The 54,356-nt window shown below is 70.1% G+C and carries 61 protein-coding genes and 1 pseudogene (2 of these 62 cut by a window edge); 25 read left to right on the top strand and 37 right to left on the bottom strand.

The window, feature by feature from the left end; all coding sequences use genetic code 11:
- On the bottom strand, window positions 1-990 hold the 5' portion of the coding sequence (locus ACIBJB_RS19285) for an AAA family ATPase (protein WP_398931971.1). 1,722 nt of this gene lie to the left of the window's left edge; the window shows 990 of its 2,712 coding nt (coding positions 1-990); its start codon is at window positions 988-990; its stop codon lies beyond the left edge, outside the window.
- On the bottom strand, window positions 987-1,556 hold the full coding sequence (locus ACIBJB_RS19280) for a hypothetical protein (RefSeq protein WP_398931969.1): 570 nt from the start codon (window positions 1,554-1,556) through the stop codon (window positions 987-989). Before ACIBJB_RS19280 ends, ACIBJB_RS19285 begins: the two co-directional genes overlap by 4 nt.
- A 146-nt stretch (window positions 1,557-1,702) precedes the next feature.
- Between ACIBJB_RS19280 and ACIBJB_RS19275 the strand changes: the two genes are divergently transcribed.
- Together ACIBJB_RS19275 and ACIBJB_RS19270 are read left to right on the top strand one after the other, a co-directional pair.
- Window positions 1,703-2,167 carry a hypothetical protein gene (locus ACIBJB_RS19275; RefSeq protein WP_398931967.1) on the top strand — a complete coding sequence of 155 codons (465 nt, stop codon included), beginning with the start codon at window positions 1,703-1,705 and terminating at the stop codon, window positions 2,165-2,167.
- A 3-nt stretch (window positions 2,168-2,170) separates the two neighbouring features.
- Entirely contained in the window at window positions 2,171-2,470 is a 300-nt protein-coding gene (locus tag ACIBJB_RS19270; RefSeq protein ID WP_398931965.1) for a transcriptional regulator, read from the top strand.
- Between the two features lie 187 nt (window positions 2,471-2,657).
- Here ACIBJB_RS19270 and ACIBJB_RS19265 read toward each other — a convergent pair whose 3' ends face one another.
- On the bottom strand, window positions 2,658-3,056 hold the full coding sequence (locus ACIBJB_RS19265) for a hypothetical protein (protein WP_398931963.1): 399 nt from the start codon (window positions 3,054-3,056) through the stop codon (window positions 2,658-2,660).
- 323 nt (window positions 3,057-3,379) lie between these two features.
- On the opposite strand from ACIBJB_RS19265, the gene ACIBJB_RS19260 reads away from it, so the two are divergent.
- The 5 genes from ACIBJB_RS19260 (at window position 3,380) to ACIBJB_RS19240 (ending at window position 7,158) form a co-directional block, all read left to right on the top strand.
- A complete protein-coding gene (locus ACIBJB_RS19260; protein ID WP_398931960.1) occupies window positions 3,380-4,141 on the top strand; it encodes a hypothetical protein in 762 nt (253 codons plus the stop codon).
- A gap of 592 nt (window positions 4,142-4,733) precedes the next feature.
- Window positions 4,734-5,630 carry a phosphorothioated DNA-binding restriction endonuclease gene (locus ACIBJB_RS19255; protein WP_398931958.1) on the top strand — a complete coding sequence of 299 codons (897 nt, stop codon included), beginning with the start codon at window positions 4,734-4,736 and terminating at the stop codon, window positions 5,628-5,630.
- 63 nt (window positions 5,631-5,693) lie between these two features.
- Entirely contained in the window at window positions 5,694-5,972 is a 279-nt protein-coding gene (locus ACIBJB_RS19250) for a CopG family transcriptional regulator (protein ID WP_398931956.1), read from the top strand.
- Window positions 5,969-6,394 carry a PIN domain-containing protein gene (locus tag ACIBJB_RS19245; RefSeq protein ID WP_398931954.1) on the top strand — a complete coding sequence of 142 codons (426 nt, stop codon included), beginning with the start codon at window positions 5,969-5,971 and terminating at the stop codon, window positions 6,392-6,394. Before ACIBJB_RS19250 ends, ACIBJB_RS19245 begins: the two co-directional genes overlap by 4 nt.
- Before the next feature lie 416 nt (window positions 6,395-6,810).
- Entirely contained in the window at window positions 6,811-7,158 is a 348-nt protein-coding gene (locus tag ACIBJB_RS19240; protein WP_398931952.1) for a hypothetical protein, read from the top strand.
- Window positions 7,159-7,178: 20 nt separating this feature from the next.
- Here the strand turns inward: ACIBJB_RS19240 and ACIBJB_RS19235 are convergent, their stop codons facing one another.
- The 3 genes from ACIBJB_RS19235 to ACIBJB_RS19225 are packed head-to-tail and all read right to left on the bottom strand — an operon-like array spanning window position 7,179 to window position 9,255.
- On the bottom strand, window positions 7,179-7,682 hold the full coding sequence (locus ACIBJB_RS19235) for a hypothetical protein (RefSeq protein WP_398931950.1): 504 nt from the start codon (window positions 7,680-7,682) through the stop codon (window positions 7,179-7,181).
- The gene (locus ACIBJB_RS19230; protein WP_398931948.1) at window positions 7,679-8,929 is read right to left on the bottom strand and encodes a putative T7SS-secreted protein; all 1,251 of its coding nucleotides are present in this window, start codon (window positions 8,927-8,929) and stop codon (window positions 7,679-7,681) included. Before ACIBJB_RS19230 ends, ACIBJB_RS19235 begins: the two co-directional genes overlap by 4 nt.
- A complete protein-coding gene (locus ACIBJB_RS19225) occupies window positions 8,929-9,255 on the bottom strand; it encodes a hypothetical protein (protein ID WP_398931946.1) in 327 nt (108 codons plus the stop codon). The genes ACIBJB_RS19230 and ACIBJB_RS19225 overlap by 1 nt, the downstream gene beginning before the upstream one ends.
- Before the next feature lie 120 nt (window positions 9,256-9,375).
- On the opposite strand from ACIBJB_RS19225, the gene ACIBJB_RS19220 reads away from it, so the two are divergent.
- Entirely contained in the window at window positions 9,376-9,606 is a 231-nt protein-coding gene (locus ACIBJB_RS19220; RefSeq protein ID WP_398932027.1) for a hypothetical protein, read from the top strand.
- 55 nt (window positions 9,607-9,661) lie between these two features.
- Here ACIBJB_RS19220 and mgtA read toward each other — a convergent pair whose 3' ends face one another.
- Both mgtA and ACIBJB_RS19210 read right to left on the bottom strand, forming a co-directional pair.
- Window positions 9,662-12,280, bottom strand: coding sequence for a magnesium-translocating P-type ATPase (gene mgtA, locus ACIBJB_RS19215; RefSeq protein ID WP_398931944.1), 2,619 nt, complete (start codon window positions 12,278-12,280; stop codon window positions 9,662-9,664).
- 859 nt (window positions 12,281-13,139) lie between these two features.
- The gene (locus ACIBJB_RS19210; protein WP_398931942.1) at window positions 13,140-13,499 is read right to left on the bottom strand and encodes an ArsR/SmtB family transcription factor; all 360 of its coding nucleotides are present in this window, start codon (window positions 13,497-13,499) and stop codon (window positions 13,140-13,142) included.
- A gap of 374 nt (window positions 13,500-13,873) precedes the next feature.
- On the opposite strand from ACIBJB_RS19210, the gene ACIBJB_RS19205 reads away from it, so the two are divergent.
- A complete protein-coding gene (locus ACIBJB_RS19205) occupies window positions 13,874-17,935 on the top strand; it encodes an AAA family ATPase (RefSeq protein WP_398931940.1) in 4,062 nt (1,353 codons plus the stop codon).
- Between the two features lie 163 nt (window positions 17,936-18,098).
- On the opposite strand, the gene ACIBJB_RS19200 is transcribed toward ACIBJB_RS19205, so the two are convergent.
- The 4 genes and pseudogenes from ACIBJB_RS19200 to ACIBJB_RS19185 all read right to left on the bottom strand — a co-directional run bounded on the left by ACIBJB_RS19200 (window position 18,099) and on the right by ACIBJB_RS19185 (window position 21,706).
- On the bottom strand, window positions 18,099-19,316 hold the full coding sequence (locus ACIBJB_RS19200; protein ID WP_398931938.1) for an amidohydrolase family protein: 1,218 nt from the start codon (window positions 19,314-19,316) through the stop codon (window positions 18,099-18,101).
- A 136-nt stretch (window positions 19,317-19,452) separates the two neighbouring features.
- A pseudogene (locus ACIBJB_RS19195) lies at window positions 19,453-19,908 on the bottom strand (dienelactone hydrolase family protein); the annotation flags it as partial.
- A 59-nt stretch (window positions 19,909-19,967) separates the two neighbouring features.
- Window positions 19,968-20,684 (bottom strand): TIGR03943 family putative permease subunit, encoded by a 717-nt coding sequence (locus ACIBJB_RS19190; protein WP_398931936.1) that lies wholly within the window; start codon window positions 20,682-20,684, stop codon window positions 19,968-19,970.
- Window positions 20,681-21,706, bottom strand: coding sequence for a permease (locus ACIBJB_RS19185; protein WP_398931933.1), 1,026 nt, complete (start codon window positions 21,704-21,706; stop codon window positions 20,681-20,683). The genes ACIBJB_RS19190 and ACIBJB_RS19185 overlap by 4 nt, the downstream gene beginning before the upstream one ends.
- 259 nt (window positions 21,707-21,965) lie before the next feature.
- On the opposite strand from ACIBJB_RS19185, the gene ACIBJB_RS19180 reads away from it, so the two are divergent.
- The gene (locus tag ACIBJB_RS19180) at window positions 21,966-23,831 is read left to right on the top strand and encodes an NAD-binding protein (protein ID WP_398932025.1); all 1,866 of its coding nucleotides are present in this window, start codon (window positions 21,966-21,968) and stop codon (window positions 23,829-23,831) included.
- A gap of 155 nt (window positions 23,832-23,986) precedes the next feature.
- On the opposite strand, the gene ACIBJB_RS19175 is transcribed toward ACIBJB_RS19180, so the two are convergent.
- A complete protein-coding gene (locus ACIBJB_RS19175; protein ID WP_398931931.1) occupies window positions 23,987-25,801 on the bottom strand; it encodes a prolyl oligopeptidase family serine peptidase in 1,815 nt (604 codons plus the stop codon).
- A gap of 151 nt (window positions 25,802-25,952) precedes the next feature.
- Here ACIBJB_RS19175 and ACIBJB_RS19170 point away from each other — a divergent pair, with 151 nt between their 5' ends.
- Both ACIBJB_RS19170 and ACIBJB_RS19165 read left to right on the top strand, forming a co-directional pair.
- On the top strand, window positions 25,953-26,327 hold the full coding sequence (locus ACIBJB_RS19170) for a nuclear transport factor 2 family protein (protein ID WP_398931929.1): 375 nt from the start codon (window positions 25,953-25,955) through the stop codon (window positions 26,325-26,327).
- 43 nt (window positions 26,328-26,370) lie between these two features.
- Window positions 26,371-27,183, top strand: coding sequence for an SURF1 family protein (locus ACIBJB_RS19165; protein WP_398931927.1), 813 nt, complete (start codon window positions 26,371-26,373; stop codon window positions 27,181-27,183).
- A gap of 54 nt (window positions 27,184-27,237) precedes the next feature.
- On the opposite strand, the gene ACIBJB_RS19160 is transcribed toward ACIBJB_RS19165, so the two are convergent.
- The 4 genes from ACIBJB_RS19160 to ACIBJB_RS19145 form a co-directional block, all read right to left on the bottom strand.
- Window positions 27,238-28,266: a hypothetical protein gene (locus ACIBJB_RS19160; protein ID WP_398932023.1), complete on the bottom strand. Its 1,029-nt coding sequence runs from the start codon at window positions 28,264-28,266 to the stop codon at window positions 27,238-27,240.
- A 107-nt stretch (window positions 28,267-28,373) separates the two neighbouring features.
- Entirely contained in the window at window positions 28,374-28,949 is a 576-nt protein-coding gene (locus tag ACIBJB_RS19155; protein WP_057612332.1) for a SigE family RNA polymerase sigma factor, read from the bottom strand.
- A gap of 457 nt (window positions 28,950-29,406) precedes the next feature.
- Window positions 29,407-30,459: an aspartate-semialdehyde dehydrogenase gene (locus tag ACIBJB_RS19150; protein WP_398931925.1), complete on the bottom strand. Its 1,053-nt coding sequence runs from the start codon at window positions 30,457-30,459 to the stop codon at window positions 29,407-29,409.
- A complete protein-coding gene (locus tag ACIBJB_RS19145) occupies window positions 30,456-31,733 on the bottom strand; it encodes an aspartate kinase (protein WP_266515947.1) in 1,278 nt (425 codons plus the stop codon). The genes ACIBJB_RS19150 and ACIBJB_RS19145 overlap by 4 nt, the downstream gene beginning before the upstream one ends.
- 213 nt (window positions 31,734-31,946) lie before the next feature.
- Here ACIBJB_RS19145 and ACIBJB_RS19140 point away from each other — a divergent pair, with 213 nt between their 5' ends.
- Complete coding sequence (locus ACIBJB_RS19140) at window positions 31,947-32,630, top strand: response regulator transcription factor (RefSeq protein ID WP_398931922.1); 684 nt, start codon at window positions 31,947-31,949, stop codon at window positions 32,628-32,630.
- Window positions 32,627-33,967, top strand: coding sequence for a sensor histidine kinase (locus tag ACIBJB_RS19135; RefSeq protein WP_398931920.1), 1,341 nt, complete (start codon window positions 32,627-32,629; stop codon window positions 33,965-33,967). The genes ACIBJB_RS19140 and ACIBJB_RS19135 overlap by 4 nt, the downstream gene beginning before the upstream one ends.
- Here ACIBJB_RS19135 and ACIBJB_RS19130 read toward each other — a convergent pair.
- A complete protein-coding gene (locus tag ACIBJB_RS19130) occupies window positions 33,933-34,433 on the bottom strand; it encodes an SgcJ/EcaC family oxidoreductase (RefSeq protein WP_398931918.1) in 501 nt (166 codons plus the stop codon). The genes ACIBJB_RS19135 and ACIBJB_RS19130 overlap by 35 nt on opposite strands.
- 111 nt (window positions 34,434-34,544) lie before the next feature.
- Window positions 34,545-34,736: a hypothetical protein gene (locus ACIBJB_RS19125; protein ID WP_398931916.1), complete on the bottom strand. Its 192-nt coding sequence runs from the start codon at window positions 34,734-34,736 to the stop codon at window positions 34,545-34,547.
- Window positions 34,737-34,848: 112 nt separating this feature from the next.
- On the opposite strand from ACIBJB_RS19125, the gene ACIBJB_RS19120 reads away from it, so the two are divergent.
- On the top strand, window positions 34,849-35,574 hold the full coding sequence (locus tag ACIBJB_RS19120) for a TSUP family transporter (RefSeq protein WP_398931913.1): 726 nt from the start codon (window positions 34,849-34,851) through the stop codon (window positions 35,572-35,574).
- On the opposite strand, the gene ACIBJB_RS19115 is transcribed toward ACIBJB_RS19120, so the two are convergent.
- The 6 genes from ACIBJB_RS19115 to ACIBJB_RS19090 all read right to left on the bottom strand — a co-directional run bounded on the left by ACIBJB_RS19115 (window position 35,575) and on the right by ACIBJB_RS19090 (window position 39,252).
- Window positions 35,575-36,123, bottom strand: a complete 549-nt coding sequence (locus tag ACIBJB_RS19115; protein ID WP_398931910.1) for a Uma2 family endonuclease — start codon at window positions 36,121-36,123, stop codon at window positions 35,575-35,577. It lies immediately after the preceding gene.
- Between the two features lie 65 nt (window positions 36,124-36,188).
- The gene (locus tag ACIBJB_RS19110) at window positions 36,189-36,578 is read right to left on the bottom strand and encodes a hypothetical protein (RefSeq protein WP_398931908.1); all 390 of its coding nucleotides are present in this window, start codon (window positions 36,576-36,578) and stop codon (window positions 36,189-36,191) included.
- A complete protein-coding gene (locus tag ACIBJB_RS19105; protein WP_398931905.1) occupies window positions 36,575-36,850 on the bottom strand; it encodes a hypothetical protein in 276 nt (91 codons plus the stop codon). The genes ACIBJB_RS19110 and ACIBJB_RS19105 overlap by 4 nt, the downstream gene beginning before the upstream one ends.
- Window positions 36,851-36,906: 56 nt before the next feature.
- Window positions 36,907-37,965: a hypothetical protein gene (locus ACIBJB_RS19100; RefSeq protein ID WP_398932021.1), complete on the bottom strand. Its 1,059-nt coding sequence runs from the start codon at window positions 37,963-37,965 to the stop codon at window positions 36,907-36,909.
- Window positions 37,966-38,257: 292 nt separating this feature from the next.
- The gene (locus ACIBJB_RS19095) at window positions 38,258-38,440 is read right to left on the bottom strand and encodes a DUF397 domain-containing protein (protein WP_398931903.1); all 183 of its coding nucleotides are present in this window, start codon (window positions 38,438-38,440) and stop codon (window positions 38,258-38,260) included.
- The gene (locus tag ACIBJB_RS19090; RefSeq protein ID WP_398931901.1) at window positions 38,437-39,252 is read right to left on the bottom strand and encodes a helix-turn-helix domain-containing protein; all 816 of its coding nucleotides are present in this window, start codon (window positions 39,250-39,252) and stop codon (window positions 38,437-38,439) included. The genes ACIBJB_RS19095 and ACIBJB_RS19090 overlap by 4 nt, the downstream gene beginning before the upstream one ends.
- 78 nt (window positions 39,253-39,330) lie before the next feature.
- Between ACIBJB_RS19090 and ACIBJB_RS19085 the strand changes: the two genes are divergently transcribed.
- Window positions 39,331-39,741: a hypothetical protein gene (locus ACIBJB_RS19085; RefSeq protein WP_398931899.1), complete on the top strand. Its 411-nt coding sequence runs from the start codon at window positions 39,331-39,333 to the stop codon at window positions 39,739-39,741.
- Between the two features lie 366 nt (window positions 39,742-40,107).
- Here ACIBJB_RS19085 and ACIBJB_RS19080 read toward each other — a convergent pair whose 3' ends face one another.
- The 3 genes from ACIBJB_RS19080 to ACIBJB_RS19070 all read right to left on the bottom strand — a co-directional run bounded on the left by ACIBJB_RS19080 (window position 40,108) and on the right by ACIBJB_RS19070 (window position 41,803).
- Window positions 40,108-40,767 carry a DUF5063 domain-containing protein gene (locus tag ACIBJB_RS19080; protein ID WP_398931897.1) on the bottom strand — a complete coding sequence of 220 codons (660 nt, stop codon included), beginning with the start codon at window positions 40,765-40,767 and terminating at the stop codon, window positions 40,108-40,110.
- Window positions 40,760-41,359, bottom strand: coding sequence for a recombination mediator RecR (recR, locus tag ACIBJB_RS19075; RefSeq protein WP_020124031.1), 600 nt, complete (start codon window positions 41,357-41,359; stop codon window positions 40,760-40,762). Before recR ends, ACIBJB_RS19080 begins: the two co-directional genes overlap by 8 nt.
- 99 nt (window positions 41,360-41,458) lie before the next feature.
- Window positions 41,459-41,803: a YbaB/EbfC family nucleoid-associated protein gene (locus ACIBJB_RS19070; RefSeq protein WP_069764530.1), complete on the bottom strand. Its 345-nt coding sequence runs from the start codon at window positions 41,801-41,803 to the stop codon at window positions 41,459-41,461.
- Between the two features lie 240 nt (window positions 41,804-42,043).
- Between ACIBJB_RS19070 and ACIBJB_RS19065 the strand changes: the two genes are divergently transcribed.
- Entirely contained in the window at window positions 42,044-42,769 is a 726-nt protein-coding gene (locus ACIBJB_RS19065) for an SLATT domain-containing protein (RefSeq protein ID WP_326666265.1), read from the top strand.
- 50 nt (window positions 42,770-42,819) lie between these two features.
- On the opposite strand, the gene ACIBJB_RS19060 is transcribed toward ACIBJB_RS19065, so the two are convergent.
- The 4 genes from ACIBJB_RS19060 to ACIBJB_RS19045 form a co-directional block, all read right to left on the bottom strand.
- A complete protein-coding gene (locus ACIBJB_RS19060) occupies window positions 42,820-44,382 on the bottom strand; it encodes a substrate-binding domain-containing protein (protein ID WP_398931894.1) in 1,563 nt (520 codons plus the stop codon).
- Between the two features lie 124 nt (window positions 44,383-44,506).
- Window positions 44,507-44,770, bottom strand: coding sequence for a hypothetical protein (locus ACIBJB_RS19055; protein WP_398931891.1), 264 nt, complete (start codon window positions 44,768-44,770; stop codon window positions 44,507-44,509).
- 49 nt (window positions 44,771-44,819) lie between these two features.
- On the bottom strand, window positions 44,820-45,278 hold the full coding sequence (locus ACIBJB_RS19050) for a MarR family winged helix-turn-helix transcriptional regulator (protein WP_398931889.1): 459 nt from the start codon (window positions 45,276-45,278) through the stop codon (window positions 44,820-44,822).
- Window positions 45,275-45,883 carry a type 1 glutamine amidotransferase family protein gene (locus tag ACIBJB_RS19045; RefSeq protein WP_398931887.1) on the bottom strand — a complete coding sequence of 203 codons (609 nt, stop codon included), beginning with the start codon at window positions 45,881-45,883 and terminating at the stop codon, window positions 45,275-45,277. Before ACIBJB_RS19045 ends, ACIBJB_RS19050 begins: the two co-directional genes overlap by 4 nt.
- Window positions 45,884-46,048: 165 nt before the next feature.
- On the opposite strand from ACIBJB_RS19045, the gene ACIBJB_RS19040 reads away from it, so the two are divergent.
- The 3 genes from ACIBJB_RS19040 (at window position 46,049) to ACIBJB_RS19030 (ending at window position 48,967) form a co-directional block, all read left to right on the top strand.
- Complete coding sequence (locus ACIBJB_RS19040; RefSeq protein ID WP_398931885.1) at window positions 46,049-47,404, top strand: aspartate aminotransferase family protein; 1,356 nt, start codon at window positions 46,049-46,051, stop codon at window positions 47,402-47,404.
- A gap of 91 nt (window positions 47,405-47,495) precedes the next feature.
- Complete coding sequence (locus tag ACIBJB_RS19035) at window positions 47,496-48,197, top strand: GntR family transcriptional regulator (RefSeq protein ID WP_326666277.1); 702 nt, start codon at window positions 47,496-47,498, stop codon at window positions 48,195-48,197.
- Window positions 48,198-48,316: 119 nt separating this feature from the next.
- On the top strand, window positions 48,317-48,967 hold the full coding sequence (locus ACIBJB_RS19030; RefSeq protein ID WP_069764522.1) for a hypothetical protein: 651 nt from the start codon (window positions 48,317-48,319) through the stop codon (window positions 48,965-48,967).
- Window positions 48,968-48,970: 3 nt separating this feature from the next.
- Here ACIBJB_RS19030 and ACIBJB_RS19025 read toward each other — a convergent pair whose 3' ends face one another.
- A complete protein-coding gene (locus tag ACIBJB_RS19025) occupies window positions 48,971-49,264 on the bottom strand; it encodes a hypothetical protein (RefSeq protein WP_398931881.1) in 294 nt (97 codons plus the stop codon).
- A gap of 182 nt (window positions 49,265-49,446) precedes the next feature.
- Here ACIBJB_RS19025 and ACIBJB_RS19020 point away from each other — a divergent pair, with 182 nt between their 5' ends.
- From ACIBJB_RS19020 to ACIBJB_RS19000, 5 genes are all read left to right on the top strand, one after another.
- On the top strand, window positions 49,447-50,307 hold the full coding sequence (locus ACIBJB_RS19020; RefSeq protein ID WP_398931879.1) for an NAD(P)H-binding protein: 861 nt from the start codon (window positions 49,447-49,449) through the stop codon (window positions 50,305-50,307).
- Between the two features lie 103 nt (window positions 50,308-50,410).
- Window positions 50,411-50,698 (top strand): SCO4225 family membrane protein, encoded by a 288-nt coding sequence (locus ACIBJB_RS19015; protein ID WP_398931877.1) that lies wholly within the window; start codon window positions 50,411-50,413, stop codon window positions 50,696-50,698.
- A 190-nt stretch (window positions 50,699-50,888) separates the two neighbouring features.
- The gene (locus ACIBJB_RS19010; RefSeq protein ID WP_398931874.1) at window positions 50,889-51,254 is read left to right on the top strand and encodes a hypothetical protein; all 366 of its coding nucleotides are present in this window, start codon (window positions 50,889-50,891) and stop codon (window positions 51,252-51,254) included.
- 7 nt (window positions 51,255-51,261) lie between these two features.
- Window positions 51,262-51,756 carry a hypothetical protein gene (locus tag ACIBJB_RS19005; protein WP_398931872.1) on the top strand — a complete coding sequence of 165 codons (495 nt, stop codon included), beginning with the start codon at window positions 51,262-51,264 and terminating at the stop codon, window positions 51,754-51,756.
- Window positions 51,753-52,124, top strand: coding sequence for a peptidase inhibitor family I36 protein (locus ACIBJB_RS19000; protein ID WP_398931870.1), 372 nt, complete (start codon window positions 51,753-51,755; stop codon window positions 52,122-52,124). Before ACIBJB_RS19005 ends, ACIBJB_RS19000 begins: the two co-directional genes overlap by 4 nt.
- Window positions 52,125-52,176: 52 nt before the next feature.
- Here ACIBJB_RS19000 and ACIBJB_RS18995 read toward each other — a convergent pair whose 3' ends face one another.
- The 4 genes from ACIBJB_RS18995 to ACIBJB_RS18980 form a co-directional block, all read right to left on the bottom strand.
- On the bottom strand, window positions 52,177-53,175 hold the full coding sequence (locus ACIBJB_RS18995) for a peptidoglycan-binding protein (RefSeq protein ID WP_398931868.1): 999 nt from the start codon (window positions 53,173-53,175) through the stop codon (window positions 52,177-52,179).
- Between the two features lies 1 nt (window position 53,176).
- Complete coding sequence (locus ACIBJB_RS18990; RefSeq protein WP_398931866.1) at window positions 53,177-53,347, bottom strand: hypothetical protein; 171 nt, start codon at window positions 53,345-53,347, stop codon at window positions 53,177-53,179.
- A 30-nt stretch (window positions 53,348-53,377) separates the two neighbouring features.
- Window positions 53,378-54,250: a helix-turn-helix domain-containing protein gene (locus ACIBJB_RS18985; protein WP_398931864.1), complete on the bottom strand. Its 873-nt coding sequence runs from the start codon at window positions 54,248-54,250 to the stop codon at window positions 53,378-53,380.
- Window positions 54,251-54,331: 81 nt separating this feature from the next.
- Window positions 54,332-54,356, bottom strand: the 3' portion of a protein-coding gene (locus ACIBJB_RS18980) for a bifunctional metallophosphatase/5'-nucleotidase (protein ID WP_398931862.1). 1,784 nt of this gene lie beyond the right edge of the window; 25 of the gene's 1,809 nt are visible here — the last part of the coding sequence; its start codon lies beyond the right edge, outside the window; the stop codon is at window positions 54,332-54,334.

The following is a 54,356-nucleotide window of genomic DNA, read 5'->3' as shown; positions in this document are numbered from 1 at the left end:
CATGAGCAGTTCGCGATCCGGTTCGGTGAGCAGCCGGAGTCGTTCTTCCACCACGCGCGAGAGGCTGTTGGGCAGTTCGACTGTGGGGCCGGCGTCCGGACTCCATTCCTCCAGACAGAGGGTGACGAAGACGGCGTGGCCGGCGGTCAGCCGACTCAGCTGTTGGGACAACGTCGGCGGGGCTTCCGGGTGCCGGGAGCGCACCAACTCGGCGACGGCGTCCTCCGGCAGGCCGTTCAGCACCCGACGTCGCAGCAGTCCGTCCTTCGCCCAGTCGTGCAGCAGATCCTCGATCGTGGATCCCGGGCCGTCTACGTAGGCTCCGTCCGTGGTGTGGCTGAGCACCAGGCCAAGCGGCTCACCGGGCAGCCGCCGCAGCAACCGGTCGAGGACCAGCAAGCTGCTGGGATCGCCGTGTTGGATGTCGTCGATGAGCACCACCGTGGGCGGTCCCTGACGAACAAGATCCAGCAGGGCGTCCACGATCTGCGCGGCGGCTCCCTGCTGGAAGGGCAACAGGCTGTCGAACGGCATCGATCCGGAAGCGAGGGATGCCTCCGCCACTTCCTTGCCCACGGTGAACAGAGCACCCAGGCCCGGCACGATCGCGGACAGCACCTCGGGAGCGGAGCGGACAACGCCCTGACCGGTGAAGCTCAGGAGCCGACGGAACACGCCGGGCTGCTTGACCTCCTGATCCCGGGCCAGCTGCAGGAGCAGGTCGACAATCCCTCCGTAGTGCAGCGCCGACCCGATCGACGGCTGACACCGTACGGATACGACACGGCAGGCGCCCTGCTCGTGAGAGGCGGCGGCCTCCGTCTCGAAGGCCTGCAGCAGCGCGGACTTCCCCATACCCGAGACGCTGTCGACCACGATCGCCCGGCCACCGCGCCCTTCGGCCACCTCCGCCAGCAACGAGCGCAGCTCGTCCATGTGCTCCACACGGTCGACAAACCCGGTCCGCACCACAGCCCCCGTCTCGGTCATCCGTCTCGGAACTTCCGTACCCGCAGCGTTACTTGGCGTCCACGGTAGATCATGTGAAACGCGTCTCCCAGTCGGCTCGACCTGTCGACTGCGGAGGTGGTCAACCAAAGACACACTGTTCGGCCGGCACCGTGGTGGGTGGCTGTGCGGAGCGATGACCTTCCGGCGCTCAGCTGGGGGGCGGTGTTGCGCACCTCCACCCGCAGCCGGTCGCCGCCGGAGTCCCGGCGCAGTTCGAGGCGGACGGCCACGTCCGCGACGGGGGCGTGGCGGCGTGCGTTCGTCAGCGTCTCCTGCACCACGCGGTGCACGGAGGTCTCGACTTCAGGGGCCGGCCGGACGCCGCGCGCCGCCTCCTCCTCGGCGTGTAGCGTCGCCTCGGTATCGTGCCCGGCGAACGCGGAGACCCGACGGTCCACTTCGGTGAGCCGCTCGCCCGGACGTGCGGCCTTGTCATCGTCCTCGCGCGGCACCCGCACGAGGCGGCGAATGGCGTACAGGGGTCTCCCTGCGGAGATGCCCTCCAGGAGCGGTTTGACCTGTTCCGCCGAGGTTTCCCGGATCATCACGAGCCGCCCGCAGGCAGCGTTGTTCGCGCGCGAGCGTGGGTGGATCTGAGCCCGGGAGAGCGTTCGAGGACCACGCGGCAGATCGTTGATTCGTACACGGACGGGGACTTTCCATGTTGGAAAGTCGCAGTAGACTTTCCAACATGGAAAGCATCGCAGATGGCCCTTCCGATGCCCGCGCCGCCCTGGACGACGTGAAGGCGGCCCGTGGCGCCCTCGCCAACCGGGCCATGGCGCCCTGGTGGTACCACATCGGCCTCGGCCTCGGTGTAGGCATCGTCTTCGCGTCGATCGACGTCGGTGGCAGCCTGGTGCCCACCGGTGTGATCGTCGGCGGGATCCTCCTCCCGTCGGCGCTCACACTGAGCGTGGCCCGCTCCCGCGGCGTCTCCGTCAACCGCTCCCTGTCCGCGCCGGACACCCGTGGACTCAACGGCATGTTCCTGATCGCGCTCATCGTCCTCGGTGGCATCGGCCTGACCCTGAAGCTGGCCGCGAACCTGCCCGGTGTCCTGACGGGCGCCGGTCTCCTGGCGCTGGCACTCACCGTGTACGTCAGCAGGCGCAACGACGAGGCGCTGCGCCGCGACCTTCTGCGCCGGACCTGAAACATGCCCGGTCTCGACGAGGTGATCCACCCGGCCCACCGTCTGCAGATCTGTGCCATGCTCGCGGCCGTCGAATCGCTTGAGTTCTCCGTGGTCCGCGACGCCCTCAGGGTCAGCGACTCCGTCCTGAGCAAACAGATGAAAGTCCTTCAGGAAGCCGGCTACGCCACCGTAATAAAGATGCCAATGAATTCCCGCACTCACACCTGGCTCGCCCTCACCGACGCCGGCCGCGAGGCCCTCGCCGAGCACCTGACCGAGCTGCGCCGCATCGCGGCACTGGCAGAGCCGACAACACGATAAGAGTGCCTCCGTACTCGTACGGCCTTGCCGTACCCCTCGGCAGTCCACCAAGGCCAGTGGAGGATCCAGGCTTCCTGCCACGGTGAGGTTCTGGCGGACGAGCATCAGCCCGGGGCTTCATCCCCGGGCTGTCTCTTTCCACCGCGCGTCACGGGCTCCAAGTGCGGCGGCGAGGAGGTCTTGAGGCTCAGTCGTGACGGGCGAGCCTGACCGAGGAGATCAGCAGGATCGCGGCCGGCACGGGGATGAGCACCACGTCCGAGAACACCCCCACCAGCAGCCCACCCGGCAACGCGCCGGCGACCGAGCCCCCGGCCATGACCAAGGTGAAGCGGAGGTTGGCCCCGAGCACCGCAAAGCTGCCGTCACGGCTGTAGCGGGTGAAGGCGACCAGCATGGTCGGCAGCGACACCGGCAGGGACAGGCTTCCGGCCGTCTTGATGAGTACCGCGAACAGCAGCACGATCGTCGGAATCAGCAACTCAACCCCAGCCACGCCCATGATCGCCGCGACCACTGCGATGCCGAACCCGGCCACCACCCCGCTGGGCATCTGAGCCCACAGCGGCAGCGACAGCGTCCCCACGGTGGCGACAAGGGGACGGGCCCTGACGCGTTCTGCGTGGCCAAGCCCACGGACGACGGCCGCCCATGAGTGACGTCCCACTGGATTGGCCTGGACGGGCCAGGCAGCCCAGGCTGCTGGGTCACCAAGTACCGCAAGTGTCGGGTGCCGCAATTGTCAATACTCGGCACCCAGTTGGGTGCCACATTGGCCGAGTGGCCAACGCGGTAGCCGATCACGTGCTGAAGTAGATGCTGGCTGCGAGGGGACGGCGTGCAACCAGTTTGCGCACACCACCGTTGGCATGACAGCTGATTTGCGTGACCAACTTGTGGGGGGGTGGGGTGACTTCAAGTCAGGGAAAGATCGGAGAATGGGTACTCTTCGGTCTCTCAGCAGCCGGAGCCATCGGCGCATTTATCACCGGTACGCTGGCGGGCGATGCTGACGAATACTGGAAGTGGCGCCTCATAGCGATTGGCGTTCTGTCGACCGCCATCCCAGTGATGATCGCCAGATACGAACGCACAAAAGCCGAGTTAGTCCAAAAGCAAACCTTGGAACTCACCCGTGAGGTTGGACGCAGTCAGGAGCAACTGCTCTCGGGAATCACACTGAGCGTTCGACACGTGGCCAGGATCGGCGGCCTATCGGCCGGAGCAAGTCCAACGGAGATCGCAGCAGCCAGGGGGCGCCTTGACCAAAGCATCGTCTTCGCTGCCTCAGAAGTACATCCGGGTACTCATGGCGCCTTCTATCGATGGGATGTGTCAACAGGAGACTTCATCCTCACCACAGAAAGACCTCTGGGGGCGGCCGAGAAGATATCCCCAGGAGATCACGGCCACGGAGCCTTCCGAGCCGTTGTTAACACCGGAAGCATCTTTCATCGAGCGTCAACTAGAAGCCCTTTGCGTCGCCCGACTCCGACCAATCCAGATCAAGCGCTACTTCTGGTACGCGTGATCGCTGATTCAACTATACTGGGGGTACTTGCCGTTGACGCGAGTCATGACACGTGGGACTCTGGGGATAAAGATTTTGCGCAGCGTGAGATTCGCCAAGTGCTCCTATACGCGGACACGCTGGCTGCGGGCTTGGTCTGAGGCCCGAGGAGGTAGGGACGATGGCCGCTGTGCGTGGGCGTAGGACCGTCCGACGTGATGATGACCCCGACTCCCGAGGCACTCCACGCCAGGAAGACGATTCTTACGACGAAGAAGCCATCGAACGCAGTCTCACGCCGCCAAGCACGTACTACATTTCGAGTGCCGAGGCAGAGCGAGTCACTGACGAGTACTTGACCATTCGGGTAAATAGAATCCAGCAAGAAGCGCCGGGAACACGCGGAGCACTGGTCGTTAGTGTACTATCAACGGCCGCAATGGGAGCAATTCTTATCGTCTCTCAGACGTACTGGGCCATTCTTCCCGCAACCCTATCAGTAGCTACGGCTATCGCCGGCCTTCTACTTAGATTCCGAAGGAATACATAATCCGGGCGATCGTCAATCTCGGATGGTGGATTGCTTTCGGTGGACTTCGGTCGCGGCCGTACTGGAATGGCTGGTGTCCACTCCCCCGGGACGATACCTCCGACACCCTTGACGACGCGTCGCGATCGCCTCGCCGCGACTCGTTGGGCTTTCCGCACATGCGCAGCTCGCTGGTCAACGGGGCGCCACTACGATCGCCGGTCATGAACTGGCTGGAGCGCACCGCGAAACTGAGGCAGTGGACCAGAAGCGGGACCCGCGCTCCGCACAAGCCGTTGCTGTTGCTGTACGCCCTCGGTCGGTTCCAGCAAGATGCCGCTGGCGAACTGCGGTACAGCGCGGTGGAGGAGGATCTGCAGCGGCTGGTGACCGAGTACGGTCCGCCGAACAGGACGACTCCGGCCTACCCGTTCCACCACCTGGTGAGCGACGGCGTGTGGGAGGTGCGCACCGATCGCGGACCGGGCAGCCCCGGCAGCGGGGTGCGGGAGTTGCGGGCAGCGGGTGCCGCGGGGCGGTTGGCGTCGGAGCTGCGGGCGGCACTGCGGCGCGAGCCGGAGCTACTCGGCCGGATGGCACGGGTCCTGCTCGACCTGCACTTCCCGCCTTCGCTCCACGGCGATCTGTGCGAATCCGTCGGCCTGGAGCTGGAGCCGACGGAGACCGGAGAGCTCTCGGCCGCCGTGCGAAGGCGGCGGGACCCGCGGATGCGGGAGCAGGTCCTGACGGCCTACGAGTACCGGTGCGCCTTCTGCGGCTACGACGGCAGGATCGGCGCGGTGCCGGTCGGGCTGGAGGCCGCGCATGTGCGCTGGTGGGCGTTCGGCGGACCGGACGACGTCGACAACGGTCTGTGCCTGTGCTCGCTGCACCACAAGCTCTTCGACAAGGGCGTCCTCGGTGTCGGCGACGGCCACCGCATCCTGGTCTCCCAGCGCTTCGTCGGGCACAGCCCCGCCGCCCGCGACCACGTCATCGCGCTCGCCGACCGACCACTTATCGGACCTCAACCGAGCGCCCACCCCGTCGCCGCGATCCACCGCTCTTGGCACACCAGCCAGGTCTTCCACGGCAGCCCAGGCCCTGCCACGGCCGCCTGACCATCGGATCGTCGACCGCATCCCACTGGTAAGGAGTGCGATACCAAGAGTATGGTCTCTTGTATGGCCACCAAGAAGGTAACCGTGACGATCCCCGAGGATCTCCTGGACGAGATCCGCGCGGACGCGGCAGAGCGGGGCCTTTCGGCGTACGTCGCCGAGGCGCTGCGCTTCAAACGGGACCGGGACCGGCTCCTGGAGCTGGTCGACTGGCTGCAGGAAGAACACGGCCCCGTGACTGAGGACGAGCGTGCGGCAGCCCTCGACGAGCTGGAGGACCTTGACGCCGAACACGAGCGGCGCCGCGCCTCCGGACAGCACAACGCCGGAGAGGCTGCGTGAAGAAGCGATCCGGTGAGCACGGGCAGAGGCCGCTCCGTGTCTTCGTCCTGGACTGTGAAGCTCTCTCCCTGGCAGTGCGCGGTGATCGGAGGATGATCGCCTGGCTCGACCTCGCGGCGCGAGGGGAGGCCGAAGTGGTGACGTCGCCGATGACCCTGGTCGAGGCGTACGACGGCAGAACGACCGAACAGCGCTGGGACTGGGTACTGTCCCGGCTTCAGGTCGCCGACATCGGGAAGGACGAGGCCCGCCAGGCACGCCGGCTCCTGGCCGCCGCCAAGTTGCACGGCCACAAGTACGCGATCGACGCCGTGCTCGCCGTGATCGCGCGACAGCAGAAGGGACAGGTCACCGTCTTCACCTCGGACGTCGACGACCTGGAGAAGCTGGTCCCGGACACGATCGTCGTCAAGAAGGTGTAACCCGACCCGCGCCCCTCAAGGCCCGCAGCTGGGATGGCACCAGCCTGGGAGTGGGACATCCCGCACGGCTTCAAGTCCCGGATCCTGGGCGTTGCTGTTGTCCGCCGCCAGGCGCGCGGATGTGTTGTTCCGCGTCGCCGCTCGCGTTGACACGGGCCATCGCCGGACGTTGACTGGCGGCACGGTGCAGAGTCAGGCCGGCCCGGAGCACACGGCGAAGCATTCCGCCTTCCGCCTCGGCCAGAGCCGCGGGGACTCATCTGCCGGACAACAGTGAGGTCGGCCATTACCGTTTCAGGGACCACCAGCCACCAGGCGAAGACGATGACGAGCGGAATCACGGAAGTCTCCGGAAGCCTGAAGCAGGCTGTCCAGCGGACCAAAGACGCCTTCAGGCGGAACGGAAGCGGCCCTCGATGATGTACGACCAGACACGCGCCCAGCAGCCTGCGAGCCAACCGCGGGGCGGCGCCGAGCGCCGCGCCGCGGGACCGGAGCCGCTGCTCGCGGCGGCCGAGCGGGACGCGATCGGCGGACGCCTCGGGCACGCCCTCAACACGTTCGCCGACACCCCGCTCGAGGCACTGGAAGAGGCCGAGAGTGCCTTCGACGAAGCCACCGCCCAGCTGGCGAACGCCCTCGCGGAACGGCGGCGTGTCCTGCGCGCCGGCTGGCAGGACCAGGACCCCGAGGCGCAGTCCGACGAACTCCGGCACGCGCTGAGGCAGTACCGGGAGATCACCCAGCGACTGCTCCACCTCTAGGCAGCCCGAAACCCGCTCTGTCAGCCGAACACCGACGGCGCCGGAGACGTCCAGAACGTCACCGTCGGTCCGTAGGCGCCGTCCTCCTCGTCGCTCACCTCGACCGTGATCTCGCGGTCGGGGTAGCGCGTGGAGAGGATGCCCTGCCAGGACTCCCCCAGGGCCAGGGCGAGTTGGGGGAGCTCTTCGCCGAGGTGGTCGTCGGCTGTGAGGGGGGTGTTGTTGAACAGGGACCAGAGTTCGACGTGGTTGGCCACCGCCTCGATGCGTTCCCGGTCGCCGTCCAGCGTGGTGAACCAGTTGTCGATGTTGTCCTGGGTGAAGCGGTCCTTGAGGAACACACCGCCCCGGTACTCGACCGTCTCGGGGCAGAACAGCCAGGCCGCCGCCAGGACGAAGCGCAGGCCGCCCTCGAAGTCGAGGTAGTTGGCCGGGGTGAGTTCCTCGTCCTTCCATTCCGCACGCCACCGGGTGAAGAACGCCGGCAGCTTCCGGTCGGACCACGACGGCCTGCTGCTGCTCACGGGATCTCCCAGGGGAACGCGGCGCGCACGTCGTTCGAGGGGCGCAGGAAGACCTCGCCGGTCTTCGGGTTGGTGTTACGCACGTACTCTACGACGTGCGGTGTTTCCACCCCGCCGTGCGGACGGCCCTCCAGGTCCACGCGCTTGACCGCGCGGCCCTCGGAGTCGTACGTCGTGTAGTTGGTGACTTTTCCGGTCTGCGGGTCCGTCTTGTAGAGGGTTCCGTCCTTGGGACCGTTCTCCACCGGCAGGTTGTTCCCCGCGCGACCGCCGGTGCCCTTGTACTGCTGGCCGTTCTTGATCAGGTCGGAGGCCGGCTGCTGGGTGGAGCCGCCGGTTCCCGAGCCCTCGCTGTTCATCCGGAGGGGTTCGACCTTGGAGTCGTTCGTGGCGTGCTGGGCCAGGTCCACCGCGCCGGCGCCCGCCAGGCCGACGCCCGTGGCGATCCCGGCGGCGGAGACGACGTTGAGCGGTACGCCGGCGACCGCCCCGACGCCCGTGGCGTCCAGGGCCACGCCGAGCCCTTCACCTCCGGCGCTGACCCCGGCCAGGAGCATGCCGCCGAGCATGGCCGCGCTGTCGCCCGGATGCTGCACCATGGCGTTTCCGAAGGAGGCGAGGTCGTTGACGACCGTCTTGCCGCCGTCCAGCAGGTCCTCACCGACGTCGCCGAAGAAGTCGCCGACCTTGGACCAGAATCCCGGGCGCTCGGGTGCGGACTCCGTGGCCTTCTTCACCAGCGCGGCCGCGGTGTGCCCCGCGCTGTCCACGTTTGCGCGAGCCGTATCGAGCGTCCCGCGGGCGGCGGCACGGTCGGCCTCGCCGGGATCGTCGAAGGGGATCTCGGTGGTGTCCCCCTTGCCGCGCGCCTCGTTGACCTGCTGGTCGTGGGCGTTCTTGGCGGTCGCGGTGGCCGACTGCCCGCGCGCGTACTGCGTGATGGCCTCGCCCGCACGCTGCTGGCCCGCGCGCAGGGCGGCGATGTAGTCGTAGAGGGCGTTCGCGGCGGCGTGGAAGTTGTCGCCGGCCTCGACCCAGCGGGCCGGCTGGCCGTGGAAACGGTCTCGGAAGGCGTCGGCGGCGTCGCCGCTCCAGCCGTTCTCGGTGTCGATCTTCGCGAGTCCTTCGCCGGCCTCGACGAGGACGTCACCGTAGGCGAGCAGGGACTGCGCGGTCGTGGTCAGGGCGTCCGGTGCGCCGGGGACGAGCTCGCGGGGGTCCGACGTCTCTCCGAGCCCGGCCGCCATCAGGACGCCCCCGGGTCTGTTCCGGACGAGGACGTCAGAATGCCCTCGGCCGAGAGCTGGATGTGCTGCTCGGCGGCCTCATAGCTCTGGACGCAGTGGTTCAGCCGGTCGGAGACCTCCGCGCCGTCGGTGGCCAGGTGGGAGACGCCGATGTTCCACCGGTCGGTGAAGTCGACGACTGCCCCGGCCAGTTCCTCGTGTCCGAAGGCGTCCTTGGGAGCGTCGATGTCGCTCACCTTCTTGGTGGCCATCGCGTCCAGGGTGGTGCTGATCCCGGAGGCGGCCTTGCGGAGCGCGTCGAGGTCCACGGAGAACCCGTCCGTCATGCTCAACACCCTCTCCCTGCTCAGTGCTTGGAGGGTAGCAACGGGCCTCGTGACCCAAAGAGGGCACGGATCGGATGATTGCGCAAGCTTTAAACTGTCGGCGTGGAAGCAACGGAGACAGTGGAGACGGCCGACGTGACCGGGTGGGAAGTCGCCGTTCTCGACGGCGGTCCGGCGGACGGCATACGGGTCAAGGTTGCCGATCGGCCGCGGGTGGTGCAGGTGACGTACCCCTGCCAGGCCGACGGCGCGCCGCCCGGCGTACGGGTGGAGGGGGTCTACGTCTACCGGCTCGATCACGGGGTGACGGACGAACCCCTGCGGTACGGGTTCGACATCGCCTGCCCTTGAGGAGCGCCTGCCCTTGAGGAGCGACTGACCCTGAGGAGCGCCCGCCCCTCCCCCCTCAGTCGCCGGGTTGCGCAACTGTGACTGCCGAGACGTGCTCGTGGCGCGTCCTCGCCGCCGTCAGGCCTACGCCGTACAGGGCCAGGACGGCCGCGAGCAGTCCGTAGTACACGCCGGGCAGGGGACTCAGGCCCAGGGCCGCGCCCAGCGGGGACGCGGGGAGCAGCAGACCGGTTCCGGCGAGTCCGGCGGCCGACCAGGTCACCGGGCCCAGCCGCCTGCCACCCCTGCCGCCCCTGCTGAAGGACAGCAGCACCATCACCACGGCCTGCGTCAGCAGGTTCTCCGTGAACCAGCCCGAGTGGAACAGCGCCTCGTCGTCGCCCGGGCCCCGCAGCGCGAACGCCAGGACGCCGAAGGTCGCCAGGTCCGCCACCGCGTTCAGCGCGCCGAATCCGACGATGAACCGGAGCAGCGCCCGAGGGTCCAGGACGCTCGGCCGGCGCGGGGCGGACGGGGCGGGGCGGTCGTAGGCGAAGGCCAGTTGGGCCGCGTCGAAGCACAGGTTCTGGACGAGGACCTGGGCCGGGAGCATCGGCAGGAAGGGCAGGAGGAGGCCCGCGGAGAGCATCGCGATCACGTTGCCGAGGTTGGAGGAGAGCGTGATGCGCAGATACGTGGCGATGTTGCCGCCCGCGTGACGGCCGGCTGCGACCGCGTGGCCGATCGCGGTGAGGTCCTTCCCGGCGAGGACCAGGTCCGCGTTCTCCCTGCTCACCCCAGCCGCGTCGCGTGGGGCGATGCCGACGTCGGCGGTGCGCAGGGCGGGCAGGTCGTTGACGCCGTCGCCGAGGAAGCCGACCGTGTGGCCGCCGGCCTGGAGGGCTCGGGTGATCCGGGTCTTGTGGTCGGGAGTGCAGCGGGCGAAAACGGTCGTACGGCGGGCCAGTTCGGTGAGTTCGGGGTCGGTGAGGGTGTCGAGGCGGTCGGCGGTGAGGACACCGGCCACCGGGACCCCGAGATCACGGCAGACCCGGACCGCGGTGCCGGGGTGGTCCCCGGTGAGGACCTTGACGGTGACGCCCCGTGTGGCGAGGTGGGCGAGGGCCTCGGCGGCGGTGGGGGCGAGGTCGTCCCGGAGGGTGACCAGTCCGCGGAAGGTGAGGCCGCGTTCATGGGGGCGGGCTCCGGCGGGGAGTGCGGTGGTGGCGACCGCGAGGATGCGCAGCCCATCCGCGGCTTGCCTGTCGGCGAGGTCGCGCAGTCGGGAGCGCTCGTCGTCGGACAGGGCACAGCGTCGTAGTACGGCCTCCACGGCGCCCTTGGTGATCTGGGTGTGCGTGCCGATCCGGCCGGGGGTGCGGACGACCACGGTGGCCAGGCGGTGGGCGGGGTCGAAAGGGCGGGCCGTGACGCCGTCGTACGACATGAGGGCGTCCTCGTCGACGGCCGCGAGCAGGGCCTCGTCCAGGGCGTCGGGGGCCGGGAGGTCGGCGAGCTGCAGCGACCACCAGGCGGCGGCCGCCGCCCAGCGCAGTACCTCGGGGTCGTCGTGGCCCTCGGCGTCCAGTGCGCGGTGGACGACCGGGCGGTCCTGGGTGAGGGTGCCGGTCTTGTCCACGCACAGGACGTCCATGGCGCCGATGTCGTGCAGGGCGGGGAGCCGTCGCACGATGACGCCGTGGGTGCGGGCGAGGAGCGCGGCGCCACGGGCCAGGCAGGTGGTGACGAGGACCGGCAGCATCTCCGGGGTCAGCCCGACGGCCACCGCGACGGCGAAGGGGAGTGTCTCCAGGCCGCGGCCGCGGAGGGCGGCGTTGGCCATGAGCACCAGGGGCGGGGTCAGCAGGGCGAAGCGGATCAGGATCCAGGAGACGCCCTGGACGGAGCGTTCGAAGGTGGTCGCCGGGGGTTTTCCGGTACGGCGGTGGGCGGCGGCGAAACGGGTGTCGCCGCCGGTCGCGGTGACCACGGCGGTGGCGCTGCCGGACGCGACGCTGCTGCCCTGGAAGCAGAGCCGGGGGTCCTGGAAGACGCCGTCGTCCCCCGGGTCCCCGACCGGGTCCTTCTCCACGGGTGCGGACTCTCCGGTGAGTGCGGCCTGGTGGACGGTGAGTCCGGTCGACCGCAGCAGTCGTACGTCCGCGGGGATCAGGTCGCCGGGGCCGAGCCGTACGACGTCGCCGGGGACGAGTTCCTCGACCGGGATCTCACGGGTGACCGGGGCCGTGTCCTCGTGCAACCGGCGCTGGACCGTGACGGTGGTCGCCACCAGGTGGCGGAGTCCTGCCGTGGAGCGGGCGGCCCGGTGTTCGCCGGAGGCGCGCAGGACGCAGCTCACGATGACCAGGAGGAGGATCACCGAGGCGGTGCCCCAGGCGAAGACGGCGGCCGACACCAGTCCCAGACAGAGCAGCACCGCGGTGAAGGGGTCACGCACACTGCGGGCGAACAGGCGGGGCCAGGAGGGATCCCGGGCGTCCGGAACCGTGTTCTCCCCGAACCGCGTCAACCGCTCCGCCGCCTGCGCCTCGGTCAGCCCTCGCGGGCCGGTGTCGAGCCGGCGGAAGACTTCCAGGAGGCCGCTCGCGGCGGGAGCGGCGGGGCCGGAGCCGGAGCCAGTGCCGGGGCCGGGACCGGGGCCGGCCGGGCCGCCGTCCTCGTCCGCGCCGACCACGGAAGGGAGAGCGCGCAGGAGGGGAGGGGAGGGCGAGGGAGAAGCGGCAGGAGTACCGGGGGCGACCGGAAGTGCGGGGGCCGCGGGCGTGGGGGGCGAAGGGTCGGCAGCAGCGGCATCGCCCGATGACGCGCCACCAAGCACAGGCACGGGCGTCGGACGGTCGGCGGCAGCAGGAGCGTTCGACGACCCGGCCCAAACAACAGGTGCCGGTGGCGGAGGGTCGGGAGCAGCGGGATCACCCGACGGCCCGCCACCAAGAAAACCAGGCACGGGCGTCGGAGCGTGGGCAGCAGCAGGATCACCCGTCAGCCCGGTCCGGAGTACAGGCGCGGGGGGCGAAGGATCGGAAGCAGCAGGATCACCCGACGGCCCGCCCCCAAGAACACGCGCAGGCGTAGGCGTACCTGGAGTGAAGGTCCCGGGGGTCGGCCCGGCCGTACCCGCAGGCGCAGCCGGATCAGTCGGGCCAGTCGTCGCCCGACCTGGAACAGCAGACGCAGGCATCGGTCCGTCCACCGCACCGGGCACAGACGCCCGCCCCGCGGAACCTTCGGACCCGGACGACAGGCGCCTCTCACCAACAGACGCCGACCCGGCCGGCTCACCACGCGCAGACGCCCGCCCAGCGGAAACAGCAGTCCCAGACGACGTCCGCCCAGCGGAATCAACAGACCCAGACCTCGAGCGCTCCGGAACAACAGACGCATACGCAGACGCAGGCGCATACGCAGAAGAACCGTCGGCTTCAGAACTCGGCCCACCCGGAACGGCACCCCCAGCCACCGCCCCATCCGACGCAGCAGGCGCAGCAGGCGCAGCAGACGGTGCTCCGTCCTCCCCCCGCGCCCCCGGCGCCTCAGACACCGGCCTCGCGCAGTCGGTCCGAGGTCGCGGAGGAGGTTTCCCGGGCCGTGAGCTGGCCGACCATGACGCGGACCACGGTCACGATGTCGGGGTCGTCGACGTAGTAGACCTGCCGGCGGCCCTCACGGCGGGAGCGGACGAGCCCGGCGAGTTTCAGCTTGGCCAGGTGCTGGCTGACCGCGGGCAGCGCGCCGCCGACCCGGTCGGCGAGGCGGGTGACATCGCTCTCGCCCTGGGACAGCGCCCACATGATGTGCAGCCGGGCAGCGGAGGCGAGGAGTCCGAACGCGGCGGCCGCCTCGGCGAGCACCTCCGACGACGGGTCCTGGAAACCGCCGACGATCTTCGCCACAGCCCTCTCGTCCTCCCGGGTCGAACCGAATCGATCACACCGAACCGCCCGACCAAGTGTAGGGGCGGCGCAGTGATCGTCCCGCTTCGTCCGGTACCGGTCCCTCCCCTCGTGGGGACCGGTACCGGACGGAAGCGAGTGACCATGGACGGAAATTGACCGAGAACGTGCGGCGCGCTGGGTGGAATGCGGGGCACCGGGCTGGTGGCCTGTCCTGGCGTCGCCCGATGGCTGAGCCGCAGGTCATGATCCTGCCAGCCAGGGGGCCCGCAGAGGAGGTTCCGGTGCCAGGGGCGGTGCGTTACCGCAGGTCAGCCGTATAAAGTGACTTTTCCGGTCCGGATTCAACCGCGAGGGAAGTAAGGGGTGGAACCTTGAGTTCCGACTCAGGGGCACGCACGGCCTTCGCGGAGCGTCTCGCCCTGCTGTACAGGGAGGCGGGAAATCCGCCCCTCAAGCGGGTGTCCGAAGGCGTCGGCCGGCTCCAGCGTGTCGACGAGCGGGGGCGCCCCGTCCGGGTGTCCGCGCAGCGGATCAGCGACTGGCGGCGGGCCCGGAACGTGCCCGCTCAGTTCACCGCCCTCGCGGCCGTGCTGCACATCCTCATTCCCGAAGCACGGCGCATCAGTCCCACCCCCGTCTCGGCCGGACTGTACGACCTCGGTCAGTGGCAGCGGCTGTGGGAGCGCGCGCTGGCTCCCGACGAGGACGAGGGGCACCAGCCGGAGGCCCCCGCCGGGGTCTGCCCGTACCGGGGCCTGGCCTCCTACCGGCAGGAGGACGCCCGCTGGTTCTTCGGCCGGGAGCGGAGCACGGAGTCACTCGTCAAGCTGCTGCGCTCGGCGGCCGAGACCGGCACGGGCGGTCTGGTGATGCTCGTGGGCGCCTCGGGCGCGGGCAAGTCCTCGCTGCTCAACGCCGGTCTGGTGACGGCTCTGGAGGAGGGCGCGCTCGACGGCGACGGCGAGTCCGGCGACCGCCCGATCCTTCAGCTCGTGCCGGGTGCCGATCCGCTCGCGGAACTGACCCGTCGTATACCCGGGCTGAAAGCCGTCGTGGCCAGAACAGACGGCACAGTCAGCACAGGGGGAACAGAGGGCACAGGCGGAACAGAGGGCGCAGGGGGAACAGGGGGCACAAAAGGCCCTAAACCCGACCATCCTCCTGAATTCGCGCCCGCCGTCCGGGAAGCGGTCGCCTCGTGGGCTCAGCGCGAGGCCGCCACCGCCCGGCCGGTGGTGATCGTGGATCAGTTCGAGGAGGCGTTCACGCTCTGCTCGGACGAGACGGCCAGGCGTACGTTCGTCCAGGTGCTGCACGCCGCCTGCACGCCCGCAGGGCCGGACACGGCCGCGCCCGCCCTCGTGCTCCTCGGCATCCGCGCCGACTTCTACGAGCGCTGCCTCGACCACCCCGAGCTGGCCGACGCGCTCCAGCACCGGCACATGGTGCTCGGGCCGCTGACCAGCGGAGAGCTGCGCGAGGCCGTGACGGGTCCGGCCCGGGCCGTGGGCCTGGAGCTGGAACCGGGGCTCGCGGAGCTGATCATCCGCGAGGTGAGCGCCGACGGTCCGCGCGGTGGGGGCACCTCCCCTGCCTTCCGGGCCGTGGGGGAGCACGGCGCGGGTGTGCTGCCGCTGCTCTCGCACGCCCTGCTTGCTACCTGGCAGCGCCGCAAGGCGGGCCGGCTGACCCTGGCCGGCTACCGCGCGGCCGGTGGTATCCAGGGCGCGGTCGCGGCGACCGCCGAGCGGGCCTGGTCCGCTCTGGACCCGGCGGCGCGTACGGCCGCCCGGCTGCTGCTGCTCCGCCTGGTACGCCTGGGCGAGGACACCCAGGCCACCCGCAGGCGCGGCACCCGGCGTCAGCTGGCCGCGGAGTCGACGGACCCCGGCAAGACGGAGGAGTCCCTCGAGGTGCTGGTGCGCGCCCGGCTGGTGACGCTTGACGCGGAGACCGTGGAGATCACCCACGAGGCCCTGCTCACGGCCTGGCCGCGACTGCGCGAGTGGATCGACGAGGACCGCAGCGACCATCTGCTGCGCCAGCGCATCGAGGAGGACGGCCGCTCCTGGGAGGGCTCCAACCGCGACTCGTCGCTGCTGTACCGGGGGTCGCGGCTCGAACAGGCGCGCACGTGGGCGAAGTCCGCCGGGGACACCTACCTGACCCGCAGTGCGGTGGAGTTCCTGGCCGCCTCGGTCCGGCTGCGCCGGCGTACGGTCCTGATCACCCGGGGCGCGGTGTCGGCCCTGGTGGTCCTCGCGATGGTGGCCGTCGGTTCGGCCGTGGTCGCCTGGCAGCAGCGCAACGACGCCGTGTTCGAGCAGGTCGTCGCGGAGGCGGACCGGGTCCAGTCCACGGATCCGTCGCTGTCCGCCCGGATCGCCCTGGTCGCCCACGGCCTCAGGCCCGACGACGAGGGCACCAACAGCCGGCTGATCTCCATCGTCAACGCGCCGCTGGCCACCCCGCTCACCGGCCACACCGGGGCCGTCTACCTCACCTCGTTCAGCCCGGACGGCAAGCTCCTCGCCACCGCCGGCTACGACCGGACCGTACGGCTGTGGGACGTCAGCGACCGGTCCCACCCCAAGGCGCTGGGCAAGCCCCTCGCCGGTGGCACGAGCTGGGTGAGCAGCGCGGTCTTCAGCCCCGACGGCAGGACTCTGGCGAGCGCCGGGGACGACGGGACGATCCGGCGGTGGGACCTGAGCGACCCGGGCCACCCGAGGCCCCTCGGCGCTCCCCTGACCGGCCATCGCGGCACGATCTATCTGATCGCCTTCAGCCCGGACGGCAGGACCCTGGCCTCCGCCGGTGAGGACAGGACCGTACGGCTCTGGGACATGCGCGGCTCGAAGAGGCCGCCCACCACGCTGACCGGTGCCGGCGCCGCCGTGCGATCCGTGGCGTGGAGTCCGGACGGGCACACGCTGGCGGCCGGGGGTGACGACCACACGATCCGGCTGTGGAACACGACCGATCCGCGGCGGCCCCAGGCGTACGACAGGGTGCTGACCGGTCACACGGGCCTGGTGCACTCCGTCGCCTTCAGCCCGGACGGCACCGAACTCGCCAGCGGCAGCGCGGACAACAGCGTCCGGCTGTGGGACGTGAGCGAACCGGCCCACCCGCGTCCGGCCGGCTCGCCGCTCACCGGCCACACCGGCCCCATCTGGTCCGTGGCCTTCAGCCCGCACGGGAACATGCTCGCCGCCGCCAGCGCGGACAGCACGGCGAGTCTGTGGAACGTGAGCGATCCGGCGTACCCCTCACAGGTCGGTGAGCCACTGGCCGGGGCGAGCGGCGAGATGTACGCGCTGGGCTTCAGCCCCGACGGCCGTACGCTCGCGACCGGCAGCGGCGACAGCAAGGTGCGCCTGTGGTCGATCCCGGCGGGAGACCTGGTGGGCAGCAGCGGGGCGTTCCGGCGGGACGGCGAGGTGCTCGCCACGGCCGGGCGGGACGGGCGGATCCGGCTGTGGAACGTGACGGACCCGGCCCGGCCCGTGGCCCTGGGCGAGCCGTTCACCCCCGTGGCGCGCGACCCGGACTCCCAGGTGTTCTTCTCCCCCGACGGCCGCACCCTCGCGGTGCTCACCACCGGCCGCGTCCACCTGTGGAACGTCACCGACCCGGCCCACCCGGTCCCCTACGGTCCGGCGCTCGTCCTGCGCACCCGGTTCATGGGTCCGGACGCAGTGGCGTTCAGCCCGGACGGACGCACCCTGGCCACCGCCTACGACAGCCGCAACCTTCAGCTGTGGGACGTCACCGACCCGGCCCACCCGGTCTCCCACGGCCCGATCGCCGGCCACAAGGGGTACATCGACGGCCTTGCCTTCAGCCCGGACGGCCGGACCCTGGCCAGTGGCAGCGCGGACGGCACGATCCGGCTGTGGAAGGTGACGGACCCGGCCCGTCCGACCCTGCTCCGCAAGCCGCTCACCGGGCACAACGGGCCCGTCAACGCGGTCGTCTTCAGCCCGGACGGGCACACCCTGGCCAGCGGCGGCAACGACGACACGGTCCGGCTCTGGGACGTGACCGACCCCACGCACGCCGAGCAGACGGGCGCGGCGCTCACCGGGCACACCGAGGCGGTCGTGTCGCTGACGTACAGCCGTGACGGCACCACGCTGGCCAGCGGCGGCAACGACAACACGGTCCGGCTCTGGGACGTGGCCGACCCGTCCGCGGCCGGCCCCATCGGGCAGTCGATGAGCCCCAGCGCCAAGACCGGCAGCTTCCTCTCCTTCAGCCCCGACAGCCGCATGCTCGGGGTCTCCAGCGGCGCGGACACCATCCGGCTGTGGGACCTGGACGTCGACGACGCCATCAGCCGCATCTGCGCCACGACCCGGAACGTCCTGACCCGCCAGGAGTGGGAGGAGTACCTGCCGCGGCTCTCGTACGATCCTCCCTGCGACTGAAGCGCATTACGTGATCCCGATCACAACTTCTCCCTCCGGCTGAGCAGTCCGCTCCCGCTGTTCCATTTGCCTTGTTAGTCTTGGCCACAGCCCGACCGCTGGTGCATCCCCCGTCGCCAGCGGTCGGGTCTTCTCATGCCCGGCGCGCCGGGCGCCGGACGGCTCACTTGTCGAAGCCGAGCTCCAGCATCCGGATCGCGTTCCCCCGCAGCAGCTTGTAGGTCACGTCCTCGGACAGCCCGGCCACGTGCTCCCAGGCGACCTCCTTGGTGTGCGGCCAGGTCGAGTCGACGTGCGGGTAGTCGGTCTCGAAGGTCGCGTTGTCCACGCCGACGGTCTCGATGGCCTCGATGCCGTGCCTGTCGCGGAAGAAGCAGCAGAAGATCTGCCGGTAGTAGTACGTCGACGGCGGCTCCGGGATCAGGTCCTTGACGCCGCCCCAGGCCCGGTGCTCCTCCCAGACGTCGTCGGCGCGTTCCAGGGCGTACGGGATCCAGCCCATCTGGCCCTCGCTGTACGCCAGTTTGAGCCGCGGGAACTTCACCAGGACCCCGGAGAAGAGGAAGTCCATCATCGAGGCCATGGCGTTGTTGAAGGAGAGGGAGGCCTGCACGGCGGGCGGGGCGTCGGGGGACGCGGCCGGCATCTGGGAGCTGCTGCCGATGTGCATGTTGACGACCGTCCCGGTCTCCTCGCAGGCCGCGAAGAACGGGTCCCAGTAGCCGGAGTGGATCGACGGCAGCCCCAGATGGGTCGGGATCTCGCTGAAGGTGACGGCCCGTACGCCCCGTGCGGCGTTGCGGTGGATCTCCGCGACCGCGAGTTCGATGTCCCACAGCGGGATGAGGCACAGCGGGATCAGCCGTCCCCCGCTGTCCCCGCACCACTCCTCGACCATCCAGTCGTTGTAGGCGCGCACACAGGCGAGCCCGACCTCCTTGTCCTTGGCCTCGGCGAAGGTCTGCCCGCAGAACCGCGGGAAGGTGGGGAAGCACAGGGAGGCCTCGACATGGTTGATGTCCATGTCCTCCAGACGGGCCTTGGGATCCCAGCAGCCCCGCCGCATCTGCTCGCGGGTGATCCCGTCGAGGGTCATCTCGTCCCGCGAGAATCCGACGGCCGCGATGATCCGCTTGTACGGGAAGAGGTCGCCCTCGTACTCCCACCAGTCCGTCATCTGGCCTTCGGGATCGGTGGTGAACCGGTACTTCCCGCCGACGTACGCGAGGTCACCGATGCCGGCGGTGAGCGGCTTCGGCCCCCTGTCCCGGTACTTCGCCGGAAGCCAGGTCTCGAAGAGGTGCGCGGGCTCGATCACGTGATCGTCCACGCTGATGACTTTGGGGATGTCCCGCGTTCCGCTCTCGGTGGTGACGGCCATTGCCTGCCCCCTAGCCGGTATCTGATGGATCGTCAGATTGCAGGCTAGGGGGAGGCCCCCACAGGAGCAAGGGCCAGACGGGTCGGCGTGACGCCGCCACCACCATGGCCCTGGCCCTGGCCCGGGCCCGAAGGGCTCAGCCGGAGAGCCTGCGGGCGAACAGGTCCAGCACCGCGGCCCAGTGCCGGTCCGTCGACTCCGCCCCGTACATCGCCGTGTCTGCCTGGGTGAAACCGTGGCGGGCACCTTCGTAGACCTCGCTGCGGTGCTCGACGCCCGCCTCGGTGAGGGCCTTCTCCAGGCGGGCGATCTGGTCGGCGGGATTGGTGGCGTCCTGGTCGGCGTGGCCGAAGTAGAGCTCGGCGGTGATGTGTCCGGCGAGGAGGTGCGGGCTGTCGGGGGCGTCCGTGGCGAGGTGGGCCCCGTGGAACCCGGCCACCGCGGCGATCCGCTCGGGGTGGGTGCCCGCGGTGCGCAGGGCGAGGCCGGCGCCCACGCAGTAGCCGGTGACACCGACGGGGCCTCCGGTGGTCAGAGGCGATGCGGCGAGCCAGTCGAGGTAGACGGCGGCGTCCCGCATGGCGCCCTCGGGGGCGCCTCGACCTCGTCACGCTGCTGGACGAGGCGTTCGCCTCGCTGAAGGTCTGAACGTCAGTTGTTCCAGGTCTCGTCGTACGGGTCGTGCGGCGTCGGAACCGGCTTCGCCTGCGTGATCTCGAGGTACGGGATCGGGCCGCCGTTCACCGTGTCCTTGGTCCGCTTGGCCGTGTAGGTGCCGGTGACCTGGAGCCAGCCGTCCGGCTTGAGGACCGGCGGGATCTGCCCGGTCAACCCGACCTTGACCGGCTGGGCGTCCGCCGCACAGCAGTTGAGGGCCATGCGGACCAGGTAGGGCGCGCCCGAGTGGTCCAGGGCGACGAACCCGGTGATGACGATCTGCCGTCCCTTGAGGCCCCGGCCGTGCTCGTAGACGGCGCGGCCCGCGTAGTCGGCGAGGCTGAGCCGCACCGGTCCGGTCTTCGGGAGCTTCGTGTAGCCGTACGACTGCTGCAGGGCCGTACCCGTGCGCATCGCGCTGTAGGAGCCGAGGGCGGGCGGGGCGACGAGGATCAGGGCGAAGAGGGGCAGGACCAGCAGCCAGGAGACCCGGGGTTCGCGGTGGGCGTGTTCCTCCTCCTTGGCCTTGGCCTTGGCCCGCCACTCGTACCAGGCCGTCGCCAGCGCCGTCGCGATGAGGACGACACCGGCCGCGAGAACCAGCGGGCGCAGGCCCGCCTTGACGTAGCGGAGGTAGAGGTCGGTGAGGCCCGCCTGCAGGAGGGCCGCGCCGAGGACGAACAGGACCGCCGACTGTGCCTGCCGGTTCACAGCATCACCAGCCCGGTCAGGACCGACACCACGATCGCCAGCGCGAGGGTGGTGGGGGCGAAGCGCAGGGCGAAGGCGCGGCCGAAGGTGCCCGTCTGCATGGCGAACAGCTTGAGGTCGATCATCGGGCCGACGACCAGGAAGGTCAGCTTCGCGGTGAGCGAGAACTGGGTGAGCGAGGCCGCCACGAACGCGTCCGCCTCCGAGCAGATCGACAGCACCACGGCGAGCGCCGCGAGGGCCAGCACGGCGATCACCGGGTTCTCCGCCGCCGTACGCAGCCACGTCTGCGGTACCACGGCCTTCAGGGTCGCCGCCGCCATCGCGCCGACGACCAGGAAGCCGCCCGCGTGCATCACGTCGTGCCGCACCGAGCCCCAGAACGCGGCGCCCTTGCCCTGACCCTCGTACGCGTGACGGGCCGGCGTCTTCAGCAGGTCGGTGCGGCCGAGGCGCAGCCAGAGCCAGCCCATCGCGCACGCCACCAGCAGGCTCGCGACGAGCCGGGCCACGACCATCTCCGGGTTGCGCGGGAAGGCGACGGCGGTCGCCGTCAGCACGATCGGGTTGATCGCCGGGGCGGAGAGCAGGAAGGCGAGCGCCGCGGCCGGGGTGACGCCCCTGCGCACCAGCGCTCCGGCCACCGGCACGGACGCGCACTCGCAGCCCGGCAGCACCACGCCCGCCATCCCGGCCACCGGCACCGCGAGGGTGGGGTTCTTCGGCAGGGCGCGGGCGAAGAAGGACGGCGGCACGAACACCGCGATCGCCGCCGACAGCAGCACCCCGAGCACCAGGAAGGGCAGCGCCTGGACGAGCACGGCGACGAACACCGTCATCCAGCTCTGCATGACCGGCGCGCCCAGCGCCCCCCGGATCGGGCCCTGGCACAGCACCACCAGGAGCATCAGCAGGGTCAGCGTGAGGGGGGAGTTGAGGCGCCGCGCCTCCGGGTCGTCCGGTGCCGGGGACGGGTCCTCGCCGGTGTCCCGCGTGCGCGGGGGTGCTTTGGTGACGGCCACGGCCGGGATCCCTCCGGTGGTGAGGTGCTGGTTTCCCCGCTGGTGCGTACGGCGGTGCAGGTCCGTTTGTTCAGTGTGCGCGGGGGTTTGGGGAACTCTTGGGGAAGGTCGGCCACCGCGGGGAAGGTGGGCCACCCCTCCCCATGACACCACCCGGGGCCCCGGCCGTGGCACCACCCGTCACGGTGGGGCACTCTTCTCCCTTGTGGGGAGCGTTCCGAACCAGAGTCCAGGGCTGCCGGGCGACGCGGCCGCGCACATGGTGGTGTGCGGGGACGACGGGCTCGCGCACCGGCTGGCGGCCGAGCTCAGAGGGGTCTACGGCGAGCAGGTCACCCTCGTCGTGCCGGCCTCCGAACGGTCCGTGCGGCCACCGGTGGTCGTGCGGGCCCGAGCCGCGTCCGCGCTGCTCGACCGGGTGGTGACGGCGGCCGCCGGCCTGACCGGAAACGGGGGCGGCGGCAACGGCGGTGCCGCCCCGGTCCCCGAACCGCCGGGCGGCGTACGGCTGATGGAGGCCGCCGAACCGAACGAGGCCGCGCTCGCCGAGGCGGGCGTGGAGCGGGCGCACGCGCTCGCGCTCGTGTACGACGACGACGAGACCAACATCCGTGCCGCCCTCACCGCCCGCCGCCTCAACCCCCGGCTGCGGCTCGTGCTGCGGCTCTACAACCGGCGCCTCGGCCAGCACATCGAGGAACTCCTCGACCAGGCCGCCGCGCTGGCCTCCGGCGAGGGGGCGGGCGGTTCGGCCGACGGTTCCGGGTTCGATGCCTCCACGACCGTGCTCTCCGACGCCGACACGGCCGCGCCCGCGCTGGCCGCCACCGCCCTGACCGGCACCAGCAAGGTCCTCCAGACCGGCGGCCTGCTGCTGCGGGCGGTCGAACGGCCGCCGTCCGGGGACGGGACGAGCGCCGACCCGGGTCTTGCCACGCTCGCCCTGCTCTCACCGACCGACACTGCCGGGTCCGGCGGCGACCAGGGGCCGACCCTGCTGCCGGACGCGGCGGCGGTACGGGACGGCGGCGGGCGCGCGACCGTCGTGCTGGAGCAGGTGTCGTACGCCGGGCCCTCCTTGCCCGACGGGCGGGGTGTGATGCCGTGGTTCGCCTCACTGTTCTCGCGGCGGCTGCGGTGGTCGCTGGCGGGGATGGTGGGATGCGTGCTCGCGCTCGCCGTCGCGCTCTGGCTGGTGACCGGGATCCATCCCCTGCGCGCCTTCTATCTGACGCTGCTCGATCTGTTCGCGATCGACGACCCAGCGATCGGGGAGTCCGTCGGGCGGCAGATCCTCCAACTGCTGTCCGGGCTCGCCGGGTTGCTGCTCCTTCCGGTGCTCCTCGCGGCGGTCCTGGAAGCGCTCGGCACCTTCCGCACCGCGTCCTCCCTGCGCAAGCCGCCCCGTGGCCTCGGCGGACATGTCGTGCTGCTCGGGCTCGGCAAGATCGGCACCCGGGTGCTGACGCGGCTGCGGGAGCTGAACATCCCCGTGGTCTGCGTCGAGTCGGACCCCGAAGCCCGCGGACTCGCCACCGCCCGACGGCTTCGGGTGCCGGTGGTGCTGGGTGACGTCACCCAGGAAGGGGTCCTGGAGGCCGCCAAGATCCACCGTGCCCATGCGCTGCTCGCGGTGACCAGCGCGGACACGACGAATCTCGAGGCCGTGCTGTACGCGCGGGCCGTGCGGCCCGATCTGCGGGTGGTGCTGCGGCTGTACGACGACGACTTCGCGACGGCGGTGTACCGGACCCTGCGGGCCGCCCACCCCCGGGCCTCCACACGGAGCCGGAGTGTCTCCCATCTGGCGGCTCCCGCCTTCGCCGGGGCGATGATGGGACGGCAGATCCTGGGGGCGTTCCCGGTCGAGCGGCGGGTGCTGCTGTTCGCGGCGGTGGATGTGGGCGGGCATCCCCAGCTGGAGGGGCGGACGGTCGGCGAGGCGTTCCGGGCGGGGTCCTGGCGGGTGCTGGCGCGGGAGGAGTCCGGGGACGCTCCAGGACTGGCGTGGGACCTGCCGGACACGTATGTGCTGCAGGCCTCGGACCGGGTGGTGCTGGCGGCGACTCGGCGGGGGCTGGCGGAGTTGCTGGGGCGCAGGGGACGGGAGCGGGCGGGGTCATAGCCGTTCGTTGCGGGCTGCGGGCCGGTGGGGGCTGGTCGCGCAGTTCCCCGCGCCCCCGGGTCGGTACAGTTCGGCCGACTTCGAGTGCACCCACTCAGGGGCGCGGGGAACTGCGCGACCAGCCACAACGAACCCGCAGTCGAAAGTCCGCCCCGCTACCCCAAATGCCTCGCCGCGAAGTCCAGTTCCAGCCTCACCTGCTTGATCCGTTCGTCCACCACCAGCGACCCGTGACCCGCGTCGTACCGGTACACCTCGTGCACCGCCCCCCTCGACTCCAGCCGCTTCACATAGTTGTCGACCTGACGGATCGGGCACCGTGGGTCGTTGACGCCCGCCGAGATGTACACCGGAGCCTTGACCTGGTCCACGTACGTCAAAGGAGACGACGCCTCGAAGCGCTCCGGCACCTCCTCCGGCGTACCGCCCAGCAGCGTACGGTCCATCGCCTTCAGCGCTTCCATCTCGTCGTGGAACGCCGTGACATAGTCCGCGACCGGCACCGCCGCGATTCCCAGCGCCCACGCCTCCGGCTGGGTGCCCAGGCCGAGGAGCGTGAGGTAGCCGCCCCAGGAACCCCCGGTGAGGATCAGCCGCTCGGGGTCGGCGAGGCCGGAGCCGATCGCCCACTCCCTGACCGCCGCGATGTCCTCCAGCTCGATCAGACCGACCCGGTGCTTGAGCGCGTCAGTCCACTCACGTCCGTACCCCGTGGAGCCGCGGTAGTTGACCCGGACGACCGCGTACCCGTGGTCCACCCACGCCGCCGGGCCCGCCGCGAACGAGTCGCTGTCGTGCCAGGTCGGACCGCCGTGGATGTCGAAGACCGTCGGCAGCGGCCCCGTCGCGCCGGCGGGCTTCTGGACCAGGGCGTGGATCCGACCACCCGGGCCGTCCACCCACACGTCCTCCACCGGCACCGAACCGGGTGACTTCAGACCCGGCGGGTCCAGAACCACCTCACCCGTCGTCGAGCGCACCGCCGAGGGCTCGGCGGCCGAGGACCACAGGTACTCCACGCTGCCGTCGGGGCGGGCCGTCGCCCCGGAGACCGAGCCGGGCGGGGTCGGGACCTTCTCGAGCTTGCCGCTCGCCAGGTCGTACCGGAAGAGCTCGCTGCGCGCCTCGAAACTGTGCGCGATGAGCAGGCCCGTGCCGTCCGGATACCACTCGGCGCCCACGTCACCGGGCAGGTCCAGGTCGAGGTCGGTCTCCTCACAGGTGGCCACGTCCCACACCAGCGGCTCCCAGCGGCCGCGCCGCTGATGGCCGATGAGCAGCCGGGTGTCACCGTCGACCGGGGCGAAGCCCAGGACCTCCAGGCCCAGTTCCTCGGTGCCGCCCTTGGTGTCGTCGAGCTCGGCGACCGCCGTGCCGTCGGAGCGCAGCACGCGCAGCGCCGAGTGCATCGCGTCGCCGTGCTCGGTGTGCTCGACCGCGATCAGCGAGCCGTCGTGGGAGAGGTCGCCGACGCCCGCCGACTCGCGGTGCCGGTAGATCTCCACCGGGTCCTCGCCGGTGCGCACGAGGTGGATGGAGGTGCCCTCGTCGTCGGTCGAACAGCCCACGACCGCCGTACGACCGTCCCGGCCCAGGGCCAGGCCGGCCGGGTAGGACGCCTCGAGACCGGGCGCGGCGAGCTCGTCCGCGCCGCCCTCGAAGGGCTGGCGGCGCCAGACGCCGAACTCGTCGCCGTCCTTGTCGTCGAACCACCAGATCCAGGCGCCGTCCGGGGAGAGCACGCCGTCCGTGGTGCCGTTCGGCCGGTCCGTCACCTGGCGCTGTTCGCCCGTCGCTCTGTCCCAGGCGTACAGCTCGTACGTCCCCGTGGCGTTGGAGACGAACAAGGAGCGGTCGGGGGCGTCCTCCGCCCAGTCGGGCAGGGAGACCCGGGGCGCCCGGAAGCGCTTCTCCCAGTCCGGCATGTCGTTCTTCCGCTCGGCCGCGGCGGACCCGTTGCTCTCAGTCATGGCCCCATACTGCCTGCCTTCACAGACAATGCGCAGACGAGGTCCCCAGCCTGTGGAAAACTTCTACCAGCCGCTTACCCGAACCCCTTCCGACCAGGTCGAAAAGGCCGCTCCGGGCCCGTTGTCAGTGGCGGGGTGCAGACTCGTCCCCATGACCGATCTGCGCAAGACCGTCGAGAGTTTCTGGACCTCCCTCGAGGCCCGCGACTGGACCGCGTTCGCGGACACCCTGGCCGAGGACATCGTCTACACCCTGCCGCAGACCCGCGAGCGCATCAGCGGACGGGAGCGGTTCGGCGAGTTCAACCGTGAGTACCCGGGCGACTGGCATCTGCGGGTCGAGCGGATCGTCGCCGAGCCGGATCAGGTCGTCACCTGGGTCCACTTCGCGTCGGGTCTTGAGGAGATGTACGGCATCACGTTCTTCACCGGGGACGAGAGCGGCCGTATATCCGTCATCACCGACTTCTGGCCGGAGCCGTACGAGCCCCCGGCGGGCCGGGACCACCTCACCGAGCGGTACTGACCCCGCGCCCCGGCGCCCCGGGGCGGCCCCGTACCGTGGGAGTGTGTACCGGTTTCTGCTGACGCCCCGCTGGTTCGGCATCAACGTCTTCGTGCTGCTCGCCATCCCGTTCTGCATCTTCATGGGGTCGTGGCAGCTGAGCCGGTTCGAGGACCGGATGACGGCGAGCCGGGACGCCGAGCAGCAGGTCAGCACGGACGAGCGGGAGGCCGCGCGACCGCTGGCCGAGCTGCTGCCGGTGAACAAGGTGACCTCCGGCAAGCAGGCCACCGCGACCGGGCGCTACGACAAGCAGCTCCTCGTCCCCGACCGGCAACTGGACGACCGCGACGGCTACTACGTCCTGACGCTGCTGCGCACGGACAGCGGCAAGGCCCTCCCCGTGGTCCGGGGCTGGCTGCCGGGCACCCCCGATCCGGCCAAGGCCCCGGCCGCGCCGAAGGGCGAGGTCACCGTCACCGGTGCGCTGCAGGCGTCGGAGACCCCCGGCGACAACGGCGTCAGCGCCCAGGGCGGTCTTCCGGCCGGGCAGACCGCGGCGATCAGCGCGGCCTCGCTGATCAACCTCGTGCCGTACGGCGTGTACGACGCGTGGGTCACCCTCAACACCGGTGACTCCGGGATGAAGGCCGTACCGGCGACCGCGCCCGCCGACAGCGGGCTGGACCTCAAGGCCTTCCAGAACCTCGGCTACACCGGTGAGTGGTTCGTCTTCGCCGGCTTCGTGGTCTTCATGTGGTTCCGCCTGCTGCGCCGCGAGGTGGAGTTCATCCGGGACGCGGAACTGGGGATCGTCCCGGACGACGAACAGCAGGAGCGGGACCGGGAGCAGCCCCAGGAGAAGGCGAGCGCGTGAACCCGGCGTCCCCCGACGCCCGTTCACCCACCTCGTCGAAGCCCGTTCAGACCGTCACGACGACGTGAGCAGGCCCGTCCAGTACACGACGCCCGCGCACGCGTTGGACACCGTCGTCGACACCGACGGTCCGCCGCCCTCCGCCGTGTTGGTGACCAGGACGCTTCCGTCGGCCGTGCCGTCCTCCGTGAGGAGCTGGGTGGAGGTGCCGGTGTCGCCGCCGGTGGAGGAGCCCTCGCTGGTGGAGGTGTCCGGGGAGGTCGAGGGGTCGGGGCTGGGGTCGGTCGAGGGTTCCGTGGTGGGGCACGTCTCGGACGGCACCCAGGCGAACTTCACGTCGTAGGAGGAACCCGGCTGCAGCAGCAGCTGGGAGACCTCCTGGGACGGGTCGGGCAGTCCGGCCGACGCCACGTCGCCGGAGATGTGCCGCGCGGTGCCGATCTTGCTCGCGTCGGCGGCGCCCTGAGCGGTCGGGGTCACGATGCCGGGACCGTTGACGGTACAGGCGGCGGTGGAGCCGTTGGTGATGTGGAACGTGCCGTAGACCGTCCCGGCGGCGTCGGGCACCGCGGTGCTCGCCGTCGGTGTGCCGAGCTGCGCGGCCGTACAGACCGGGGCGCTCGCGGCGGTCGTGGCGGAGGGGTCGGTGCCGCTGCTCGCTCCGGTGCTGGCGCCCGCGGACTTGCCCTTGTCGGTGTCCTTGGACTCGCCCTTGCCCTTGTCCTCGGTCCTGCCCGCGGAACCGCCGGAGGTGGACTCGCCGCCCTCCTCCTGCTTGCCCTGGCCGGCGCCGCCCTGACTCTCGGAGGCGTGCCCGGCGTTGGAGGTGTTGGCACTGGTGCCGGTGGAGGAGACGTGCACGACGGCGGGGATCGCGGTGCCGATGAAGAGGGCGGCGGCCGCCATCCCGACGACGGCCTGTCGCTTGCGCGCCCGCCGGGCGGGTACCGCCTTGCGCAGATGGTCCAGGGTGCCGTCACGCGGCTCCATCTCCTGGACCGCCTGCTGCAGCATCCGTCGCAGTGCCAGCTCGTCCGAGTCGAACTCCCCCGTGGAGATCGGATCGTCGAGGCCGTGGTTCACAGTTCCGTTCCCAGCGTGCGATTGCTTGTGCTCTTGCTGCGCCGCCCAGGTCGGCTCGTGCCGGCCGTCCCGCGTCGGCTCATTGCGCCGCTCCTCACGATCCGTGCTCACACCGGCTCCTCCATCGCGATCCGGAGAGCGGCGATCCCGCGGGAGCCGTACGCCTTGACGGAGCCCAGGGAGATGCCGAGGGTGTCGGCGACCTGGGCCTCGGTCATGTCCGCGAAGTAGCGCAGGACCAGGACCTCGCGCTGGCGGCGCTGCAGGCCCTTCATCGCCTTGATGAGCGAGTCCCGCTCGAGCTGGTCGTACGCCCCCTCCTCGGCGCTCGCCATGTCGGGCATCGGCTTGGACAGCAGCTTGAGTCCGAGGATGCGCCGGCGCAGGGCCGAGCGGGAGAGGTTGACGACCGTCTGCCGCAGGTACGCGAGGGTCTTCTCCGGGTCGCGGACGCGTTTGCGTGCCGAGTGGACGCGGATGAAGGCCTCCTGGACGACGTCCTCGCAGGAGGCGGTGTCGTCGAGCAGGAGAGCGGCGAGACCCAGCAGCGAGCGGTAGTGCGCCCGGTAGGTCTCGGTGAGGTGGTCGACGGTGGTACCGGCTGCCGCCGCTTCCTCGGCGCCGTCACGCTGACTGGGTATGCGGGCGGGCCGCGCTGCGGGCATGGGCGCGATCACCGGCATGCCACCGGGCGCCCCGGGCCTGCGGGGCCGGAGGACAGCCGCGCCGCTCGGCGCGGCAGGGAAGTCGAGTACCTGAGCCACGACAGTTGGACACGCTCACCCCGGTGAGGGTTGTACGCGACCGTCCATCTTCTCTCAGGCAGCACAACTGACCGTGCGTCGAACGCGCTCATGCCCTACCCGCTCTTCCCCTGTGTCCTGAATGGCCGAGGCGTCCCCACGCCTCGCATGCATCCCCGCGCCCCCTGAAAGGGCGTTCGCAAAGACGCTCCCCGCCCTTCGCACGGTTGCGGAGAACGGGGAGGAAAATCTTCGGACGCCAAGGCGCCGGGATCAAGTGGTACGGACCATTAGTCGCACCACATGTCGCCCACAGATCCTACAAAGCGTTCCGGCCATGGCCAGGACTTTTACCGTAGGCAGACCTGCGTACGACAGATCCGCCACCGGACGAAGGTCACACCGGCTCGGCCGCCACGAGCTCCGCGATCTGCGCGGTGTTGAGCGCGGCACCCTTGCGCAGATTGTCTCCGCACACGAAGAGCTCGAGCGCGGTGGGGTCGTCGAGCGCCCGCCGCACCCGCCCCACCCAGGTGGGATCGGTGCCGACGACATCGGCGGGCGTGGGGAACTCGCCGGCCGCCGGATCGTCGAAGAGGACGACCCCGGGGGCGGTCGCGAGGATCTCGCGCGCCTTGCGGACGGTGACCTCGCCCTCGAAGCGGGCGTGGACGGTGAGGGAGTGCACGGTGACCACCGGGACCCGCACACAGGTCACGGCGACCGGCAGCGCGGGCAGGCCAAGGATCTTGCGGGACTCGTCCCGCACCTTCATCTCCTCCGAGGACCAGCCGTCCTCGCGCAGCGAACCGGCCCACGGTACGACGTTGAGGGCGACCGGCTCCGGGAACGGCCCGGTGTGGTCGCCGACGGCCCGCCGTACGTCACCGGGGTGCGTCCCGAGTTCGGTGCCCGCGACCATGGACAGCTGCCGCCTCAGGGTCTCGACACCCGCCCGGCCCGCACCGCTCACCGCCTGGTACGAGGACACCACCAGCTCCCGCAGCCCGAACTCGGCGTGCAGCGCGCCCACGGCGACGATCATGGACAGGGTCGTGCAGTTGGGGTTGGAGATGATCCCGCGCGGCCGCATCCGGGCCGTGTGCCCGTTGACCTCGGGCACGACGAGGGGCACGTCCGGGTCCATCCGGAAGGCGCCGGAGTTGTCCACGACGACGGCACCGCGGGCGGCGGCGACCGGCGCCCACTGCGCGGCCACTTCGTCGGGTACGTCGAACATGGCGACGTCGACCCCGTCGAAGGCCTCCTCCGACAGGGCCACCACCTCGACCTGCTCCCCGCGCACGGCCAGCTTGCGGCCGGCCGAGCGCGGGGAGGCGATCAGTCGGATCTCGCCCCAGATGTCCGCGTGCTGGGACAGGATCTGGAGCATGACCGTGCCGACGGCTCCGGTCGCGCCCACGACCGCGAGCGTCGGCCTGGCGGTCATCGCCCGGTGCCCCCGTAGACCACGGCCTCGTCGCTGTCGGAGTCCAGCCCGAAGGCGCTGTGCACGGCACGGACCGCCTCGGGCACGTCGTCGGCGCGGGTGACGACCGAGATGCGGATCTCGGAGGTCGAGATCAGCTCGATGTTCACGCCGGCGTCGGACAGGGCGGTGAAGAAGTCGGCCGTGACACCCGGGTTGGTCTTCATGCCCGCGCCCACGAGCGAGATCTTGCCGATCTGGTCGTCGTAGCGCAGCGAGTCGAAGCCGATGCCGGCCTTGTTCTTCTCCAGGGCGTCGATGGCCTTGCGGCCCTCGGCCTTGGGGAGCGTGAAGGAGATGTCCGTCAGCCCGGTGGAGGCGGCGGAGACGTTCTGCACGATCATGTCGATGTTGATCTCGGCGTCCGAGATCGTGCGGAAGATCACGGCGGCCTCGCCCGGCTTGTCGGGCACGCCGACGACCGTGACCTTGGCCTCGGAGGTGTCGTGCGCGACACCGGAGATGATGGCCTGCTCCACCTTCTTGTCCCCTTGCTCGATCGGCTCACTGCTGACCCACGTGCCCTGCAGTCCGCTGAAGGACGACCGCACGTGGATCGGGATGTTGTAGCGACGGGCGTACTCCACACAGCGGTGGAGCAGCACCTTCGAGCCGGAGGCGGCGAGCTCCAGCATGTCCTCGAAGGAGATCCAGTCGATCTTCTTCGCCTTCTTCACCACGCGCGGGTCGGCGGTGAACACGCCGTCGACGTCGGTGTAGATCTCGCACACCTCGGCGTCGAGCGCCGCGGCGAGCGCGACGGCCGTGGTGTCGGAGCCACCGCGACCCAGCGTGGTGATGTCCTTCTTGTCCTGGCTGACGCCCTGGAAGCCGGCGACGATGGCGATGTTGCCCTCGTCCAGGGCGGTGCGGATCCGGCCCGGCGTGACGTCGATGATCCGGGCTTTGTTGTGGACCGAGTCGGTGATGACGCCTGCCTGGCTGCCGGTGAAGGACTGGGCCTCGTGGCCCAGGTTTTTGATCGCCATGGCCAGCAGCGCCATGGAGATCCGCTCTCCGGCGGTCAGCAGCATGTCGAACTCACGCCCGGCAGGCATCGGAGATACCTGCTCGGCGAGATCGATCAGCTCGTCCGTCGTGTCGCCCATCGCGGAAACGACGACGACCACCTGGTGGCCGTTCTTCTTCGCTTCGACGATTCGCTTGGCGACGCGCTTGATGCCCTCGGCATCGGCTACGGAGGAGCCTCCGTACTTCTGCACGACAAGGCCCACGTGCGCTCCTCGCTCAGTCCGTGTGTGTCGGCTCAGTTTAACGAGCGCCCGATTTTCACCTCTGCGGTATCGCATCGTGAGATATCGCGAGGTTCGGACGCCCAGGTCAGCGCATGCCCATCCGGGGACCTCGGGAAAAGTGCACCGCGTCACACGACGATGTGGGACCCATGTGACAGACGTGAATTAAATTTCAAGCATTAGGGTGCGACTGTGCGCGTACTCCTGGTGGAAGACGATGAACCGGTCGCCCAGTCCCTGAGACGTGGCCTGATCCGGTACGGGTTCGAGGTCGAGTGGGTCTCCACCGGCGGTGCCGCGCTGAGCCACGAGGGCCCCTACGACGTCGTACTCCTCGATCTCGGTCTGCCCGACACCGACGGCCTCGACGTGTGCAAGGCACTGCGCGAGCGCGGTGACGTGCCGATCATCGTGATCAGCGCGCGCAGCGACGAGACGGACCGGGTGGTCGGCCTGGAGCTCGGCGCCGACGACTACGTGTCCAAGCCGTTCGGGGTCCGTGAGGTCATCGCGCGGATACGGGCCGTGATGCGGCGCGCCCAGCCCCGTACCGAAGCCGCCGCCGGCCCCGACACCTACGGCTCCCGACTCACCATCGACCGCAAGGCCGCCCGGGTCCGCCTCGACGGCGAGGAGGTGTCCCTGGCGCCCAAGGAGTACGGCCTGCTGTCCTTCCTCACCGAGGAGCCGGGTGCGCTGATGTCGCGCGAGCAGATCATGGAGGCGGTCTGGGACGCGAACTGGTTCGGACCGACCAAGACGCTGGACGTGCATGTGGCGGCGCTGCGGCGCAAGCTCGCCGGAGCGGTCGTCATCGAGGCGGTCCGGGGAGTGGGCTTCCGGCTGGAGATCGCCGAGGACGACGGGGTCTCATGAACCGGCAGCTCATCCGGAGCTACATCCTGCTGGTCGCGGTGGCCATCTTCCTGTTCACCGTCCCGGTCGCCTTCACACTCACCAAGCAGCTGCGGGACGACACCAGGCAGTCGGTCCTGCGCGAGGCGAACACCATGGCGCTGCTGCTGAGCAACGGCACCAGTACCTCGTGCGAGGCCCTGACCGAGGTGGCCACGGCGTACGGCGACGTCCAGGCGACGCCCACCGCGAACTGCGACCCCGAGCTGCCGGTTCCCGCCGCGGACGCGGCGCTGAAGCGGGCCGTGGAGAAGAAGGAGTCGACGACCGACTGGGGTTCCGACGTCGTCTGGGGCAGACATCTGACGGTCACCGTCCCCGCGGACGACGACGCCGCCGTACGGATCGTCTACTCGACCTCGGACATGACCAGGCGGCTGTGGCAGATCTGGGGCTTCCGGGCCGCTCTCGCCGTGCTGGTACTGGCCGCGGCCGCCGCGATCGGGGCGTACGCCGCCCGCCGTATCACCGCCCCCCTGCGCGAACTCAACGCGATGGCGAGCAAGTTCAGCGACGGCGACCTGACCGCGCGGTCCCCGGTGACGGGCCCGCCGGAGACGCAGACGCTCGCCCGCACCCTGAACCAGGGCGCGGAACGCCTGGACACGCTGGTCGCCTCGCAGCGGATCTTCGTGGCCGACGCGTCCCATCAACTGCGCACGCCCCTGACCGCGTTGCGGCTGTCGCTGGACAACATCGCGGACGGCGTGGACGACGAGTTCATACGGGAGGACGTGGAGCAGGCGACGGCGGAAGTGGTCCGTATGAGCCGCCTGGTCAACGGCCTTCTCGTGCTGGCCCGTGCGGAGGCGAAGGTGACGGCCGCGGAGCCGTTGCCGCTCAGGGAGATCGTGGACGAACGGCTGACGGTGTGGAGGCCGGCCGCCGACGAGCGCGGAGTCACCATCGCGCTCAGGGGGAGTGTTGTCGACGACCGGCCGTCTGTGCTGGCCAGCCCCGGTCATCTCGACCAGGTGCTGGACAACGTGCTCTCGAACGCCCTGGAGGTCTCGCCGGACGGCGGGCGGATCACCGTCGAGGTCGAGTCCCGGGCGGACACGGTGGTGCTGTCGGTGCTCGACGAGGGACCCGGCATGTCCGACGCCGACAAGTCCCGCGCCTTCGACCGCTTCTGGCGCGGTCAGGGCCTGACCGGACGCTCCGGCTCGGGGCTCGGCCTCGCCGTCGTCAAACAGCTGGTGACCGACGACGGCGGAACCGTGGCGCTGGCGGACGCGCCGGGGGGCGGACTGAAGGTGGAGATCAGCCTTCGGGCATCGCCGAGGAGTGGTGGTTGACGATCTTCCACTGGCCGCCCCGCTTCTCGTACTCGTACGTGTAGCGGGCCTCGACGACGCGCTTGGCACCGCTCTTCGGGTCGGTGAGCGTGAACTCGTAGACCCCGGTGTCGATCGCGGAGTTGCCGTCGAGGACGTTGATGATCGTCTGGACCTTCTTGCCGACCGGCTTGTTCTTCAGGAAGTGCTCGAAGTAGTCGACGATCTCCGCGTGGTTGGTTCTGACCTTGTTGGAGACGGTGGGCAGGAGAACCGCGTCCTTGGCGTACAGGCCGGCCACCTTGTCGGGATCGCCGGTCCGCAGGGCCGCGTTCCAGGTGGTGAACAGGCCCGCGATCTCCTTCTTGGTGGGCTTCTTCGCGGCGTCCGTCCCGGCGGTGGCGACGACGGTACCGACGGTGCCCACGGCGACGATCGCGGTCGCGGTGACGATGGCTGCGCGCTTGGTTATGGAACGACGGGTCATCGCTGTCTCCAGTGCGGTGAGAGGCTGTGCTGTGAAGTGACTCCAGCCTCTCTTTGCGCTGGTTAGAGCCTGTGCAGCCCAGATACAGGGCAGAGACAGGAAACGTCCAATTCACGCACGGTGCCCACTCGGTCGCTGTCCGCGCAGCAGGCTGACCCCGGCGCCGAGCGACACCAGGCCCATTCCGACGGCGGTCATGACTCCCTGAGCCCCGTCCACGACGAACGGCGCGGCCGCGGCGACGACCAGGTTGAACAGGAAGAGGAACCAGAGGACGGGGGTGGAGGAGAGCAGGGTCTTCATGGCGGTTTTCCTTCGGTACGGAGTGGTTGACCTGGTGGGATCAACGATCCCGTTTCGCGGGGGCCGTCACGAGGGGGTGCTCTCCCGAACCGGAGGTGTAGTGCGGTACACCATGCCTGTGACAGGTGACGTGCTGCTGACGGCCATCGTGCTGCTGGGTTCCTCCGTGCAGTGGCTCACCGGAATGGGCTTCGCGCTGGTCTCCGTACCGGCACTGGTCCTGCTCCTCGGCCCGGCGGAAGGCGTACTCCTCGCCAACTGCGCGGCCGGGGTGATCTGTCTGATCGGCCTGGCCGGCGGATGGCGCCTGGTACGCCCCCGCGCGATGCTCCCCTTCTGCCTGGCAGCGGCCTGCACGGTCCCGGCGGGCACCTGGATGACCCGCCAACTCCCCGAGTCCTGGCTGTTGTTGGTCATGGGCGGACTGGTGACGATGGCGGTACTGCTCGTCCTGCGGGGCGCGAGGGCGGCCGCTCTACGCGGCACCCGAGGGGCGCTGTTCGCGGGTGCGGCGGGCGGGTTCATGAACTCCGCGGCGGGGGTGGGCGGCCCGCCGTTCTCGCTCTACGCCGTCAACGCGGGCTGGACGGTACGGGAGTTCGTCCCGAACGCGATGTTCTACGGCGTGATCGTGAACGCGTTCTCGGTGGCGTCGAACGGGGTGCCGGGGCTGAGCGGGACGCAGTGGGTTCTGGTGATCGCGGCGATGGGCACGGGCGGCCTGATCGGCAGGGGGCTCGCGACCCGGATCCCGGAGAGAGGGGCCCGCCTGCTGGTGCTGTCACTGGCCCTGCTGGGCGGGGTCACGGCCGTGGGGAAGGGACTGTGGGGCCTGTGATCAGTCCGCGAACTCCTTGAGGGGCTCGGTGTCGAGGGTGATGTTCACGGGCTCGGGAAGCTTGACGGTCGCCCCGAAGGGCAGCTTCTCCCCGTGGCGATAGCGGCCGTCCTCCGGCTGGTTGAAGACGATGACCGATCTGTCGTCGCGGTCGATGAGGAGGTGGACGGGGATACCGGCCGCGGCGTAGGCGTCGGGCTTCTCCAAGCGGGTGTACCGATCCGTTTCCGAATCGCCCGCGGTGACCTCGACTGCCATCAGCACCCCCACGGGGTCGCTCCACTCGCCGTGCCCAACGAAATGCCTCGCCGGGGCGAGCACACAGTCGGGGCGCATCCGGCCCGTACCGTCGGCTTCGGTGCACAGGCCTCGGTGCGCGTACAGCCAGGGGCCTTGCGCTCGCCCCGCCCACAGCCGCTGTAGCCAGGCGATGATCTCGCTCTTGTTCCCGTCCGGTCCGGGCTTCACGGCCAGCCGCCCACCGATGAACTCCAACCACACTGTCTCCGGCGCCCGGCGAGCGAGCTCCTCGAAGTCCTCGACCGGCATCTGAGGGCGGCGGCGCCCTCCCGGAGGGTGGGAATTCAGGAGGGCCGCCGCCGTATCTGTTCCTCTCACGGCCGCTCGACGCGAATACGTTTTCGGCTGACGCACTCGGTCAGGACGCGGATGTCGACGAGGTCGTCGGTGAGGATGGGGGCGTCGCTGTAGGCGATGGACGCGAGGACGACGCTGGCATCGATGACGTCGGAGGACTTGTTCTTCTGGCAGAGAACGGCGGCCGCCTTCGCCAGTGCTTGGGTGAATGGCAGCACCTCGCAGCCGTGCAGCAGGCGATGGAGCGCCGCCGCCTTCGGACGAGCGTCCCAGCCCTGCGCGAGAACACCCGCCGGGACGAGGGGAAGCTTTCCCCTCCCGATCATGTCGTAGTGGCGGTTCAGGAACGCCGGTTCATTCTTGGCGGCTGCGATCAGCGCGCCCGTGTCATAGATGATGTGGCTCATGCGCTGCGGCGCTTCTCAGACGTTTCACCGAAGAGGTCGTCGACCCACGCACTGGCTTCTGCGCGTTCCTCAGGCGTCGGCCAGCCGTGCTCATCGAAGTGCTCCTCCATGGCCCGCATCCCTTCACGCAGGATGCGACGCTTGTCGAGGTACTGGTCCAGTGCCCGGCTGACCACCACCGAGATCTGCTCGTCCTCGGCTGCGGCGCACTGCCGCAGCGCCTCGCCGAGCTCGGCATCGAGACTCACGCTGAACTTCACCTTCTCCGCCATATTACGAATGTAATCCACGGGCCGTACGCCCGCACACGTCACCGTCGCCACGACCGTCACCAGTTCCAGCGCCTCGGCGGGAGCCCGTTCGCGATCCGGTCACGGTTGTCCCGGTAGTGGTAAAAGACGCGGTCCTCGATGGGCACGGGGCGGAACGTGTCGGGCACGGGGCCGCCCGTCTTGCGCTCCAGCTTCCGCTTGAGGAAATACGCCGACGAAGTACCCAGGTGGGCGATCTCCTCGAAGCCCTTCGCAATGTCCTCGTCGGTCATCGGGTCCTCGGCATGCTCCTTGCGGCAGTCCTCGCAGATACCTCGGTCGATCTTCACCATGCGCTCGTCCTGGTCGCAGGTGGCGCAGGCCATGATCGCGCGGGTGACACGCCCACGAAGGGGGCGGTTCGGGGTGGTGTCGGTGTCGCTCTTGTGCGGGGGCATCTTGTCCTCCAGTCGCTTGCGGGCGAATCCGCCCGGGTTGGTGACGGTGGGCGGGAGCCCGTCGGTCAGGGCTCGGGTGATGTCGTTCGGCGTCGCGCCACGGGACAGCCAGTCCGCGGCGAGGGATTCGAGGGATCGGCAGTCGCTCTCGGAGAGCGGCATACGAGGGTCAGCGGCACGGAGTCCCGCGAGGGTGAGGTAAGCGATGCTGGGCTCCTCGGGCTCCGGCGCGGGCTCGGGAGCGGCCTCCGGCGACTCCGCTTCGACGGCCGGCGGCGCCTCGTCGTCGATCCGGGCCAGGCCCGGCTGAAGGAGTGCCGTGACGTCCTTGCCCTTGCGCTCACGCACGAACTCCGCCCACCACTCCGGTGACCTGGGCGTGCGCGACCAGTACGTCCGCGTCACCCACCGCATCGAGTTGTCCTCGACGGTGATGTGCTCCTTGATCCAGCGGAGGTGACCGGCCCCGATGAGGCGGTTGAGCGAACTGCGCATCGCCTGCTGGCCGTAGCGGGGGTGTTCCTCCGCGAGGACCTTGTGCGCCATCGAGTGGCCGTTGTCGAGGTGGTCGATGAATACGGCGACCTCGGCGTCCTGCAGGCTCAGATGTGCGAAGTCCGGGTCGGCGTGCGGGTCTTCGTCACCCGCGGAGCGCTTGCCGTAACCCGTTTTGGCCATCGGGTGCGACGGGGACGGCAGGGCAGTACTAGGCTGGGCGTAAGCCACGATCGAGTCCTGTTCGATCTGTAGGTCAGGCCCCGGAGCCGGTGTTGGCGCACCGACCGGGGCCGAACTATTTGGTCGTTTGCCGCGAACCTAGAGCGGCTTTACGTTCCGATGCAAGCCGATCACGGAACGTCACTCTTTCGAGGTACGACGCCTCAACTCACCTTCAGATTTGGTTGGTTGGGTTGGATTTCAACCAAACCAAGAACCCAAAAACCCATGGGAAGAGCTCGGAGCCCGGGGCTCAAGCTCCGGGGCGAACTGCGGAAATGAAAGCCGTCCAGGCAGAAGCGGTGACGTGGAGTTCGGGTCCCGAAGAAGCCTTGGAGTCGCGGACATGGATGTCTACAGAGAGCGCCACCTCGACACAATCGCCACCTTCGTCATCGCTGTAGCTCGACTTGAACCACGTCAACTGGTCACTCATGTCTGATCCACCATCCGCTCGACGAAACGGGTCGACTCAGCGGGACTGAGAGCCTCCGCGCGGATCATGCTAAGCCGCTCGTTCGCGCGGCTGACAATGTCCGGATCAGCCGACAGTTGGCTCCCCAACTGGCCCTCTGCGTAGACGAACCGCTCGTGGTCACGGGTTTCCAGCAGCACCATGGGACCCAACAGAGCTGCGGGGACAGCCTGTTCGAAGGGGAGCACCTGGATCATGACGTTCCGCAGGTGGGACACCTCCAGCAGGCGGCGCAGCTGTTCCGCATCCACAAGGGGACTGCTCAACGCGGCCTCGTAAATGACGAAGCTCAGTGCCACCGGCGGCTTCCGCTCGGTGAGGATGGCCTGGCGCTCCATGCGGCCCGTGATCCGCTCCTCCACCGTCTCCTCGTCCAGAGGCGGGTAGCGGTTCTCGATCAGCGTCCGGGTATACCTCTTCGTCTGGAGCAGTCCAGGGATGTACGTGGCGTCGTACGACCAGCGGCTGATCGCTTCCTTCTCCCGCTCCACAAAGTCCTTGGCCCGCTCCGGAAACTTCTCCCGGTTCAGGAACTCCTTCCCCGCACTCAGCATCCCCTCCGCGTCGCACAGCTCGTCGGCCACATCGAGCACACGCGCCGTCGGCATCCGTACGCCCTGCTCCATGGCCGCGATCGTGTCCGGGGAGTAGTTGGAGGCGGCGGCCAGCTCGTCCCGGCTCACGCCGGCCTTCGTGCGCCAGCGCTTGATCTGGTTGCCGCTGTAACGCCAAGCGACCGGAGCATCGGACTTGCTGCTGTTCTGGCCTGGCACTCCGCCCACCCCCGACTGGTACACCCCATCGTGTAAGACCCGCGTCACTACCGAGCGTAGCCCCGTGAACGTCACTGTGTGACCATGACGAACGCAATCGACCCACTTGAGTGGGTCCCCGCCTCGGGCCACCAACTCCGTCTGGCAGGCGTCCACTTCGACGCCGTACGGATCGAAGGCGTACGAGGGGAACTGGCCGCCGCACAGCTCATCGAGGCCGCTGACGGGGACGCGGGGCCCGTGGTGTGCGAGGTGACCGGGTTCCGGTGGATGTACTTCCTGCTGGCACCCGGCGAGGTACGCAGGCACAGCTGGCCACTTGGCGTGCAGCGGTTCGGCGAGCGAGGCTCACGCACCGCCACGTACGTCGGCATCCCGGCACTGGACGGGAACACGTGGCCGTTGCGGTGGTACAGCGAGCCGACGGTCACGGCGCCGTTCGTGGAGACGGGGAGCCTGCGGGCCGTGCTGGAGGCGTTGGGGCTTTAGGTCAGGGCTCCTGTGAACGTGCAACGGACAGATTGTCGCGGACGAGCTTTTGTCGTCGGGTGGTCCTCGCCCAGCACCCGGAGACAGTCGCCTCGTCCCACCACCGGGCGCCCCCTTCATCCCCGTACGGGCATCCCCGTATACGCGTCGTGGGGCGCAGCGTACTCGCCGCACCCCACGCCGTATGCCCCAATCCGCGATCCCGTCGCCGGTCAGGCCGCACCGGCCTTCCGGTCCCCGTACTCAATGGTCACAGTGATCCTGGCGCCGAGCGCCGACGCGTAGGTACGCATCGTCTCCAGGTTGTGGATCTCCACGCTCGATCTGGGAAACCCGGGCCTGGGAGATTCCCACCCCGGACCGGAGCTACTTCGGGGACTGCAGACCCAGTGGACCCGCGATCTCCTCCACCATCACCTTGCCCGCCTCGAACTCCAGGGTCTCGTCGCCGATCGACTGGTCGGTGTCGAGGCCGTCCAGTTCCTCCAGGGGCTGGTTGAGGCGGACGTGGGCCACGATCGACTGGAGGGCGCGCAGGGTCGCGGACGCCGTGGAGCCCCAGTTGGAGAAGTACGAGAACTGCCACCACCACAGCGCCTCCGAGGTGCGGCCCGCGCGGTAGTGGGCCATGCCGTGGCGCAGGTCGGTGATGACGTCGGTCAGGTCGTCGGAGATCCGGGCCGGGACCGGGGCCTTACGGGGCTCGTAGGGGTCGAAGACCTCGGAGTAGACGTCGATCGGCTCCAGCAGCCGGGCCAGGTTCTCGCGGAGTTCGTCCACGTCGGCGTCCGGGCCCGTGTCGGGCTCGTAGCGCTCGTCGGGGACGATGTCCTCGTGGGCGCCCAGGCGGCCGCCTGCCAGCAGGAGCTGGGAGACCTCCAGGAGGAGGAAGGGGACGGCCGAGTCGGGTTCGTCGCCCTTCGCCACCTCCATGACGGCCACCAGGAAGCTCTCGACCTGGTCGGCGATCTGGACCGCGAAGTCGTCGGGGTCCTGGGCAGTCGCGTGCAGTGTGGCGTCAGACATCTAGGAGTCGTCTCCCCTCGAAGGCGCGGCCGAGGGTCACCTCGTCCGCGTATTCCAGGTCGCCACCCACCGGGAGGCCGCTGGCCAGGCGGGTGACCTTGAGGCCCATGGGCTTGATCATGCGGGCGAGGTACGTCGCTGTGGCCTCGCCCTCCAGGTTCGGGTCGGTGGCCAGGATGAGCTCCGTGACCGTCCCGTCGGCCAACCGCGCGAGAAGTTCTCGTATCCGCAGGTCGTCCGGACCGACACCCTCGATCGGGCTGATCGCGCCGCCCAGGACGTGGTACTTGCCACGGAACTCACGGGTGCGCTCGATGGCGACCACGTCCTTCGGCTCCTCCACCACACAGATGACGGAGAGGTCGCGGCGGGTGTCGCGGCAGATGTTGCACAGCTCTTCCTGGGCGACGTTGCCGCAGGTCGCGCAGAAGCGGACCTTCGCCTTGACCTCCATCAGGCACTGCGCGAGGCGCCGTACGTCCGTCGGCTCCGCCTGGAGGATGTGGAAGGCGATCCGCTGGGCGCTCTTGGGACCGACGCCGGGGAGCCGCCCCAGTTCGTCGATGAGGTCCTGAACAACGCCTTCGTACAACGGACTGCCGTCCTTCCTGGGGTTCCTTGCAGTACGTACGCTAGTTGGCCGATGCCCGCCAAAGAAAGACGGGCACTGTGTGAAAAGACAGGCCCCTGTCTAGAAAGGCAGCCCGGGGATACCGCTGCCGCCGCCGAGGCCCTGGGCGAGCGGGCCGAGCTTCTGCTGCTGGAGGGTCTGGGCGTTCTCGTTGGCCGCCTGGACCGCCGCCACGATCAGGTCGGCGAGGGTCTCGGTGTCTTCCGGGTCCACCGCCTTCGGGTCGATCTTCAGCGCGCGCAGTTCTCCGGCGCCGGTGACGGTGGCCTTCACCAGACCGCCTCCCGCCTGGCCGTCGACCTCGGTCCTGCCGAGTTCCTCCTGCGCGTTCGCCAGGTCCTGCTGCATCTTCTGGGCCTGCTGGAGCAGCTGCTGCATGTTGGGCTGGCCACCACCGGGGATCACGATCAGCTCCTGTGCTTTCCGCCTTGGTCTTCCGTCTGTGACGAGCCTACGTGTTCCAGGTGGCCGTCGCCCCAGCACTCTTTCGAGTGAGTCGGCGTAGAGGCCTATACCTGATCAAGGCCCTCTTCCGAGCGGAAAAGACACCAAAGAACCCCCTTCGCCACCCATTGGGCGGTAGGAAGGGTCCGGCACATCAGCATCAGGCGTCACGCAGGGTGACCGATCAGTAGGGAGCGCCGGGTGGGTCAGCCGGAGATGCAGCCCGAGGGCCTGCCCCAGGACGGGCGGGCCGATCTGGCCGGGCGGACGTTTCCGCTCGGGGACTGGGGCGAGCCCGCCGTGCGGCTGGACGAGCTGTACCGGTGGGTGGAGCACGGGGCGCTGGAGACGGCGGCCTGGTATCTCGCGGACCGGGTGTGGAAGCGACGGGGCGCGCGGGCCCTGCGGGGCGGGGCCGCGGCGGGGGCGGTGACCGGGGCCGTGCTGCCGTTGCTGGATCTGACGGGGGTGGCGGAAGCCGGGGTCGCGGCCTGGGGCTATCTCGGACTGCTGCTCGCGGTGGCCTGCGTGGCCGTGGACCGGTACTTCGGGGTGACCTCCGGCTGGATAAGGGACGTGGCCACCGCGCAGGCCGTCCAGCGCCGTCTCCTGGCGTTGCAGTTCGACTGGGCCTCGGAGAGTGTGCGGGAGGTGCTCGGGCCGACGGAGGGCACGGCGGCGGAGGCGACCGAGCGCTGTCTGGGGGTTCTGCGCCGCTTCTCGGAGGACGTGACGGAGCTGATCCGCGTCGAGACGGCCGACTGGATCGTGGAGTTCCGGAACGGGTCGACTCCGATGGGGATCCAGGGGGCGGTGACGTCCGGGGGACGGCAGGACCCCGGTGCCGCCCAGGGCCGGTTTCCGCTGCCCCCGGGTCCGCCCGCCCGCCCCAACATGCCCCGGCAGCGGCCGCCCGAGCCCCGGTGACCCTCGCCCGGTCGCGCAGGCTCAGGTAACCCTCGCCCGGTCCCGCAGGCTCAGTCGCACAGCCCCGCCGCCCGCCCGCACGGCAGATGTCCCTGTTCGCGGATCACGTCCTGGCTCGTGCCCTCGTCGAGGTAGGCGAGGAAGCCGGCGGTGAGGGAGCCGGGGGCCGGGGAGCGGTAGGTGTAGGCGTACTCGACGCCGCGGTAGGGGTACTGGCCGAGATGGTCGGCCGAGGCCGCCTCGCCGTCCAGCGGCACCCGGCGTACGCCCTGGTGGCCGGTGGCCAGGGTGAGTTCGCTGTAGCCGAGGGCACCGGGCTGGGCGGCGACCTTGTCCAGCACGTCCTTCGTCGAGGCGAGTTCGCAGCGCGTGACGGGGGCGCGGGCGGCGGCGGCCACCGCCTTGTCCGTCAGCGGGTCGCAGTCCAGGGACGTCGTGGGAGTCATCTCCCAGGCGCCCGCCAGCACCTGTTCCTGGAAGATCTGCCGGGTCCCCGAGTACGCGTCCCGGCTGACCAGGACGACGGGCAGGTCGGGCAGGCGCGGGAGACCGGCGGGGCGGGAGGCGTTCAGGTCGCTCCAGCGCCTGACCTCGCCCCGGTAGAGGCGCTCCACCTCGGCCCGGGTCAGGCCGCGGGAGCCGAGGTCGATGCCGTCGTTGACGACGAGGGTGAAGACCGAGAGAGCGATCTTCTCGCCGTGCAGGCCCAGCCGGTCGCCCATCGGGCCGTCCGAGAAGGCGATCACGGACCGCGCGTCCTTCGCGGACCGGGTGCCGGTCGCGGCGAGCGCGGACACCCCGGCCTCGCTGCCGCGCGCCTCGACGGTGATGTCGGCGCCCTCGCAGTCCTTCTCGTACTCCTTCGCGAGGGTCTCGACGACCGGGGCGAAGGCGGTGGAGCCGGTCACCGTCAGCGTGCCCTTCTCGCAGCCGAGCGGGGGCGGGGTGTCGTCACGGGCGACGACGATCGTGGCGAGGACGAGGACGGAGAGGGTGAGCAGCCCGGTGAAGATCCGCGCCGCCGGGCTGAGGACGGGCGGGATCTCGTCGGGGGTGGCGCTGCGGTTGGGGTGCACCTCGCCGTCCCGGATGCCGCCGATCATCCGGATCGGACGGCCCACGTCACCGCCGGACAGCAGCACGAGCAGCTTGTAGTGCTCGCCGCGGTTGAGCGGGACTCGGGGGATGCGCAGCCGGTTGTCCTCGTAGCCGAAGCCCCGGTCGGGGGTGAAGTGGTCCATGAGGTGGTCGGTGTCGATCGGCTGGGTGACCGAGACCCCGCGGACCGTGCGGTCGCTGAACACCGCGGTGAGGCCGTGCCGTTCGGGGCCCGTGTAGTCGTCGCGGTCGATGCCCTGCGAGCCGTCGTTCTCTATGCGGAGGAGGACGAGGGTGGCGTCCGACATGTCCGGTGCCTCGTCGAAGAGGCCGAGTCTCACGTTGGCCCGCCCGCGCCGTACGTCGTCGCCGATCGGGTTGTCCATCTGAACGCGGTAGCCGATGCGCTTGCGGCGCGGCACCCGGCGCTCGTACCAGACCATGATCCCGGACGCGACGATGCCGAGGAAGGCGGTACCCACCGCCACGACGTTCTCCGCGCTCAACCACTCCACTGTGGGTGCCCCCGCAACTCCCGCAGTTCGCTCGTACGATCACCGTACGGCCGTACGAGCGGGCCCGGTGGGCCGGTGGGACGAAGTTCGTCGGACGTTCAACCGGCGTACGCGGGAGGGGATTTCAGGGCGATACGGGAGCCGAGGGAGCCGTCGGCGCCACCCGGGGGCCGTCGCCCACGACGGCGTAGACCGTGCCGCCGGCGCCCACGGCGACCACCAGCGCGACGGCGACGAGGGCGGCCGTGACGGAGCGACTGCGATACCCCGCGTCCCCCTCCGGCTCCGGCTCCGGCGCGTACGGGATCAGGTACGTGCCGGGCGAGTGGCGTTCCCGCGAATCGTGATGTTCAGGGTCGGCAGAGGCGTGTTCCTCGGGCATCTCCATCGCAGGCCCTCCCCCGATACCGCACACCTGCCCGACAGAAGACCAGTGTCTACGTCCGTCCGTCCCCCGTCGAGATCTCGTCGAGTACCTTGGACAGCCGCTCCAAAACCCCTACGGCTTCCGCGAGTTCGGACTCCCCGAAGGCCTCCGCGAGCCGGTCGGCGAAGGCCGCGTGGCCCGGGCCGATCCGCTCCACCGCGGCCAGCCCCTCCTCCGTCGGCGCGAGGAGCTTGGCGCGCCGGTGGGCGGGGTTGGGCCGGTACTCGGCCAGCCCCCGCTCCACCAGCAGATCGGCGATCCGCTGGACGCTCTGCCGGGTGATGCCCATCTCCCGGGCGATCCCGGCGACCGGCAGCGGCCGGCCGAGCACCGCGCCGAGCACCTGCCACCAGGCGGCGGTGAGCCCGGCCGGCCCGGCCAACTCCTCGGCGACGGTGAGGAACTGGCCGTTGAGCCGGAACACCCCGAGCGCGCTGCGGCTGAGCAGATCCTGCCGTTCCCGGCTCACCCGGACGCCTGCGCCTTCTCCAGCACGGCGTACGCCTCGGCGTCGGAGTCGTGGAACAGCCGGTACCAGGCGTCCAGCACCTCGCCGTCGTACACCCCGAGCAACCGGAAGATCTCCCGGGCGAACGCCACGGGCTCGGTGGGCCCGGCGGTGATCAGCCCGCGGTCGGTCACGGCGTCCGCGTCGACGTACCGCTCGCCGCCGCCGTACCCCGTGGCCGCCAGATAGAAGGACACGGCACTGGTGTGCTCCCGGTCGTCCAGCAGCCCCTCGCGCGCGAGACCCGCGGTGGCCCCGCAGATCGCGGCGACGGGAACCCCGGCGTCGAGGAACTCCCGCGCCTTGCGGGCGAAGGGGGCCAGATCGTCGCCCGCCTCCCAGAGATCGGCGCCCGGCAGGATCAGCAGGGAGCTGTCGGACGGCCGTACGTCGTCCAGGGCGCACACGGGCTGCACCCGCAGGCCCCCGATGGAACTCACCGGCTCGCGCGAGGGCCCGACCGTCCGGATCTCGTACCCCGCGCGGGCGAGGTAGGCCGTGGCGTACCCCGTCTCCCAGTCGGCGTAGGTGTCGTAGACGGCGAGATGCACGGGCTTGCGGCTCATGGCTGCCTCCTCAGGCCCTGGGGTCTGCCTCTAGATGACAACATGCTGTCATTTCGACAGCAAGCTGTCAATGAGGCAGCCCTGGACAACCTGTCGTGGAAAGCCGCCGTCCACAGACAGGACGCCCATACCGCTGCCGCATCGCGGACATTTACCCTCACTCGCATGACCCCTCAGTCACACGCCGAGGTCGGCGCCGCCGTGAAGGCCGCGGACCGTGCTCATGTGTTCCACTCCTGGTCCGCACAGGAGCTCATCGACCCGCTCGCCGTCGCCGGTGCGGAGGGGTCGTACTTCTGGGACTACGACGGGAACCGCTATCTCGACTTCACCAGCGGGCTCGTCTACACCAACATCGGCTACCAGCATCCGAAGGTCGTCGCCGCGATACAGGAGCAGGCCGCACACCTGACGACGTTCGCGCCCGCCTTCGCGATCGAGGCGCGGTCGGAGGCGGCCCGGCTGATCGCCAAGCGGACGCCCGGGGACCTGGACAAGATCTTCTTCACCAACGGCGGTGCCGACGCCGTCGAGCACGCCGTCCGGATGGCGCGGCTGCACACCGGGCGGGCCAAGGTGCTGTCCGCCTACCGGTCGTACCACGGTGGCACCCAGCAGGCCGTCAACCTCACCGGTGATCCGCGGCGCTGGGCCTCCGACAGCGCCTCCGCCGGGGTCGTGCACTTCTGGGCGCCCTTCCTGTACCGGTCCCGCTTCTACGCCGAGACGGAGGAGCAGGAGACCGCGCGGGCGCTGGAGCACCTGGAGACGACCATCGCCTTCGAGGGTCCGGCCACCGTCGCCGCGATCATCCTGGAGACCATCCCCGGCACCGCGGGGATCATGGTCCCGCCGCCCGGCTACCTCGCCGGTGTCCGCGAGATCTGCGACAAGTACGGGATCGTCTTCGTCCTGGACGAGGTCATGGCCGGCTTCGGGCGCACCGGTGAGTGGTTCGCCGCCGACCTGTCCGGCGTCACCCCCGACCTGATGACCTTCGCCAAGGGCGTCAACAGCGGTTACGTGCCGCTCGGCGGGGTCGCCATCTCGCAGGAGATCGCCGACACCTTCGGCAAGCGGCCCTACCCCGGCGGCCTCACCTACTCCGGGCACCCCCTCGCCTGCGCCGCCGCCGTCGCGACGATCAACGTCATGGCGGAGGAGGGCGTCGTCGACAACGCCAAGCACCTCGGTACGGCCGTCCTGGAGCCCGCGCTGCGGGAGCTCGCCGCGCGGCACCCGAGCGTCGGCGAGGTGCGCGGTGTCGGCATGTTCTGGGCGCTGGAGCTCGTGAAGAACAGGGAGACCCGCGAGCCGCTCGTGCCGTACAACGCGGCGGGTGAGGCGAACGCCCCGATGGCCGCGTTCGGGGCCGCCGCGAGGAAGCAGGGCCTCTGGCCCTTCGTCAACATGAACCGGACGCATGTGGTGCCGCCGTGCAACGTCAGCGAGGCGGAGCTGAAGGAGGGGCTGGCCGCGCTGGACAGCGCGCTCTCCGTGGCGGACGAGTACACGGAGTAAGCACTCCCGGCGTTCGAACGCGTAAGGTGGCGTGCTCGTAGACATAGGTACGAGCACGCCATCTGCACCTGCGCGAGGGAGGCGCCCGACGATGCCCGGCAGCAGCAGCAACGGTGCCGTCACCCGCAGTACGCTGCGGCAGCAGATCGCGGACGCGCTGCGGGACGAGGTACTGGCCGGGCGGCTCCAGCCCGGTCAGGAGTTCACCGTGAAGGAGATCGCCGAGCAGTACGGCGTCTCCGCCACCCCGGTGCGCGAGGCCCTCGTCGACCTGTCGGCGCAGGGGCTCCTGGAGGCCGACCAGCACCGCGGCTTCCATGTGCACGAGTACTCCCTCGACGACTTCCGCGGCATGATCGAGGCCCGCAGCCTGGTCACGGACGGCATGTTCCAGGCGCTCGACGCCGGCCACCGCATCTTCCAGGAGCTCGACGAGCCCCGCACCGCCGCGGCCGTGGCGGGCGTACGGCGGCGCGGCGAGGAGGCCCAGCGGGCCGCCGTCGCGGGCGACCTGACCGTACTGATCGGCTACGACCTGCGCTTCTGGCGCGAGCTGAGCGTCCTGTTCGGCAACCCCTACCTCGCCGACTTCCTGCACCGGCTGCGCGTCCAGACCTGGGTGTGCACGGTCCAGCACCTGCGCCGGCTCACCGATCTGCGCGGCAGCCTGTGGTCCGGGCACCCCGAGGTCGCCGACGCCCTGTACCGGCGGGACACCGCGACCGCCCGCAAGCTCCTCACCGCCTACAACGGCCACTATCTGACCCTCATCGAGGGCCTTACCGCCGACTGAGCGCGCCCGGCACGGGTACAACGTGCACGACAGGAGCCGCCCGGGCGCCCCACCGACTACCCTTCCCTGACCACCGTATGAGGACATCCGCGCACCGCGAGTATCCGAGGAGCTGTCTTTTGGCCTGTGACCTGTGGCTGGTCCCGCTCGTCGACGTGTTGTGCCACACCCCGGACAACCCGTTCGCCGAGGAACTCGCGCAATACAACAAGGTGCTCGCCGAGGCCGGGTTGCCGCCGGTGCCGGTGTACCAGTACATGCCGGGCCTGTCCGGCGAGGTCGCCCCGGTGGCCGGGTTCGACTACGACGCCCTGCACTTCCTGCGCCGCGCCTATCTGCTCCAGGTCTGCGGGCTCCCGGTCACCCCGGTCGACGAACTCGGCGGTGACTACGAGCAGTTGCTGGAGATGTTCGAGACGACGGCCCAGCAGTCCCATCTGGTCTGGCACTACGACCACGCGGGCGCGTACGTCCCCGTCGACTTCCCGCACCCGCTGGCGAGCGAGGAACTCCTCGCGGGCGGCGGCCCGTTGGGTTCCTCGCAGGCCCTGCTGCGGGAGCTGGAGTTCGTGGCTCCGGTGATCGGCATCGACCCGGCCAACCCCCCGGCGCCCCCCGAGCCGCCGCGCGCTCCCACGGAGCTGGAGGAGCCGGCCGTCCCCGCACCGTACGACCCCAGCCCCTTCGCGCGCGAACGCCACGTCTGGCTGGGCCTGCACGCAGCGGCGACCCGGAGCCTCGCCCAGGGCTCGATGATCATCTTCAGCTGAGGGTCAGCGCCCCAGCTGGGAGAGCCCCTTCTGCACGTCCTCGTAGTTCATCACCGGGGTGTAGCTGACCTTGGCGCCCAGGTTCATGAAGAACGGCTCACTGATGACCGGCATCAGTGAGCTGTCCTGCATGTCGAAGACCATGTAGGCGGTGCGCTGACCGTTCTCGGCGGTGAAGTAGGCCGCTTCGGGCTTGATCTGTTCCATCGACTGCTCGATCAGCTTCGGCAGGGTGCCGTGGCTGATGGCCTCGTTCGCCTTCTCCGTGTCCATGGACACCTTGAGCAGTACGCGCATCGCACTCACCTTCTCCAGATCGACACACAGGGATGCACAGTCCCAGAATATGCCCGTATGCGGCATTTCTTCCTGGCTACTCCCGCGGGAGCAGCCGCACGGCCTCCCCCGGTGCGACGTCGGCCGCCGCCTCCGCGCGCAGGCTGGGGTCATCCATCAGTCATCCATGAGGGGAGACGGCGATGATCCTGGTGACCGGAGCGACGGGCCATGTGGGGAGCGAGCTGGTGCGGCGGCTCGCTGCGGCCGGGGAGCCGGTGCGCGCGATGACCCGGCGGCCGGCGAAGGCCCGGTTCCCCGCCGGCGCCGAGGCGGTGTACGGCGACGCCGCGGACCCGGAGAGCCTTGCCGCGGCCTTCGCGGGCGTGGACGGGGCCTTCCTGATGTCGGCGCAGCCGGTGGGTACGGCCCCCGAGCCCACCCATGACCTCGCGCTCGCCGCGGCGGCGGAACGGGCGGGAGTGCGGCGGGTCGTGAAGCTGTCCACGCTGGACGGCGGGACGGGCGACGACCCGATCGCCCGCTGGCAGCGCACGGCGGAGGCGGCGGTGACCGACCCGGCCCGCGGTTTCGCCTGGACCCTGCTGCGCCCGGGCCGCTTCATGTCCAACGCCCTTCAGTGGGCCGGGCAGTTGGGGACAGGCGACGAGGTGGCGATCCCCTTCGCGGACCGTCCGGCGGCGAGCATCGACCCGGCGGACCTGGCGGAGATCGCGGCACAGGCACTCACCACCGCCGAACACACGGGCGCCGTCCACGAGTTGAGCGGCCCGCAGTCCCTGACCCCCACGGAGGAGATGGCGATACTCGGCGAGGTCCTGGGCCGCGATCTGCGCGTCCGCCCCGTGTCCACCGACGCCGCCCGCGCCGGCATGGCCGACTACGGCTTCCCTCCCGAGGTCGTCGACGCGATCATGTGGCGCACCCTGGACGGCGACCGGGGCTCGGAGGTGCTGCCGACGGTGGAGAAGGTGCTGGGGCGCCCGGCGCGGACCTTCGCCCAGTGGGCGCGGGCGCACGCGGGGGAGTTCCCGAGGTCCTAGGTACATGCCGCGAAGAGGTTGAGTACCGCGACTCAGGCGGTGGTGGCAGGGGGCCGGGCATCGTGGGGATCAACGACGCACGACCGATCACCTGGGGGTCCACATGAACGCCAAGCGCTACTTCCTCAACCCGCTCGCTCTCGGCTACCTGCTCGTCGTGGCCGCCGTCGTCGGCTGGGTCGGTGTCGACACGCTGTTCGTCGAACACGCCGACGCGAGCCTGGCCGGGGTCTGGGCGTTCCTGGTGACGGCCCCGGCCTCGCTGCTGTTCGTGATGCTGCCGGGCGCGCTGGCGTGGGCCGGAATCGTCGTCGGGGCCCTGGTGAACGCGGCGGCGCTCGGGGCGGCGTACCAGAGCGTCTCCGGCCGCCGCCTGCACCCCCACGCCTGACCTATCCCCCTTACGCACCGCCACTTGGGCCTTCCGCAGCCGGCCGTCCCGTCCCGTCCGGACATGACGCCCGCCCCTCCCCCGGTTCCCCCTGAACACCCGCGGCGCGCCCTGGAGCACCGGCCGACGATGATCCACTGAACGGGTGAATGCCCGCATACGCCCATAAAGGGCTGGGCATGCAGCGCGCATGCGCTCTGCCTTGATCACGTCCGTGCTGCTCGCCGCCCTCGTTCCCCTCGCCGCCCCGCCCGCGCACGCCGCCGCTGCCGTACCGCCGGGGCATGTGTACTTCTGGGCCGAGCCGGGTCAGATGGGGCCGGGCGGCGCCTGGGACTACGCGCCACCGGGGTACAAGGAGGCGGAGCCGCGGGTGAAGCGGCACGCGTACTCCTTCGACTCGCACGCGCCCGTCACCGTGTACGCGATCAGCTTCCAGGGCGGTGGCGGCTGTCTGTACCGGGCGATCCGGCCGGACGACTACTCCGACAACTGGGGCTGGGCGACGAAGTTCGACGGCGTCAGTGACACCACGATGGACTGCGCGGCCGGCTGACCCGCGCATGCGTCCTCGTACGGCGACGGCCCTGGCCGTCCTCACTCTCCTCGCGGCATCCGCCTGCACGGCCCACCCGGCGCCCGACGCCGACGACGTCATCAAGGCGGCCACCCGCACACTCACCGACGACTGTCTGACCCGGCAGGGCCTGACCGCGACGTCGGATCAACGGCACGTGTCGGACGCGCTGTTCGGCACGGGCAAGGCGGAACTGTCGCTCCGGCTGCCCACCGGCCTCATGGTCCGCGCCCACACCGACGGCTGCCTCGCGGCGGCACAACGCCGGCTCTACGGCGACCAGGACCGCTGGTTCCGTACGTCGGTCGTCGTCAACAACCTCAGGCCCGAGGCCGCCATGACCGGCCGCCCGCTCTCCGAGGTCCGTGCCGCGCACCGCGCACAGATCGCGGAGTGGCGGCGGCTGCGCGCCCATGCCCTCACCACAGCGACCGCCCTGCTGGAGGGCGGCGGCACCACCCACCCGAAGGGAACCCAGTGAAGCGCTTCATCGCCGTCCTGTCCGCCGGACTGCTCGCCACCGGAGCCGTCCTCGCCACCTCGGCCTCGGCCCAGGCGGCGGCCTGCGGCAGCGGGAACTTCTGCGCGTGGACGGACGCCAACTACCAGGGCCAGAAGATCGAGTGGACCGGCGACGACGGCTGGTGGGAGGGCAACATCGCCGACCAGGACTCGTCCTGGGCCAACCACGGCATCTCGGGCCCCGGCATCAAGGACCACGTCAAGGTGTACGCCTCCGCCAACCAGCTCGGCCCCATGACGATCTGTCTCGCGCCCGGTCAGGAGGCCGGCTACAACGGCGTGGCCAACGACCGCGGCGACTCCCACATCTGGGCGACCTCCTGCTGAACCGGCCGCCGGGAAAGGGGACTCCGGCCCGCCGGCCGGAGTCCCCGTCCGCTCAGAACGTGCCCGCGTTCAGGGCCGTCTGGAGGTGCCGGGTGGTGTCCGCGCCCCACTTGCCGTCGACGCCCGAACCCACCTTCTTCTGCAGCGCCTTGACGGTGTTGGGCCCGACGACACCGTCCGCGGTGACCTTCAGATAGCTCTGGAGGGCCTTCTTCGTCAGCGGGCCGAAGGACCCGTCCACGCCCAGCTTGGCGCCGTGCTTGTTCAGGGCGCGCTGCATCGCCGCGCAGGTCGCGGGCCCGAACTCGCCGTCCACGGTGAGCTTTCCGGCGGCCGGCGGGCGCGGGGCGGGCGGTGTCGGCTTGGTGCCGCCCTTGAGCGCGGACTTCATCACCGCGGCGGACGCCGGACCGTACTGACCGTCGACGGTCAGGCCGTACTTCTTCTGGAAGGCCCGTACGGCGGTGTCGGTGGCCGCTCCGAAGTCGCCGTCGACGACCAGGCCGGACTTCATGACGGTGTTCAGGTTCTTCTGGAGCGTCTTGACCGCGGCGCCCTTGGAGCCCTTGCGCAGGATGCCGTCGGTGGGCGGCAGCGGGCTCGCGTCCCCGTAGCTGGGGCGGCCGTAGCCCACCACACAGGCGGAGTTGCGGCTGCGGCGCTGGCACTTGTCGCTGGTGTTGCCCTCGATGGTGGTGATCGTGCCGTTGGAGTGCACCGCCTCGACGACGCCGACATGGTCGATGCGGCCGATGGTCCGACTGCCGTCCCAGTCGAAGAAGACGATGTCACCCGGGCGGATCCCGCCCAGCCCGTAGTGCCAACGCCCCTTCGCCTTGAAGGCGTTGGCGTGTGCGACCGTGTACGCGAACTTGCCGCACACCGCGCTGAGATTGTCCGAGTGGGCGGCCGCGTAGCTGACGGTCATGTCGCACCACGCGTCGTCGAAGCCGTACCAGTCGGTGATCTTGTTGTTGTTCGAGCCGGGCGGGTACTCACCGGTGCCGATGAGGGCGCGCATCTGCGCGAGCATCCCCGAGACGGATCCCATGTCAGACCTCCGCGTTCTCGGGGAAGACGGAGATGTCGCCCTTGACGACCTTGTTCGGGTCCTGGCTCACCCCGGCTTGGTCCGGGTCGACGTCGAAGACCCCGGCGCCGCCTCGCGGTTCCACCGGCTTCTGCTCGCTCGCTGCGGCGGCAGCGGCTTGGTTCTCGGCCATACGGCTCCCCCATGGATGTGGTTCCGGCACTTATCCGTGAGTCTGCTGAGCCGTGAGAGGACTGTCGTTGGCAGCGCGCGCACTGTTTGTTGGCAGGGAGCGCACCCGGAAGCACGAGGGGGAGGTCCCATAGGCGGCGCGGAACGCCCTGCTGAAGTCCGCGGGTTGGGCGAATCCCCAGCGGGCCGCGATGACGTGCACGGGGAGATGGGCCAGCCGGGGATCGGCCAGGTCACGGCGGCACCGCTCCAGGCGCTGCGCCTTGATCCAGGCGGCGACGGTCAGGCCCTGGCGCTGGAAGAGGCGGTGCAGATAGCGGGTGGAGATGTGGTGTGCGGCGGCCACGTCGTCGGGCGTGAGGCGGCCGTCGCCGAGGTGCTGAAGGACGTACGCCTGGACGCGCGGGAGCAGCGGCTCGGGGACGGGTTCCGAGTGCCCCGAGTCCAGGAGCGCACCGCTGAGTTCGAGTACGGCCACGCCCAGCCGGCGTTCCTCGGCGGACCGGTAGGGGGTGGTGTCCCGGGCCAGTCCGGTCAGTAACCCGGCGACCAGTGCGCCGAGCCCCTCCCGGCCGCTGAGCGTGCGTGCCACGCACCGCGCCGGATCACCGGGGACGACGGGGAGATGGGCGGTGACGACCGTGTTCCGGGGCGCGGTGAACGCCAGCCGGAACGGCCGGCCCCCGTCGAGCAGCACCAGGTCCCCGCGGCCGGCCCGGGCGCTGCGGCCCTCCTGGTCGAGGACGAGTTCGCCGGCCAGCAACAGCGCCAGATGGTACGGTCCCCCGCTGCCGCCTCCGGTCAGTGACAGGGCCGGGCAGCGCACGGCGGACACCCGCACCCCGCCCAGCTCGCGCACGCTCCCCGGTCTGCCCAGCTCCCTCGTCCAGCCTTCCGCATCCATCGGTCCCCCCGAGGTGAATGAGTACGCCCGATACCAGAGTTACCAAGTCCGCGTAAACATCCGATGGACGCCGCGTCCCCGTCAGAACACGGGCGTGCCGCCCTGC

Source organism: Streptomyces sp. NPDC050759 (genome assembly GCF_044456945.1).
GTDB lineage: Bacteria > Actinomycetota > Actinomycetes > Streptomycetales > Streptomycetaceae > Streptomyces.
The sequence above is the reverse complement of the archived record's forward strand: the minus strand, read 5'-3'. Positions and strand labels throughout refer to the sequence as shown.

Coding starts and splice junctions, on each gene's coding strand:
- ACIBJB_RS19280 (WP_398931969.1), bottom strand. CDS start 1,556: ATGATCCGGGAAACCTCGGCGGAACAGGTCAAACCGCTCCTGGAGGGC.
- ACIBJB_RS19275 (WP_398931967.1), top strand. CDS start 1,703: ATGGAAAGCATCGCAGATGGCCCTTCCGATGCCCGCGCCGCCCTGGAC.
- ACIBJB_RS19270 (WP_398931965.1), top strand. CDS start 2,171: ATGCCCGGTCTCGACGAGGTGATCCACCCGGCCCACCGTCTGCAGATC.
- ACIBJB_RS19255 (WP_398931958.1), top strand. CDS start 4,734: ATGAACTGGCTGGAGCGCACCGCGAAACTGAGGCAGTGGACCAGAAGC.
- ACIBJB_RS19250 (WP_398931956.1), top strand. CDS start 5,694: ATGGCCACCAAGAAGGTAACCGTGACGATCCCCGAGGATCTCCTGGAC.
- ACIBJB_RS19240 (WP_398931952.1), top strand. CDS start 6,811: ATGATGTACGACCAGACACGCGCCCAGCAGCCTGCGAGCCAACCGCGG.
- ACIBJB_RS19230 (WP_398931948.1), bottom strand. CDS start 8,929: ATGGCGGCCGGGCTCGGAGAGACGTCGGACCCCCGCGAGCTCGTCCCC.
- ACIBJB_RS19225 (WP_398931946.1), bottom strand. CDS start 9,255: ATGACGGACGGGTTCTCCGTGGACCTCGACGCGCTCCGCAAGGCCGCC.
- ACIBJB_RS19200 (WP_398931938.1), bottom strand. CDS start 19,316: ATGGCCGTCACCACCGAGAGCGGAACGCGGGACATCCCCAAAGTCATC.
- ACIBJB_RS19180 (WP_398932025.1), top strand. CDS start 21,966: ATGGTGGTGTGCGGGGACGACGGGCTCGCGCACCGGCTGGCGGCCGAG.
- ACIBJB_RS19175 (WP_398931931.1), bottom strand. CDS start 25,801: ATGACTGAGAGCAACGGGTCCGCCGCGGCCGAGCGGAAGAACGACATG.
- ACIBJB_RS19170 (WP_398931929.1), top strand. CDS start 25,953: ATGACCGATCTGCGCAAGACCGTCGAGAGTTTCTGGACCTCCCTCGAG.
- ACIBJB_RS19155 (WP_057612332.1), bottom strand. CDS start 28,949: ATGCCGGTGATCGCGCCCATGCCCGCAGCGCGGCCCGCCCGCATACCC.
- ACIBJB_RS19150 (WP_398931925.1), bottom strand. CDS start 30,459: ATGACCGCCAGGCCGACGCTCGCGGTCGTGGGCGCGACCGGAGCCGTC.
- ACIBJB_RS19135 (WP_398931920.1), top strand. CDS start 32,627: ATGAACCGGCAGCTCATCCGGAGCTACATCCTGCTGGTCGCGGTGGCC.
- ACIBJB_RS19130 (WP_398931918.1), bottom strand. CDS start 34,433: ATGACCCGTCGTTCCATAACCAAGCGCGCAGCCATCGTCACCGCGACC.
- ACIBJB_RS19125 (WP_398931916.1), bottom strand. CDS start 34,736: ATGAAGACCCTGCTCTCCTCCACCCCCGTCCTCTGGTTCCTCTTCCTG.
- ACIBJB_RS19120 (WP_398931913.1), top strand. CDS start 34,849: ATGCCTGTGACAGGTGACGTGCTGCTGACGGCCATCGTGCTGCTGGGT.
- ACIBJB_RS19115 (WP_398931910.1), bottom strand. CDS start 36,123: ATGCCGGTCGAGGACTTCGAGGAGCTCGCTCGCCGGGCGCCGGAGACA.
- ACIBJB_RS19110 (WP_398931908.1), bottom strand. CDS start 36,578: ATGAGCCACATCATCTATGACACGGGCGCGCTGATCGCAGCCGCCAAG.
- ACIBJB_RS19105 (WP_398931905.1), bottom strand. CDS start 36,850: ATGGCGGAGAAGGTGAAGTTCAGCGTGAGTCTCGATGCCGAGCTCGGC.
- ACIBJB_RS19100 (WP_398932021.1), bottom strand. CDS start 37,965: ATGGCCAAAACGGGTTACGGCAAGCGCTCCGCGGGTGACGAAGACCCG.
- ACIBJB_RS19095 (WP_398931903.1), bottom strand. CDS start 38,440: ATGAGTGACCAGTTGACGTGGTTCAAGTCGAGCTACAGCGATGACGAA.
- ACIBJB_RS19080 (WP_398931897.1), bottom strand. CDS start 40,767: ATGTCTGACGCCACACTGCACGCGACTGCCCAGGACCCCGACGACTTC.
- ACIBJB_RS19055 (WP_398931891.1), bottom strand. CDS start 44,770: ATGGAGATGCCCGAGGAACACGCCTCTGCCGACCCTGAACATCACGAT.
- ACIBJB_RS19045 (WP_398931887.1), bottom strand. CDS start 45,883: ATGAGCCGCAAGCCCGTGCATCTCGCCGTCTACGACACCTACGCCGAC.
- ACIBJB_RS19040 (WP_398931885.1), top strand. CDS start 46,049: ATGACCCCTCAGTCACACGCCGAGGTCGGCGCCGCCGTGAAGGCCGCG.
- ACIBJB_RS19035 (WP_326666277.1), top strand. CDS start 47,496: ATGCCCGGCAGCAGCAGCAACGGTGCCGTCACCCGCAGTACGCTGCGG.
- ACIBJB_RS19025 (WP_398931881.1), bottom strand. CDS start 49,264: ATGCGCGTACTGCTCAAGGTGTCCATGGACACGGAGAAGGCGAACGAG.
- ACIBJB_RS19020 (WP_398931879.1), top strand. CDS start 49,447: ATGATCCTGGTGACCGGAGCGACGGGCCATGTGGGGAGCGAGCTGGTG.
- ACIBJB_RS19015 (WP_398931877.1), top strand. CDS start 50,411: ATGAACGCCAAGCGCTACTTCCTCAACCCGCTCGCTCTCGGCTACCTG.
- ACIBJB_RS19010 (WP_398931874.1), top strand. CDS start 50,889: ATGCGCTCTGCCTTGATCACGTCCGTGCTGCTCGCCGCCCTCGTTCCC.
- ACIBJB_RS19005 (WP_398931872.1), top strand. CDS start 51,262: ATGCGTCCTCGTACGGCGACGGCCCTGGCCGTCCTCACTCTCCTCGCG.
- ACIBJB_RS18995 (WP_398931868.1), bottom strand. CDS start 53,175: ATGGGATCCGTCTCGGGGATGCTCGCGCAGATGCGCGCCCTCATCGGC.
- ACIBJB_RS18990 (WP_398931866.1), bottom strand. CDS start 53,347: ATGGCCGAGAACCAAGCCGCTGCCGCCGCAGCGAGCGAGCAGAAGCCG.
- ACIBJB_RS18985 (WP_398931864.1), bottom strand. CDS start 54,250: ATGGATGCGGAAGGCTGGACGAGGGAGCTGGGCAGACCGGGGAGCGTG.